52 protein-coding genes and 2 rRNA genes (1 of these 54 running past the window's edge) are annotated in these 57671 nt (G+C 49.4%); 32 read left to right on the forward strand and 22 right to left on the reverse strand.

All coding sequences use genetic code 11. The features are described 5' to 3' along the window. Positions 1-14: 14 nt before the first annotated feature. The 12 genes from R0134_RS01080 (at position 15) to hemB (ending at position 10515) form a co-directional block, all read left to right on the forward strand. Positions 15-2907 (forward strand): 23S ribosomal RNA (locus R0134_RS01080). Between the two features lie 115 nt (positions 2908-3022). Further along, a 5S ribosomal RNA gene (rrf, locus tag R0134_RS01085) occupies positions 3023-3137 on the forward strand. A gap of 205 nt (positions 3138-3342) precedes the next feature. Beyond that, positions 3343-3543 (forward strand): 2-hydroxymuconate tautomerase family protein, encoded by a 201-nt coding sequence (locus R0134_RS01090; protein ID WP_319783075.1) that lies wholly within the window; start codon positions 3343-3345, stop codon positions 3541-3543. A 150-nt stretch (positions 3544-3693) separates the two neighbouring features. Further along, positions 3694-4080 carry a fluoride efflux transporter CrcB gene (gene crcB, locus R0134_RS01095; protein ID WP_319783076.1) on the forward strand — a complete coding sequence of 129 codons (387 nt, stop codon included), beginning with the start codon at positions 3694-3696 and terminating at the stop codon, positions 4078-4080. A 57-nt stretch (positions 4081-4137) separates the two neighbouring features. Then, positions 4138-4893, forward strand: a complete 756-nt coding sequence (ubiE, locus tag R0134_RS01100) for a bifunctional demethylmenaquinone methyltransferase/2-methoxy-6-polyprenyl-1,4-benzoquinol methylase UbiE (RefSeq protein ID WP_319783077.1) — start codon at positions 4138-4140, stop codon at positions 4891-4893. Beyond that, positions 4893-5513: an SCP2 domain-containing protein gene (locus R0134_RS01105; RefSeq protein ID WP_319783078.1), complete on the forward strand. Its 621-nt coding sequence runs from the start codon at positions 4893-4895 to the stop codon at positions 5511-5513. Before ubiE ends, R0134_RS01105 begins: the two co-directional genes overlap by 1 nt. Further along, the gene (gene ubiB / locus R0134_RS01110) at positions 5510-7147 is read left to right on the forward strand and encodes a ubiquinone biosynthesis regulatory protein kinase UbiB (RefSeq protein ID WP_319783079.1); all 1638 of its coding nucleotides are present in this window, start codon (positions 5510-5512) and stop codon (positions 7145-7147) included. Before R0134_RS01105 ends, ubiB begins: the two co-directional genes overlap by 4 nt. Before the next feature lie 72 nt (positions 7148-7219). Further along, positions 7220-7486 carry a Sec-independent protein translocase subunit TatA gene (gene tatA, locus R0134_RS01115; RefSeq protein WP_319783080.1) on the forward strand — a complete coding sequence of 89 codons (267 nt, stop codon included), beginning with the start codon at positions 7220-7222 and terminating at the stop codon, positions 7484-7486. A gap of 2 nt (positions 7487-7488) precedes the next feature. After that, positions 7489-7929, forward strand: coding sequence for a Sec-independent protein translocase protein TatB (gene tatB, locus R0134_RS01120; RefSeq protein WP_319783081.1), 441 nt, complete (start codon positions 7489-7491; stop codon positions 7927-7929). Continuing rightward, a complete protein-coding gene (gene tatC / locus R0134_RS01125; RefSeq protein WP_319783082.1) occupies positions 7930-8679 on the forward strand; it encodes a twin-arginine translocase subunit TatC in 750 nt (249 codons plus the stop codon). Continuing rightward, entirely contained in the window at positions 8676-9455 is a 780-nt protein-coding gene (locus R0134_RS01130; protein WP_319783083.1) for a TatD family hydrolase, read from the forward strand. Before tatC ends, R0134_RS01130 begins: the two co-directional genes overlap by 4 nt. A gap of 19 nt (positions 9456-9474) precedes the next feature. Continuing rightward, the gene (hemB, locus tag R0134_RS01135; RefSeq protein WP_319783084.1) at positions 9475-10515 is read left to right on the forward strand and encodes a porphobilinogen synthase; all 1041 of its coding nucleotides are present in this window, start codon (positions 9475-9477) and stop codon (positions 10513-10515) included. Positions 10516-10755: 240 nt separating this feature from the next. Here hemB and gppA read toward each other — a convergent pair whose 3' ends face one another. Next, a complete protein-coding gene (gene gppA, locus R0134_RS01140) occupies positions 10756-12294 on the reverse strand; it encodes a guanosine-5'-triphosphate,3'-diphosphate diphosphatase (RefSeq protein ID WP_319784278.1) in 1539 nt (512 codons plus the stop codon). Positions 12295-12318: 24 nt separating this feature from the next. Beyond that, positions 12319-13596: an ATP-dependent RNA helicase RhlB gene (gene rhlB / locus R0134_RS01145; protein ID WP_319783085.1), complete on the reverse strand. Its 1278-nt coding sequence runs from the start codon at positions 13594-13596 to the stop codon at positions 12319-12321. A gap of 123 nt (positions 13597-13719) precedes the next feature. Between rhlB and trxA the strand changes: the two genes are divergently transcribed. From trxA to fre, 4 genes are all read left to right on the forward strand, one after another. Beyond that, positions 13720-14046 (forward strand): thioredoxin TrxA, encoded by a 327-nt coding sequence (gene trxA, locus R0134_RS01150; RefSeq protein ID WP_319783086.1) that lies wholly within the window; start codon positions 13720-13722, stop codon positions 14044-14046. A 194-nt stretch (positions 14047-14240) separates the two neighbouring features. Further along, complete coding sequence (gene rho / locus R0134_RS01155; RefSeq protein WP_319783087.1) at positions 14241-15506, forward strand: transcription termination factor Rho; 1266 nt, start codon at positions 14241-14243, stop codon at positions 15504-15506. A gap of 111 nt (positions 15507-15617) precedes the next feature. Then, positions 15618-17099 (forward strand): 4-hydroxy-3-polyprenylbenzoate decarboxylase, encoded by a 1482-nt coding sequence (ubiD, locus tag R0134_RS01160; RefSeq protein ID WP_319783088.1) that lies wholly within the window; start codon positions 15618-15620, stop codon positions 17097-17099. 20 nt (positions 17100-17119) lie between these two features. Further along, a complete protein-coding gene (fre, locus tag R0134_RS01165; RefSeq protein WP_319783089.1) occupies positions 17120-17818 on the forward strand; it encodes an NAD(P)H-flavin reductase in 699 nt (232 codons plus the stop codon). Positions 17819-17888: 70 nt separating this feature from the next. Here fre and R0134_RS01170 read toward each other — a convergent pair whose 3' ends face one another. From R0134_RS01170 to ilvY, 3 genes are all read right to left on the reverse strand, one after another. After that, positions 17889-18107, reverse strand: a complete 219-nt coding sequence (locus R0134_RS01170; RefSeq protein WP_319783090.1) for a hypothetical protein — start codon at positions 18105-18107, stop codon at positions 17889-17891. Further along, positions 18088-18366 (reverse strand): ubiquinone biosynthesis accessory factor UbiK, encoded by a 279-nt coding sequence (gene ubiK, locus R0134_RS01175; RefSeq protein WP_319783091.1) that lies wholly within the window; start codon positions 18364-18366, stop codon positions 18088-18090. Before ubiK ends, R0134_RS01170 begins: the two co-directional genes overlap by 20 nt. A 178-nt stretch (positions 18367-18544) precedes the next feature. Next, entirely contained in the window at positions 18545-19429 is an 885-nt protein-coding gene (gene ilvY, locus R0134_RS01180) for an HTH-type transcriptional activator IlvY (RefSeq protein ID WP_319783092.1), read from the reverse strand. Positions 19430-19674: 245 nt separating this feature from the next. On the opposite strand from ilvY, the gene ilvC reads away from it, so the two are divergent. Further along, positions 19675-21162, forward strand: coding sequence for a ketol-acid reductoisomerase (gene ilvC, locus R0134_RS01185; RefSeq protein WP_319783093.1), 1488 nt, complete (start codon positions 19675-19677; stop codon positions 21160-21162). Between the two features lie 298 nt (positions 21163-21460). After that, positions 21461-22249, forward strand: coding sequence for a tRNA cyclic N6-threonylcarbamoyladenosine(37) synthase TcdA (tcdA, locus tag R0134_RS01190; RefSeq protein WP_319783094.1), 789 nt, complete (start codon positions 21461-21463; stop codon positions 22247-22249). A 175-nt stretch (positions 22250-22424) separates the two neighbouring features. On the opposite strand, the gene R0134_RS01195 is transcribed toward tcdA, so the two are convergent. Together R0134_RS01195 and R0134_RS01200 are read right to left on the reverse strand one after the other, a co-directional pair. Next, entirely contained in the window at positions 22425-22862 is a 438-nt protein-coding gene (locus R0134_RS01195; RefSeq protein WP_319783095.1) for a SufE family protein, read from the reverse strand. Beyond that, on the reverse strand, positions 22862-24076 hold the full coding sequence (locus tag R0134_RS01200) for a cysteine desulfurase (RefSeq protein WP_319784279.1): 1215 nt from the start codon (positions 24074-24076) through the stop codon (positions 22862-22864). The genes R0134_RS01195 and R0134_RS01200 overlap by 1 nt, the downstream gene beginning before the upstream one ends. Positions 24077-24499: 423 nt before the next feature. Between R0134_RS01200 and rep the strand changes: the two genes are divergently transcribed. After that, a complete protein-coding gene (gene rep, locus R0134_RS01205) occupies positions 24500-26512 on the forward strand; it encodes a DNA helicase Rep (RefSeq protein WP_319783096.1) in 2013 nt (670 codons plus the stop codon). 147 nt (positions 26513-26659) lie between these two features. Here the strand turns inward: rep and R0134_RS01210 are convergent, their stop codons facing one another. Next, positions 26660-27094 carry a c-type cytochrome gene (locus R0134_RS01210; RefSeq protein ID WP_319783097.1) on the reverse strand — a complete coding sequence of 145 codons (435 nt, stop codon included), beginning with the start codon at positions 27092-27094 and terminating at the stop codon, positions 26660-26662. A gap of 247 nt (positions 27095-27341) precedes the next feature. Here R0134_RS01210 and R0134_RS01215 point away from each other — a divergent pair, with 247 nt between their 5' ends. Together R0134_RS01215 and R0134_RS01220 are read left to right on the forward strand one after the other, a co-directional pair. Beyond that, on the forward strand, positions 27342-27878 hold the full coding sequence (locus R0134_RS01215; RefSeq protein ID WP_319783098.1) for a MarR family transcriptional regulator: 537 nt from the start codon (positions 27342-27344) through the stop codon (positions 27876-27878). Between the two features lie 173 nt (positions 27879-28051). Next, complete coding sequence (locus R0134_RS01220) at positions 28052-28678, forward strand: glutathione S-transferase family protein (RefSeq protein WP_319783099.1); 627 nt, start codon at positions 28052-28054, stop codon at positions 28676-28678. Between the two features lie 96 nt (positions 28679-28774). Here R0134_RS01220 and R0134_RS01225 read toward each other — a convergent pair whose 3' ends face one another. Next, complete coding sequence (locus R0134_RS01225; RefSeq protein ID WP_319783100.1) at positions 28775-29686, reverse strand: DMT family transporter; 912 nt, start codon at positions 29684-29686, stop codon at positions 28775-28777. 164 nt (positions 29687-29850) lie between these two features. Here R0134_RS01225 and sbcD point away from each other — a divergent pair, with 164 nt between their 5' ends. Continuing rightward, on the forward strand, positions 29851-31104 hold the full coding sequence (gene sbcD, locus R0134_RS01230) for an exonuclease subunit SbcD (RefSeq protein WP_319783101.1): 1254 nt from the start codon (positions 29851-29853) through the stop codon (positions 31102-31104). Beyond that, entirely contained in the window at positions 31101-34532 is a 3432-nt protein-coding gene (locus tag R0134_RS01235; RefSeq protein WP_319783102.1) for an AAA family ATPase, read from the forward strand. Before sbcD ends, R0134_RS01235 begins: the two co-directional genes overlap by 4 nt. Before the next feature lie 200 nt (positions 34533-34732). Here R0134_RS01235 and R0134_RS01240 read toward each other — a convergent pair whose 3' ends face one another. Then, on the reverse strand, positions 34733-36193 hold the full coding sequence (locus tag R0134_RS01240) for a DUF3360 family protein (RefSeq protein WP_319783103.1): 1461 nt from the start codon (positions 36191-36193) through the stop codon (positions 34733-34735). 413 nt (positions 36194-36606) lie between these two features. Here R0134_RS01240 and R0134_RS01245 point away from each other — a divergent pair, with 413 nt between their 5' ends. The 8 genes from R0134_RS01245 (at position 36607) to R0134_RS01280 (ending at position 44908) form a co-directional block, all read left to right on the forward strand. Next, a complete protein-coding gene (locus tag R0134_RS01245; RefSeq protein ID WP_319783104.1) occupies positions 36607-37287 on the forward strand; it encodes a glutathione S-transferase in 681 nt (226 codons plus the stop codon). Positions 37288-37359: 72 nt separating this feature from the next. Next, positions 37360-38631 carry a mechanosensitive ion channel family protein gene (locus R0134_RS01250; RefSeq protein ID WP_413641440.1) on the forward strand — a complete coding sequence of 424 codons (1272 nt, stop codon included), beginning with the start codon at positions 37360-37362 and terminating at the stop codon, positions 38629-38631. 748 nt (positions 38632-39379) lie between these two features. Beyond that, complete coding sequence (locus R0134_RS01255) at positions 39380-40603, forward strand: hypothetical protein (protein WP_319783106.1); 1224 nt, start codon at positions 39380-39382, stop codon at positions 40601-40603. Positions 40604-40659: 56 nt separating this feature from the next. Then, complete coding sequence (locus R0134_RS01260) at positions 40660-40983, forward strand: hypothetical protein (RefSeq protein ID WP_319783107.1); 324 nt, start codon at positions 40660-40662, stop codon at positions 40981-40983. Position 40984: 1 nt separating this feature from the next. Beyond that, complete coding sequence (locus R0134_RS01265) at positions 40985-41659, forward strand: C39 family peptidase (protein ID WP_319783108.1); 675 nt, start codon at positions 40985-40987, stop codon at positions 41657-41659. A gap of 26 nt (positions 41660-41685) precedes the next feature. Further along, on the forward strand, positions 41686-42144 hold the full coding sequence (locus R0134_RS01270; RefSeq protein ID WP_319783109.1) for a hypothetical protein: 459 nt from the start codon (positions 41686-41688) through the stop codon (positions 42142-42144). A 497-nt stretch (positions 42145-42641) separates the two neighbouring features. Further along, positions 42642-43889, forward strand: a complete 1248-nt coding sequence (locus R0134_RS01275; protein WP_319783110.1) for a VpsR-related response regulator — start codon at positions 42642-42644, stop codon at positions 43887-43889. A gap of 2 nt (positions 43890-43891) precedes the next feature. Next, complete coding sequence (locus R0134_RS01280; protein ID WP_319783111.1) at positions 43892-44908, forward strand: hypothetical protein; 1017 nt, start codon at positions 43892-43894, stop codon at positions 44906-44908. 75 nt (positions 44909-44983) lie between these two features. On the opposite strand, the gene R0134_RS01285 is transcribed toward R0134_RS01280, so the two are convergent. From R0134_RS01285 to R0134_RS01325, 9 genes are all read right to left on the reverse strand, one after another. After that, complete coding sequence (locus R0134_RS01285) at positions 44984-46045, reverse strand: c-type cytochrome (protein ID WP_319783112.1); 1062 nt, start codon at positions 46043-46045, stop codon at positions 44984-44986. After that, positions 46045-46659, reverse strand: coding sequence for a c-type cytochrome (locus R0134_RS01290; protein ID WP_319783113.1), 615 nt, complete (start codon positions 46657-46659; stop codon positions 46045-46047). The genes R0134_RS01285 and R0134_RS01290 overlap by 1 nt, the downstream gene beginning before the upstream one ends. 143 nt (positions 46660-46802) lie before the next feature. Next, positions 46803-47291: a M48 family metallopeptidase gene (locus R0134_RS01295; RefSeq protein WP_319783114.1), complete on the reverse strand. Its 489-nt coding sequence runs from the start codon at positions 47289-47291 to the stop codon at positions 46803-46805. A 294-nt stretch (positions 47292-47585) separates the two neighbouring features. After that, a complete protein-coding gene (locus R0134_RS01300; RefSeq protein WP_319783115.1) occupies positions 47586-48992 on the reverse strand; it encodes an efflux transporter outer membrane subunit in 1407 nt (468 codons plus the stop codon). Between the two features lie 50 nt (positions 48993-49042). Continuing rightward, complete coding sequence (locus tag R0134_RS01305; protein ID WP_319783116.1) at positions 49043-50971, reverse strand: MacB family efflux pump subunit; 1929 nt, start codon at positions 50969-50971, stop codon at positions 49043-49045. Beyond that, on the reverse strand, positions 50968-52119 hold the full coding sequence (locus R0134_RS01310; protein ID WP_319783117.1) for an efflux RND transporter periplasmic adaptor subunit: 1152 nt from the start codon (positions 52117-52119) through the stop codon (positions 50968-50970). Before R0134_RS01310 ends, R0134_RS01305 begins: the two co-directional genes overlap by 4 nt. A gap of 237 nt (positions 52120-52356) precedes the next feature. Further along, on the reverse strand, positions 52357-53265 hold the full coding sequence (locus tag R0134_RS01315; protein WP_319783118.1) for a putative metalloprotease CJM1_0395 family protein: 909 nt from the start codon (positions 53263-53265) through the stop codon (positions 52357-52359). Between the two features lies 1 nt (position 53266). Further along, positions 53267-53554: a flagellar biosynthesis protein FlgE gene (locus R0134_RS01320; protein ID WP_319783119.1), complete on the reverse strand. Its 288-nt coding sequence runs from the start codon at positions 53552-53554 to the stop codon at positions 53267-53269. A 165-nt stretch (positions 53555-53719) separates the two neighbouring features. Then, positions 53720-53959, reverse strand: a complete 240-nt coding sequence (locus tag R0134_RS01325) for a DCC1-like thiol-disulfide oxidoreductase family protein (RefSeq protein WP_319783120.1) — start codon at positions 53957-53959, stop codon at positions 53720-53722. A gap of 501 nt (positions 53960-54460) precedes the next feature. On the opposite strand from R0134_RS01325, the gene R0134_RS01330 reads away from it, so the two are divergent. Further along, entirely contained in the window at positions 54461-55081 is a 621-nt protein-coding gene (locus R0134_RS01330; RefSeq protein ID WP_319783121.1) for a porin family protein, read from the forward strand. 188 nt (positions 55082-55269) lie between these two features. On the opposite strand, the gene R0134_RS01335 is transcribed toward R0134_RS01330, so the two are convergent. The 3 genes from R0134_RS01335 to dctP all read right to left on the reverse strand — a co-directional run. After that, entirely contained in the window at positions 55270-56559 is a 1290-nt protein-coding gene (locus R0134_RS01335) for a TRAP transporter large permease (RefSeq protein WP_319783122.1), read from the reverse strand. Positions 56560-56625: 66 nt separating this feature from the next. Continuing rightward, positions 56626-57255 carry a TRAP transporter small permease gene (locus R0134_RS01340; protein WP_319783123.1) on the reverse strand — a complete coding sequence of 210 codons (630 nt, stop codon included), beginning with the start codon at positions 57253-57255 and terminating at the stop codon, positions 56626-56628. A 153-nt stretch (positions 57256-57408) separates the two neighbouring features. Continuing rightward, on the reverse strand, positions 57409-57671 hold the final stretch of the coding sequence (dctP, locus tag R0134_RS01345; RefSeq protein ID WP_319783124.1) for a TRAP transporter substrate-binding protein DctP. 760 nt of this gene lie beyond the right edge of the window; only the last 263 of its 1023 coding nucleotides appear in the window; its start codon lies beyond the right edge, outside the window; it ends in the stop codon at positions 57409-57411.

Raw genomic sequence — 57671 nt, forward strand, 5'->3', positions numbered from 1 at the left:
TCTTGGGGTTGTATGGTTAAGTGACTAAGCGTACACGGTGGATGCCTTGGCAGTCAGAGGCGATGAAGGACGTGCTAACCTGCGTTAAGTACGGATGAGCTGGTAAGAAGCGCTTGAGTCCGTAATATCCGAATGGGGAAACCCACTCTACTTAGTAGAGTATCGTTACATGAATACATAGTGTAACGAGGCGAACCGAGGGAACTGAAACATCTAAGTACCTCGAGGAAAAGAAATCAACCGAGATTCCCCTAGTAGCGGCGAGCGAACGGGGACCAGCCCTTAAGCATTCTTGGCGATAGTGGAATGGTCCTGGAAAGACCAGCCGTAGTGGGTGATAGCCCCGTACACTAAATTGCCTTTAATGTGAAATCGAGTAGGACGGGACACGTGATATCCTGTTTGAATATGGGGGGACCATCCTCCAAGGCTAAATACTCCTGACTGACCGATAGTGAACCAGTACCGTGAGGGAAAGGCGAAAAGAACCCCTGTGAGGGGAGTGAAATAGAACCTGAAACCGTGTACGTACAAGCAGTGGAAGCCCACTTGTTGGGTGACTGCGTACCTTTTGTATAATGGGTCAGCGACTTAATTTTAGTAGCAAGGTTAACCGTATAGGGGAGCCGTAGGGAAACCGAGTCTTAACTGGGCGAATAGTTGCTAGGATTAGACCCGAAACCCGGTGATCTAGCCATGAGCAGGTTGAAGGTTGAGTAACATCAACTGGAGGACCGAACCCACTAATGTTGCAAAATTAGGGGATGACTTGTGGTTGGGGGTGAAAGGCCAATCAAACCGGGAGATAGCTGGTTCTCCCCGAAATCTATTTAGGTAGAGCCTCGGACGAATACTTACGGGGGTAGAGCACTGTTTGGGCTAGGGGGTCATCCCGACTTACCAACCCCATGCAAACTCCGAATACCGTAAAGTACTATCCGGGAGACACACGGTGGGTGCTAACGTCCATCGTGAAGAGGGAAACAACCCAGACCGCCGGCTAAGGTCCCAAAGTCATAGTTAAGTGGGAAACGAAGTGGGAAGGCTCAGACAGCCAGGATGTTGGCTTAGAAGCAGCCATCATTTAAAGAAAGCGTAATAGCTCACTGGTCGAGTCGGCCTGCGCGGAAGATGTAACGGGGCTAAACTATGCACCGAAGCCGCGGATGCACTCTTTATTGAGTGCGTGGTAGGGGAGCGTTCTGTAAGTCTGCGAAGGTGTGTTGTGAAGCATGCTGGAGATATCAGAAGTGCGAATGCTGACATGAGTAACGATAATGGGGGTGAAAAACCTCCACGCCAAAAGACCAAGGGTTCCTGTCCAACGTTAATCGGGGCAGGGTGAGTCGACCCCTAAGGCGAGGCTGAAAAGCGTAGTCGATGGGAAACGGGTTAATATTCCCGTACTGACGTGTACTGCGATGGGGGGACGGAGAAGGCTAAGTGAGCCAGGCGTTGGTTGTCCTGGTGAAAGGGTGTAGGCAGCGTGTTTAGGTAAATCCGGACGCGCAATGCTGAGGCCTGAGACGAAATCGCTACGGCGGTGAAGTCACTGATGCCCCGCTTCCAGGAAAAGCCTCTAAGCTTCAGGTACACGTGAATCGTACCCCAAACCGACACAGGTGGTCGGGTAGAGAATACTAAGGCGCTTGAGAGAACTCGGGTGAAGGAACTAGGCAAAATAGTACCGTAACTTCGGGAGAAGGTACGCTGAGGCATGTGAAATCCCTTGCGGATGGAGCGTGACTCAGCCGCAGTGACCAGGTGGCTGGAACTGTTTATCAAAAACACAGCACTGTGCAAACTCGTAAGAGGACGTATACGGTGTGACACCTGCCCGGTGCTGGAAGGTTAAATGATGGGGTTAGCCTTCGGGTGAAGCTCTTGATTGAAGCCCCAGTAAACGGCGGCCGTAACTATAACGGTCCTAAGGTAGCGAAATTCCTTGTCGGGTAAGTTCCGACCTGCACGAATGGTGTAATCATGGCCACGCTGTCTCCACCCGAGACTCAGTGAAATTGAATTTGCGGTGAAGATGCCGTATACCCGCGGCTAGACGGAAAGACCCCGTGAACCTTTACTATAGCTTGGCACTGAACATTGGCCCTACATGTGTAGGATAGGTGGGAGACTGTGAAGTAGTGACGCTAGTTGCTATGGAGTCAACCTTGAAATACCACCCTTGTATGTCTGATGTTCTAACGTAGGCCCCTTATCGGGGTTGCGGACAGTGCCTGGTGGGTAGTTTGACTGGGGCGGTCTCCTCCTAAAGAGTAACGGAGGAGCACGAAGGTTGGCTAAGTACGGTCGGACATCGTACGGTTAGTGCAATGGCATAAGCCAGCTTAACTGCGAGACGGACAGGTCGAGCAGATACGAAAGTAGGTCATAGTGATCCGGTGGTTCTGTATGGAAGGGCCATCGCTCAACGGATAAAAGGTACTCCGGGGATAACAGGCTGATACCGCCCAAGAGTTCATATCGACGGCGGTGTTTGGCACCTCGATGTCGGCTCATCACATCCTGGGGCTGAAGTCGGTCCCAAGGGTATGGCTGTTCGCCATTTAAAGTGGTACGCGAGCTGGGTTCAGAACGTCGTGAGACAGTTCGGTCCCTATCTGCCGTGGGCGTTGGATGATTGAGAGGAGCTGCTCCTAGTACGAGAGGACCGGAGTGGACGAACCCCTGGTGTTCGGGTTGTATCGCCAGATGCATTGCCCGGTAGCTACGTTCGGAATCGATAACCGCTGAAAGCATCTAAGCGGGAAGCGAGCCTCAAGATGAGTCATCCCTAGGGCTTTACGCCCTCTGAAGGGCCGTTGGAGACTACAACGTTGATAGGCAGGGTGTGTAAGCGCAGCGATGCGTTGAGCTAACCTGTACTAATTACCCGTGCGGCTTAACCATACAACACCCAAGAAGTGTGAGACCTTGCGGTCAAGAACAACAAACACAAATTATTTAAATCAGAGCACCTAAACCTGCTTTGATACAAAATCAGCCTTCCAGATTACAATTTATGCCTGGCGGCCATAGCGCTGTGGAACCACCTGATCCCATGCCGAACTCAGTAGTGAAACGCAGCCGCGCCGATGATAGTGTGGCAGCTGCCATGTGAAAGTAGGTCACTGCCAGGCACCCAATTCAAAAAGCCCGATTCGAAAGAGTCGGGCTTTTTTTCGTCTGAATTTAGCATTGAGCACCCTCTTTGTTCGACTGGCACTGTGTTGGGACTGGGATTGTGTTTTTCAGCGGGCGTGTGCTTGATAGATTTGACTAAGCGGGCCTTTTTTACTGTAATGGCCAATCAATTTAATACTTAAAGACCTAAAGGAAATTTTCATGCCGATTTTAAATATTGCTTTAGTCGCGGGCCGTAGCAATGAACAGAAAGAAGCGCTGATCAAAGAAGTGACCGATGCCTGCGTGAAGGCGCTGGATGTGAAGCCAGAAACTGTGCGGATTCTGATACAAGATATTGCTACCCAAGACTTTGGTGTGGCGGGTGAGTCGGTAAAAGCCAAGCGTGAACGTTTAGCCTAACTAGCTTGCCGTTAGCAGGGTCTTGGCCCTGCTAACGAAACCCTGCGGCTAGCTGTATTCCTCACCTTGATTACTTTCCGGTAGGCTTTTGCCGATGCTAGGCGTAAGCTGAAACCCTGCTTTTTACGTTGTTAATCGCTTGGCTTACACATGAAAACCTTGTTATTTATCGCCCTTGGCGGCGCGCTGGGTGCCATATTACGCTTTGGCATTACCGATCTTATGACGCGTGCTGTGGGACGTTCGTTTCCTTACGGTACCTTAACGGTGAATATGCTGGGCTCTCTGATCATGGGCTGCGTGTTTGTTTTGGTGCAACAGCAGGTATTGAGTGCGCATGGCTGGCGGCCGTTCATGATGGTGGGATTATTGGGGGCGCTCACCACTTTTTCTTCTTTCTCCCTCGATAGCTTGTTATTAATTGAACAAGGTCAATGGCTTAAAGCGATGTTGAATGTGTGCCTCAATGTGGTTTGTTGTATTATGTTGACCTACTGTGGCATGCAGCTAACCTCTAGCCTATTGGCTGCGCGTTAGTCTAGGCCGCGTATTTGCAGTACACTCACATACTTTGATTTTATAGGTGCCTCCAGCATGTCAGAACAAGACAAGTCGACGACTCACTTCGGCTACAAGACGGTAGAAGCTAACGAAAAAGAGCAGATGGTAGCCAGTGTCTTTCATTCGGTGGCGGCTAAATACGACATCATGAACGATTTGATGTCCTTCGGCATTCATCGGCTGTGGAAGCGTTTTACCATAGATTGTTCTGGGGTGCGCAAAGGACAAAAGGTGTTGGACTTAGCCGGTGGCACTGGCGATCTGACGGCAAAGTTTTCGCGCATTGTCGGCGAGACCGGCCAAGTAGTATTGGCCGATATCAATGACTCCATGCTTAAAGTAGGGCGCGACAAGCTCAGAAATAAAGGCTTAGGTAACAACATCTCTTATGTGCAAGCCAACGCCGAGGCACTGCCGTTTCCCGATAATCATTTCGACTTAATTACTATCGCCTTTGGTCTGCGTAACGTGACCGACAAAGATAAGGCGCTTGCCTCTATGCAGCGCGTATTAAAGCCCGGTGGCCGCTTGTTGGTGCTGGAGTTTTCTAAACCGCAGCATGAAATCATGAATAAGCTTTATGATTTTTACTCCTTTAATATTTTACCGAAAGTCGGCAGCCTAGTAGCCAAAGACGGTGACAGCTATAAGTACTTAGCTGAGTCTATTCGTATGCATCCCGACCAAGAAACCCTTAAAGGTATGATGGAGCAAGCGGGCCTTGAGCAGGTTGAGTACTTCAATCTTACTGACGGCATAGTGGCGCTGCATCGTGGGTTTAAATTCTGATGCGTTCTTTGTTACTTCCTTTATTGAATGGCGCTTTAGAAACGGGCTTTAATCGCTTATTGCTTAATGATGCTGAGGGCATAAAGAAAGTGGCGCCCTTACAAGGAAAAACCCTGCAGCTGACCATTACCGAAGTGGTGAGTCTGTATTTGTTGTTTTGTGATGATAAGCTGGTGGTGTTGCGACAGTTTGAAGGTCAGGTCGACAGTCATCTTAGCTTGTCGCTCAATGCCTTAGGCTTACTAAAAGACAAAGGCTTGCTGATGCAATATATCCGCGATGGCCGTATTGATTTGCAGGGTGATCCTAGCCTTTGGCAAGATTTTTCCGCACTGCTTAAAACACCGAATTTTGATATCGAAGCTTGGCTGGCTCCTTACACGGGTGATGCTTTAGCGCACTTGGCTGTCCGACACTCCCGTGAGCTCGCGCGCTCATTGCAGGTGAGAGGGCAAGCGCTGGGCGCGCAGGTCGGTGATTATGTGAGAGAAGAAGCGCTCTTGGCCGTAGGGCCGCTGGAGTTAGCGGATTTTAGTGACCAAGTGAGTGAGCTACACCAGCAGAGCTTGAAGCTAGCAATACGACTGGCGACCTTAACGGATAATATTAGGCATTCATGAAAAAGCTCCGTGAACTAGTACGACTCTATCAGATAGGTAAAACGCTGCTCGAATACGGGCTAGATGAACTGATCCCAGCGCGGTTACAAATTTGGCCGGCACGCATGGCGAGAAAAAGTATATTTTGGCTAAAGAATCGTCATCCGGATCTGTCTCGCGGGCAGCGTATTCGCTTAGCCTTCGAGCAGCTGGGCCCGGTTTTTATCAAATTCGGTCAGATGTTGTCGACGCGCCGCGATCTATTACCGCCGGATATCGCCGAAGAGCTGGCCTTACTACAAGACAGAGTGCCGCCCTTTGATGGGGTGTTGGCGCAGCAACTGATTGAAAATAGCCTTGGCGCGCCGATAGGCGAGCTGTTTGATGACTTCGCCGTAATACCGCTAGCGTCGGCGTCTATCGCTCAGGTACACACGGCACGCTTGAAAACCGGTCAAGAAGTTGTCATCAAGGTGATACGACCGGATATAGAAAAAACCATTGCAGCCGATGTGAGCTTGATGCATACCTTGGCCAGCCTAGTGGCGCGTTTTGCACCGGAGCGCACCCAACGTCTGCAACCTGTGGCCGTGGTGGAGGAGTACCGTAAGACGTTATTTGATGAGCTCAATCTATTGCGCGAAGCGGCCAATGCCATTCAATTACGGCGCAACTTCGAAGGCTCAGGCACGCTCTATGTGCCAGAAATTTATTCCGACTATGGCCGTGAAAACGTGCTGGTGATGGAGCGAATTTACGGTATTCCAGTGTCAGATATAGCGGCATTGAAAGCGAACGGCACCAATATGAAGCTGTTGGCGGAGCGCGGCGTAGAGGTGTTTTTCACCCAAGTGTTTCGTGACAGCTTCTTTCATGCGGATATGCACCCTGGCAATATTTTTGTTTCTTATGAGCATCCGCAGGATCCCCAATGGATTGGCATCGATTGTGGTATCGTCGGCACCCTTAATAAAGACGATAAACGCTATTTAGCCGATAATTTTTTGGCGTTCTTTAATCGCGATTATCGTAAAGTGGCCGAGCTGCATGTGGAGTCGGGCTGGGTGCCGGCGGACACTAAGATCGAAGAATTTGAGTCGGCGATCCGGACCGTGCTGGAGCCCATATTTGAGAAGCCGCTGTCTGAGATCTCTTTTGGTCATGTGCTATTAAATCTGTTTAATACCGCCCGTCGTTTTAATATGGCGGTGCAGCCGCAACTGGTGCTGTTACAGAAAACGCTGTTATATGTAGAGGGCGTAGGGCGACAGTTGTATCCGCAACTAGACTTGTGGAAGACGGCTAAACCCTTCCTAGAAGAGTGGATGCAGCAACAAGTAGGCTATAAAGCGGTGATTAATGCTGTCAAAGAAAAGGCGCCTTTTTGGGCCGAAAAATTGCCCGAGTTGCCGGAGCTAATTTATGACGCGCTTCGTCAAGCCAAGCTGCAGCAGCATCAAGTACAGGGTTTGTATAACCAGTTCGCAGTGCATGATAAAGCGCAGAGTAAAGGGCGCTTCTTGCTTGCCATGGGTGCAACTACCTTGCTGGCCAGTACTTTGTTATTGGCGATGGATAAAAATCAATGGGCAATGGTGGGTTTGGTGCTGACTTTAATGGTTTGGTTACTGGGTTGGCGGAAAATAGCACGCTAATGTGATCGAGCATCAAGGTATTGTCATCAAGCTCGGTTATGATGTGGTTTTATTTTAGATAGGAAGTGAGTTATGGCGGGTATCAGTGTGTGGCAGTTACTTATCGTAGTGTTAATTGTGGTGCTGTTGTTTGGCACTAAGAAATTGCGCGGTTTAGGCGGCGACTTAGGTTCGGCGGTCAAAGGGTTTAAAAATGCCATGAGCGACGACGAAAAAAACGCGGCTAAAGACAACCAAGATGCGGACTTTGAGCAAGAAGCCCTGCTTGATAAAAAAGACCAAGCAGAGCCGCTGACGCCAAAAGACCACGAAAAAACCAAAGATAATGATCGAGTATAAGCATGTTTGATATTGGTTTCTGGGAGCTGGTAGTGATCGCCGTGGTTGGACTCTTGGTGCTGGGCCCCGAGCGATTGCCGGTGGCTATCAGAACCGTGTCACGCTTGTTTAAAACGGTGCGCGATACCGCCAATGCGGTGAAGACAGAGCTAAGCCAAGAGCTGCGTATGGAAGAGCTGCATCGGGATCTGAAAAAAGCCGAGCAGCTCGACATTAAGCATTTAAGCCCTGAGCTTAAAGAGTCCGTTGATCAGCTCAGAGAAGCGGCTGCGTCTGTTACGCGCCCTTACGAAAAGAAGGCACTGCCTAAAGCTCACCAACCAGTACCAGACGCCGTTCAAGAGCAAAAGTCTGAGCTAGACCAACAAGAACAAGTTCAAGAGCCGCAGCAAGTACGAGACGACTCAGCTTTATCACCTCCGGCTTCGCAGGATAAATCTTAAATGAATCAGATACATCAGCCCTTGTTCAGCCATTTAGTGGAGCTGAGAGGACGGATTTTGCGCGCCTTCGCCGCTGTGTTGCTGGTGTTTTTGGCTTTGGTGTATTTCGCTAACGATATTTACACCATCTTAGCCGAGCCCTTGCTGCGCCAATTACCCGAGGGCGGCACCATGATTGCCACAGGGGTGGCGACGCCGTTTTTAACGCCGATGAAGCTCACCCTGATCGTGTCCTTCTTTCTCGCCATTCCTTATGTGTTATATCAAGTGTGGGCCTTTATCGCGCCTGGGCTGTATAAACATGAAAAACGCCTGATTACGCCGTTAGTGTTTTCCAGTGCCTTGCTGTTTTATGCAGGCGCGGCCTTTGCCTACTTTGTGGTGTTTCCACTAGCCTTTGGCTTCTTCACCAAGATGGCGCCAGAAGGCGTGACCATAGCGACCGACATCGCCAGTTACTTGGACTTTGTGCTGGGATTGTTTATCGCCTTTGGTATCGCCTTTGAGATCCCGATAGCCACAATCGTGATCTGCTGGACTGGGATGATGACCCCTAAAGAGCTGGCCAAGAAACGCCCTTATGTGATTGTGATCGTATTTGTCGTGGGTATGCTGCTCACACCTCCGGATGTAATTTCGCAAACTCTGTTGGCAATTCCGATGTGGTTGCTGTTTGAAGTGGGCGTGTTTTTCGCGCGCTTCTACGTGCGCCGTCCGGAAGATGAAGAAGAGCAGGACTCAGCTTCATGATTGATATTGGCGTTAACTTAACCGACCGTCAGTTTGATGAAGACCGAGACCAAGTAATAGCGCGAGCTAAAGCGGCGGAGGTGTCGGCGCTGATCCTAACCGGCACTAACTTGGCTGCCAGCCAGATTGCCGCCGACTATGCGGCCAGTCAGCCCGGTTTTTGTTATGCCACCGCCGGTATTCATCCCCACGATGCCAAAAGCTTTGACGAACAGAGCCTGAGTGCGTTATGCGCCTTGGCTCAGCGTACAGAAGTGGTCGCAATCGGTGAGTGTGGGTTAGATTTTAACCGCGATTTTTCACCACGCCCCCAGCAAGAAGCCGTATTTGAGGCGCAATTGGCCTTAGCCGCCGAGCTACAATTGCCGGTATTTATGCATTGCCGTGATGCCCATCAGCGCTTTATGGATATCTTAACGCCGTGGCGTGAAAAGTTGCCGGCGGCAGTGCTGCATTGCTTTACCGGTAATGAAGATGAGCTTAAAGATTGTCTCGCACTGGATTTGCACATAGGGATCACCGGCTGGATTTGCGATGAGCGCCGGGGCCAAACTTTGCAGCAATTAGTGTCGTTAATTCCAGCCAATCGTTTGATGATAGAAACAGATAGCCCGTATCTGTTACCGCGAGATTTAGCGATGAAGCCGAAGAGCCGGCGTAATGAGCCGGCATATCTCGGCCACATCGCCCACCGTATTGCCGCCTGTCGGGGCGAAAATCCCGACCAGCTGATTGCCGACACCTCGGCGACCAGTCGTGCCTTTTTCGGTATTTAGTTCTTTGCTTGGAGCAGTCATGACTCAACAGATATTTGGTAATTTTCAATCCCGTCGTTTACGTCGTACCCGTAATCAAGACTTTAGCCGTCGCTTGGTGCGCGAAAACACGCTGACCGTGGATGATCTGATTTATCCGGTGTTTGTGCTGCCGGGTGTGGGCCGACGCGAAGCGGTGGAGTCTATGCCAGGCATAGACCGTTTATCGATTGATTTACTGCTGATCGAGGCCGGTGAGTTAGTGCAGTTAGGCGTGCCTTTGATTGCCTTATTCCCAGTAGTAGACGCCAGTCAGAAAACCTTAATGGCAGAAGAGGCCTACAATCCTCAAGGCTTGGCACAAGAAGCGGTGCGTGCACTAAAAGCCGCCTATCCTGAGCTGGGCGTAATGACAGACGTGGCATTGGATCCGTTTACAGTACACGGCCAAGACGGCATCTTGGATGACAACGCTTATGTGCTGAACGATATCACTACCGAAGTGTTGGTGAAGCAGGCGTTGAGCCAGGCTGAAGCCGGTGCCGATATTGTGGCACCATCAGACATGATGGATGGCCGCATTGGTGCTATTCGTAAAGCGTTAGAAGAAGCGGGTTTTATTAACACCCAGATCATGGCTTATTCTGCTAAATATGCCTCTAACTATTACGGCCCCTTTAGGGACGCGGTCGGCTCGGCGGCGAATTTGAAAGGTGCGAATAAGTCGACCTATCAAATGGATCCGGCCAACAGTGACGAAGCATTACAAGAAGTGGCCTTCGATATTGAAGAAGGTGCGGATAGCGTAATGGTGAAACCCGGCATGCCGTATTTAGATGTGGTACGCCGCGTAAAAGATCAGTTTGGAGTGCCGACCTTCGCCTATCAGGTGAGTGGCGAATACGCCATGCACATGGCCGCCATTCAAAATGGCTGGCTGAAAGAGCGTGAAACCGTACTGGAATCTCTAATGTGCTTTAAGCGCGCCGGTGCCGACGGTATTCTCACTTACTTCGCCAAGCGCGTCGCCACTTGGCTAAAAGAAGAGCAGTTGGCTAAATACAGCGACAAGAAGAAGTAATAGTCAGTAGTTATCAGAAATAAAGAAGGCGCCATAAGGCGCCTTTTTCAACACAAAACCATTTTTGCCACGAAATACACGGAAAGCCACGGAAGTAGAGTAAAAGAACAAGAGCGAAAACAGATACTTTTTGTAAGGTCTATCCAATAGAACCGTCTTGTTCCCTAGTGTTTTGTCCGTGTTCTTCCGTGTATTCCGTGGCGAGAAAGTCTTTAGTCTCTTAAGTTCAGTTTTATCCCTTCACTCTTCACCCTTCGCCATCTCTGTAATCACTAACGGCCAACCCAACTCGGTTTGGCGCTGTGCTTCTTGCTGTAGCTCACTGGCGCGCAGATGGTGGGTTTGGCTCCAGTTAGCCGGTAGCGTTAGTGTTAACTGTGAACCTTGCGCACGGATCTGAAACTCAGGCACGGTACCGCGAGTGCGGCGCAGGCAGAGAATAATACTGATGCGTAGCAAACGAGCCAGTAAGATAGCCTGCTCGGTGTCGATGGCGCTTTGCAGCTCGAGTGCTCCCAGCTGAAAGTCATCCCGCTGGTTAAGTAGCAAGGCCGCCAATAGCTGCTTTTGTGCGGCAGTAAAGCCGGGCAGGTCGATGTGGCTAATAATATAAGCCGCGTGCTCGGGCGCACGCTTATATTCGATGCACAAACCCAGCTCATACAAGAATGCCGCCCAGCCTAACATGGCGCTGTCTAGCTCTTGCTCTAAATCTGGCGTCTGGTCGACTGTCTGCTGTTCTGCTTTTTGTTGATTTATAAGCTGACTCAAGGCATTGAGTGCCGTGTTGCGTACCCGCTCGGCTTGGGTGCGATCCAGCTGATAACGACTGATCAGGCTATCCGCGCTGCGCTCACGAGCATCGCAGTCTTGGCGTTGGCCTAACATGCCGTACATCAAGCCCTCGCGCAGTGCGCCGCCGGCCAGCACCATGTCGTCGATGGCCAACATATCAAACAAGGCAATCAGGATGGCTAAACCAGAAGGGAACACGCTGACGCGGTCGGCCTGTAGGCCGGACAGGCTTAGTGTATCTAGCCGCTGGCAAGCGATAGCCTCTTGTTTAAGTGCTTGTAACTTGGCCAAGGTAATACGTTCGTCTTCACCTTGGCTTATCATGATTTCTTGAATGGCTTGTATGGTGCCAGAAGCGCCAATGCAGCCTTGCCAGCCAAGTTTGAGATAAGCACTGGCCACAGGTGTCAGCACTTGGCGTGCCGCCGCTATGGCCTGTTCAAAGTTGCTTTGTGATAGCAAACCATCGGCAAAGTAGCGTCTTAGCCAAGTGACACAGCCCATATCTAAGCTGTTCAGCAACAACGCCGAGGTGGCTTCACCGATCACTAACTCGGTACTGGCGCCGCCAATGTCGATGGCGAGACGGCGGCCGGTGCCAGACGATGTCCAAGCCACGCCTTCATAAATTAGCGCCGCTTCTTCTTCGCCGGAAATAACGCGGATCGGATGGCCTAATATTACTTGGGCTTGCTCTAAGAAAACGCTGATATTGCGGGCGATGCGCAAGGTGGCGGTGCCGACAATACGAATGTGGTTAGCAGGAATATCTTGCAGTTGTTCGGCGAACAACTGCAAACAATCCCAGCCTCTTTGCATGGCGGCGTTATCGAGATTGCCGTCTTCTTGTAAGCCGGCAGCCAAGCGTACCTTGCGCTTAATTTTAGCCAAGGTACGGCTGGCTCCTGCCACCTCATGCACCACCAGCATATGAAAGCTGTTTGAGCCTAAATCGATGGCGGCGTATAGGGCGTTATTTTTCACACCATTAGTCACACCAGTACTCCGTTAGCCATGCCGACGACGAGGCGCGCTGGGGCGGCGTTGACCGTCGTGGGGTTTGCGAGTTGAGTGCGCCCTATGATGGTGAATGCGCACTGGCGGTGTGACATCATCAAGCAAGGCTGCTTTATCGTAATCCGTGACCGGAATACTGTGCTCTATATAGGTTTCTATGGCCGGTAAGTTGAACACATATTCTTCACAGGCAAAGCTGATAGAACAACCACTGGCACCGGCACGGCCGGTACGACCGATACGATGCACATAGTCTTCTGCGTCATCGGGCAAGTCGTAGTTAAAGACATGGCTGACATCGGGAATATGTAAGCCGCGCGCTGCCACATCGGTGGCCACCAGAATATCGAGTACGCCACTGGTGAAGTCTTCCAGAATAGCGGTGCGCTTTCTTTGCGGTACGTCTCCGGTTAATAAACCGACTCTGTGACCGTCTGCTTCTAACCAGCCGTGGACTTTTTCACAGCTGTGCTTGGTGTTAGCAAATATGATGGCTTTCTCTGGCCATTCGCTTTCCACCAAGGTCAGCAGCAGTAACAGTTTGTCTTCTTGGGCCGGATAAAACAGCTCTTCTTTAATGTACAGACCTGTTTTACGTTCGGGCTCAATAGTGACTTGCTCTGGGCTATTCATGTGTTCGTAGGCCAGCTCTTGCACTCGTAGTGAAAGCGTGGCCGAAAACAGCATATTCACCCGCTGGCTCGGCTGCGGCATGCGGCGGAATAAAAAGCGGATATCTTTGATAAAGCCCAGATCAAACATGCGATCTGCTTCGTCGAGCACCACTACTTGAATGGCGCCCATGTCGATCACTTGTTTCTTCAAGAAGTCGATAATACGACCCGTGGTACCGATTAAAATATCGACGCCCGCGTTAAGTACTTCGGTTTGTTCTTCATAGCCTTCGCCGCCATAGGCCAAGCCTAATTTTAAGCCGGTGCAGGCACTGAGGGTGTCCGCGTCATTATGGATTTGCACCGCCAGCTCTCGGGTCGGCGCCATAATAATGGCCCTAGGCTGGTTGAGTTGGCGATGTTCAGGCGCGGGCGTGGTTAAGAGGTGATTAAAAGTGGCGGCGAGAAAGGCAATGGTTTTACCCGTGCCCGTTTGGGCTTGTCCCGCAATATCTTTGCCAGCAATTAAATGGGGTAACGACAACGCCTGTATCGGCGTGCAGTTGTGAAATCCTTTTGCGTCCAATCCGGTGACAACTTGAGGTTGCAGACCCAATTGGGCAAATTTTACGTCAGTTAAGTGTGTTTTGCTCATAACGTTCAGAATATCAGGTTAGGCTTGCAATAATAAACAGGATCGTTTGGAATAGACCAACTAAATTCAACATAGTCTCAACATTTACTGTTGAGTGATAAAAAAAACTAACGGGAGTTGGAGATGAGTGACAAAATTGTGCAGCTGACCGATGCCAGCTTCGAAGCAGACGTGCTAAAAGCGAGTGGTCCCGTATTAGTCGATTTCTGGGCTGAATGGTGTGGTCCTTGTAAAATGATCGCCCCAATTTTGGCTGAAGTGGCCGAAGAGTATGAAGGCAAAGTGACCATCGGCAAATTGAACATCGACCAAAACGCCGATACGCCGCCTAAGTTTGGTATTCGTGGTATTCCTACTTTGTTGTTGTTTAAAAACGGCGAAATAGCAGCGACCAAAGTGGGCGCGCTGTCTAAGTCTCAGTTAAAAGAATTCTTAGACACTAACCTGTAATAGCGAAATTGAACAAGGGGTGCGCAAAGCACCCCTTGTTGTTTTTATAGACTGCCGGTCTTTTTAGTGCTAATTTGTTGATCGTTTGCTAACCTACATTTGTGCCAACTTAACGGCCCTGCATTTTTAAGTCTCATCTCAGCAGACTTTTTTCCTAATATTTTACATATCCTGGTTGATAGAAACCCACCACTATGAATCTGACTGAACTCAAGAATACCCCCGTCCCTGAGCTGGTAAAGCTTGGCGAGACCATGGGCTTGGAAAACCTCGCCCGTTTACGCAAGCAAGACATCATTTTCGCAATCCTGAAGGCGCATGCCAAAGGCGGCGCGGATATCTTTGGTGATGGTGTGCTGGAAATATTACAAGATGGCTTTGGCTTTTTGCGCAGTGCCGACTCTTCTTATTTGGCCGGACCCGACGATATCTATGTCTCTCCCAGTCAGATCCGGCGTTTCAACTTGCGCACTGGCGACACCATAGCCGGTAAAATACGACCACCTAAAGAAGGTGAGCGTTATTTCGCGCTGCTAAAAATTAACGAAGTTAACTACGACCGCCCCGAGAACGCCCGCAACAAGATCTTGTTTGAAAACTTAACGCCATTACATGCGGACGAACGCATGAGAATGGAGCGCGGCAACGGCTCTACCGAAGACATTACCGCTCGCGTACTCGATTTGGCCTCGCCCATCGGTAAAGGTCAGCGTGGCTTAATAGTGGCGCCGCCTAAAGCTGGTAAAACTATGCTGCTGCAAAACATCGCACAAAGCATCGCTTACAATCATCCAGAATGTGTATTGATCGTGTTATTGATTGATGAGCGTCCGGAAGAAGTGACCGAAATGCAACGCATGGTAAAAGGCGAAGTGATTGCTTCTACCTTTGATGAGCCAGCACAGCGTCACGTACAAGTGGCGGATATGGTTATCGAAAAAGCCAAGCGCTTGGTTGAACACAAAAAAGACGTGGTGATATTACTCGACTCCATTACTCGTCTGGCGCGTGCTTACAACACAGTAGTGCCGTCTTCTGGCAAGGTGTTGACCGGTGGTTTGGATGCTAACGCTCTGCACCGCCCGAAGCGTTTCTTTGGTGCGGCGCGTAATGTAGAAGAGGGCGGCAGCCTGACCATCATTGCGACCGCGTTAGTTGATACCGGCTCTAAGATGGATGAAGTTATCTACGAAGAGTTTAAAGGTACCGGTAACATGGAACTGCACTTGTCGCGCAAAATTGCCGAGAAGCGCGTGTATCCTGCCATCGACATTACGCGTTCAGGCACCCGTCGTGAAGAGTTACTCACCACGCCCGATGAGCTGCAGAAGATGTGGATCTTGCGCAAAATCGTGCACCCTATGGGTGAGAGCGATGCGGTCGAGTTCTTGATCGATAAGTTGGCCATGACCAAAACCAACGATGAATTCTTTGATGCCATGAAACGCCAGCAAAAATAAGCGTTTACTGTCAAAAAAACCGCGGCCTGTCCGCGGTTTTTTTATTGCCGACAGATCCTAGATGAATCGGGTATAATCTAACTCCTTTGTCGATGCACTTGGAATAAACCTATGAAATATAAGGACTTGCGCGACTTTATTGCGCAGCTCGAAGCTCAGGGCGAACTCAAGCGTATCCAGCAGGAAATCGATCCTTATCTGGAAATGACTGAAATTTGTGATCGCACGCTCAAGGCGGGCGGTCCGGCTTTGTTGTTTGAAAATCCCAAAGGCTTTGATATGCCGGTGTTAGGCAACTTGTTTGGCACCCCCAAACGCGTTGCCATGGGCATGGGCCAAGAAGATGTGGGGGCTTTGCGTGAAGTAGGCCGTTGGTTGTCGTATCTAAAAGAGCCAGAGCCACCTAAAGGCTTGAAAGAGCTGATGGAAAAGTTGCCGATCTTTAAGCAAGTGCTCAATATGCCGACCAAACGGCTGAAGAAAGCGCCGTGCCAAGAAGTGATCTTCGAAGGCGATCAAGTGGATCTGACTCAATTACCGATCCAGCATTGCTGGCCCGGCGATGTGGCGCCCTTGATCACCTGGGGTTTAACCATTACTCGTGGCCCCTATAAAAAACGACAAAATCTGGGTATTTATCGCCAGCAATTATTAGGTAAGAATAAAGTTATTATGCGCTGGCTTAGCCATCGCGGCGGTGCGCTGGACTTTCGTGAATGGCAAGAAGCCAATCCAGGCCAGCCTTATCCGGTTGCGGTCGCGTTAGGCGCGGATCCTGCCACCATTCTCGGTGCCGTCACACCAGTGCCGGATACGCTGTCAGAATATGCCTTTGCGGGTCTTTTGCGTGGTAGCCGTACCGAAGTGGTAAAGTGCATCGGCAGTGATTTAGAAGTGCCGGCCAGCGCCGAAATCGTCTTGGAGGGCTTTATTTATCCAGATGAAATGGCGCCAGAAGGGCCGTATGGGGATCACACCGGTTATTACAACGAAGTGGATGAGTTTCCGGTGTTTACCGTGGAGCGCATTACCCGTCGCCACGATGCTATTTACCATTCCACCTATACGGGTCGGCCACCGGATGAACCGGCGATTTTGGGCGTGGCACTCAATGAAGTATTTGTGCCGATCCTGCAAAAGCAGTTTCCAGAAATCGTCGACTTTTATTTACCGCCCGAAGGTTGTTCATATCGGATGGCGGTGGTGACCATTAAAAAGCGCTATCCGGGTCATGCCAAAAGTGTCATGCTCGGCGTGTGGTCGTATTTACGACAGTTTATGTACACCAAATTTGTTATCGTCTGTGACGATGATATTAATGCCAGAGATTGGAACGACGTGATTTGGGCCATTACCACGCGAATGGATCCGGCGCGCGATACCACTCTGATCGAACATACTCCTATCGATTACTTAGACTTTGCTTCGCCTGTGTCCGGCCTTGGCTCAAAAATGGGCATGGACGCCACCAATAAATGGCCGGGTGAAACCGACCGTGAATGGGGCGTGCCAATAGAGATGCCAATGGAAGTAAAACAAAAAGTAGATAGCTTATGGGACGAGCTGGGGATCTTCGATTCCAGTATTAAATAGAGTGAACTCAAAGGATAGTCATGCAGAAAGTAACATGTAGTGTAGAAGCCCTAGAAGAGATGGCCGATACCCTGTGGTATGTGCGCTTAAAACCAGAAGTTCCTGTGGATTTTCTTCCTGGCCAATACTTATTGGTGGTGATGGCAGAGGATGATAAACGTCCGTTTTCTATCGCCAATACCATGAATGACGAAGGGTTGTTAGAAATGCACATTGGTGCGACTCCCGAAAATACCTATGCCATGCAAGTGCTCAAGCGCATGCAAGACCAAGGCAAAATTGACGTGCAGTTACCTGCCGGTAAGGCGCATTTACGCGCCGAATCCACACATCCAGTGATCTTGATGGCCGGTGGCACGGGCTTTGCTTATACCCGCTCTATCTTGCAGCAAATGATCGCCGATGGCCTGCGCCAACCGGTATTTTTATACTGGGGTGTGCGTTTCGCCGGGCATTTATATGCAGATCAAGAAATGAAAGCGTGGGTGGCCGCACATCCAAAGCTCACCTACATTCCGGTGGTCCAAAACGGTGATGAGCAGTGGCAAGGGCGCACCGGCTTAGTGCACGATGCCATTATGGACGACTTCCTAAGCTTGCATGACTATGACGTATACGTGGCGGGCCGCTTTGAAATGGCCGGCGTGGCGCGTGAAGCCTTTAAAGAGAAAGGGGTAGTGAGCGAGCAGCTGTTTGGCGATGCCTTTGAATTTATTTAAGGCTTAGCTAAAAATCGAGCTGACACTGAAAGCTAAAAAATAAGCCAGTACCGATTCATTCGGTGCTGGCTTATTTGTTTTCAGTGATGGGTTTATTAGGTGGAACGCTTGGCTGAGCCTCAGTGATAGCGGTTAAGTTAAGCGCGGTAATGGCATCCATCGCCAGCTCAAAGCGACCTTGCTGACATAAACCCAGCATGCCGCCTTCTTCATAAGCTGCCAAGGCGGCGTGCAAACATGCCGCTCTCACTTGCTCGGCTAAGGCTAACTCAATCTTGTTGTTTATCATCAACTGCTTGGCCAGCGGTTAATTTCTGCTCCAGCAGCGTCAGTTTTGCTTCCATGTCGTTGAGTTTCTCACGGGTGCGCAGCAAGACTTTAGTTTGTACGTCAAACTCTTCGCGGGTCACCATGTCCAGTTTACCCAGTTGAGCTTGCAGCACACTGCGAATGCGTTTTTCTGCTTCTTCGCCCATGTTTTTGATGCCGCTGGGCAAGTTGTTTTGGATCTGGCGGGCGATGTCTTCTAATTTTTTAGGGTCTAACATGATGATCTCCTTAGGCTATGAAGGCATTTTAGCCTTAATTAGACGGCGGCGTCAGCCTTTCAGGCAACCGGGCGCGATACGCCGTACGTTATGCGCCATACGTCAAAGACTTAACTTACAGAGTAAGACGTGTCCCGCGCTCTTCGTACGGCGTACAGCGTCAAACGTACAGCTATGTTTAAACCGGTTCTAATGCCGTTTGTTGGAACGCCTGAATCAGTGGGTCGTCGAGGCGCTTTTTCAATAAACACACGCCCACTTCAATGGACTTGAGTGCTGGGCTTGCCGACAAAATTCGAACTTTGTCCCCCATGGGGCTGTGATCGATAACCACTCTGGGCACCACGCCGATGCCAAAACCCAGCGCTACCATACCTATGATGGCTTCATTACCTGCTACTTCCGCATAAATATTGGGGTTGATGCCCTTACTCTTAAACCACTGATTGGCGCGTTTTCTGGCTACGCCTTGCTCCGATACAATCACCGGTAAGGTGCGCCAATCCAGTGGCTTTTGCTCCAGCAATTCGCTGATGGGCCCAGTAGTAGTAGGCGCGATAAACACCATGGGCACGGTTTGCAGGTTAATAAAATGCACCTTGGCTGGTAGCGCATCGGGGCGTGCTGCGATAGCCAGCTCACTTTCATCATCCAGTATTTTATCGATAGCCAGCGCCGGATCGCCGGTTTCGAGGCGAATTTCGAGCCTTGGGTAGCGGCTGCGAAAGCGTTCTAAAATACCGGGTAGCAAGAAGTAACTTGCGGTGACCGAGCAATACACCCGCAGCCGACCTTGCAAGCTGTCATCCCCGTGTTTGAGTTCTTGCTTAAGGTGTTGCCAGTCGCTGAGCCAACCTACAGCAAATTGCTGTAGGCGTGCGCCCGCCGGTGTCAGTGACACGCTACGATTATCTCTTATCAACAGCTCGCTACCGGTATCTTGCTCTAGGCGTTGAATAGCACGGCTTAACGTTGAAGGGCTTACCGCCATGGCATCGGCGGTGTGGCCAAAGTGTAAACTCTGGCTTAAATGTACAAAGAGTTCTAGATGGCGAAAGTCCACGGTGGCTCCTTAAAACATAGCACCAAGCGCCCGGCGCCCAGCACCAAGGAAAACCAAAGCGGTGTCTTATTTTAGCTAGGCGCTTGGTGCTGTACTTAACATTGCAAAAAGTGCAACACTCTGTTTCGAATATATCATTTTAAGCAATGATGCGTCTGAGGTATAGTAGTTCTGTCGTCACCGCCAGCAACACACTTAAGCGGTGCAAAAATTTATCTTCAATGAATTAATAGGAAGTGTATTCAATGGCTAATAATTACTTTAATACCCTGACTTTGCGCGAGCAGCTTGAGCAACTGGGCAAGTGTCGCTTCATGAAGCGTAACGAATTCGCTGATGGCTGTGATTACCTGAAAGGTAAAAAAGTAGTTATCGTTGGTTGTGGTGCTCAAGGCTTGAACCAAGGCTTGAACATGCGTGACTCTGGCCTTGACGTTGCCTATGCACTGCGCGATGAAGCTATCGCTGAAAAGCGTCAGTCTTACAAGCAAGCCACCGAGAACGGCTTTAAAGTTGGCACTTACCAAGAGTTGATCCCCACTGCTGACTTGGTAATGAACCTGACTCCTGACAAGCAGCATACCTCTGCCGTTAACGCCGTTATGCCGTTAATGAAAGAAGGCGCCGCTCTGGGTTACTCTCATGGCTTCAACATCGTTGAAGAAGGCATGCAGATCCGTAAAGACATTACCGTAGTCATGGTTGCACCTAAGTGCCCAGGTACTGAAGTACGTGAAGAATATAAGCGTGGTTTTGGCGTACCTACCCTGATTGCCGTACACCCAGAAAACGATGCTAAAGGCGAAGGTCTGGCCATCGCTAAAGCATGGGCATCTGCCACTGGCGGCGACCGTGCCGGCGTACTTGAGTCTTCTTTCGTAGCCGAAGTTAAGTCTGACTTAATGGGCGAGCAAACCATTCTGTGTGGCATGCTGCAAGCTGGCGCGATTTTAGCCCACGACAAAATGTTGGCTGACGGTATCGATGCCGGTTATGCAGGCAAGCTTATCCAGTTCGGTTGGGAAACCATCACCGAAGCGCTGAAGCAAGGCGGCATCACCAACATGATGGACCGTTTGTCTAACCCAGCCAAAATCAAAGCTTTCGACATGGCTGAAGAGTTGAAAGAGCTGATGCGCCCATTGTTCAACAAGCACATGGATGACATCATCCAAGGCAACTTCTCTGCTGGCATGATGGCCGATTGGGCAAATGACGACAAAGACCTGCTGACTTGGCGTGAAGAGACTGCCGACACTAGCTTCGAGCAGTATCCTGCCACTGACGTAGTAATCGACGAGCAAGAATACTTCGATAACGCAATTCTGTTGGTTGCCATGGTGAAAGCCGGCGTTGAATTGGCATTTGAAGCCATGACTGCTTCAGGTATTATCGATGAGTCTGCTTACTACGAGTCTCTGCATGAGCTGCCACTGATTGCCAACACTGTTGCGCGTAAGCGTTTGTACGAAATGAACGTAGTAATCTCTGATACTGCAGAGTACGGTAACTACCTGTTCGCTCACGCTGCTGTGCCTTTGTTGCGCGAGAAGTTCATGCCTAACATCAGCACCAACGTAATCGGTAAGAGCTTCGAAGTTGCGTCTAACTCCGTTGATAACCGTCGCTTAATCGACGTGAACGAAGCAATTCGTAACCACCCAGTTGAGACCATCGGTAAGACCCTGCGTTCTTACATGACTGACATGCAAAACATCGCTGTTGGTGGCTAGTCGCCGCTTTAAATAGTGCGATATAAAAAAGGGAGCTTCGGCTCCCTTTTTTTATTTTAAAAATGTGAAGGGTGAAGGGGACAAGCCAAACATAGAGCGGTGTCTGTTTCTATGCCGTCTTCCTGACGAAAGTCAGGATCTCGCTTTGTGGTTTAAGACCTAAATACGAGATCCTGAAACTTCGTCATGCTGAACTTGATTCAGTATCAGGATGACGGCCAAAGGCGGTGTTGCTAATCCCTAATCCCCATTCCCCAACCGACTTGATATACTGGCCGCACATTTAGGGGAGTGAATAATGAGTTTTGAGCAGCGTTTTGGTGGCATTGCCCGCCTGTATGGCAATCATGCCTTGGCAACTTTTTCCCAATCCCATGTCTGTGTATTAGGCATAGGTGGCGTGGGCAGTTGGGCGGCAGAAGCGCTGGCACGCTCCGGCATTGGTGCTATCACCTTGCTGGATATGGATGATATTTGTATCACCAATACCAATCGGCAAATTCATGCACTCAACAATCAAATAGGCCAAGAAAAAACCCAGGCCATGGCGGAGCGCATTAAGCTGATCAATCCAGACTGCAAAGTCACCGTTATCGATGATTTTATTAGTGCCGACAATCAGGAAGAGTATTTACTGCGGGATTTTGATTATGTGCTGGATGCGATCGATTCGGTCAAAGCCAAAGTGGCCTTGATCGCCTTTTGTAAGCGTAACAAGATTCCGGTGATCACTGCAGGTGGCGCGGGCGGACAAACGGATCCCAGTCAGATCATGATCCGCGATCTTAGTAAAACCATTCAGGATCCACTGGCTGCTAAAGTGCGAAACGAACTGCGTCGTTTTCATAACTTCAGTAAAAACCCCAAGCGTAAATTTGGCGTGGATTGCGTGTTCTCCACCGAACAGCCCCGTTACCCAGATGGCAACGGCGGTATTTGTAATGCTAGACCTGAGTTAGACGGCACCATGAAAATGGACTGCGCCTCCGGCTTTGGCGCCATCACCCACATCACCGCCACCTTCGGCTTCTTTATGGTCAGCCGCATACTCACCAAGCTAGCGATGAAAAGCAGCGGTACGCTATAAGCAGTACGCCGTAAGAAAAACAAGATCCTGACGTTCGTCAGGATGACGATAATAAACAGCTATGAGTGTTTCTGTAGTCTGCGCTTTAGCTGCAGTCCCGTCTCAGCGGGATTCTTTAACATCATCCTGCTCCGCAGAACCTGCAGCTAAAGCACTGGGCTACAGGGGGCGGTGTTTATCTTTGACGGACAGCGTACGGCGTACATCTGTGTTTTATAGCTGTTACCACGGCTCTTAAGCCGTTGCCGCGCGAGGGGCTTAGATGGCTTAAGAGCTGTAGTTCGGAAAAATAAGTGTCCATGTCGAAGGCTTGTATTTGTTCGGCGGTTTTGTTGTTCAATGCCGCCAGTACTACCGCCATCAAGCCTTTGACGATGCGCGCATCTGAGTCGCAGTGCAGCTGCCACAATCCATTAGTATTTTGCTCGCTCACCAGCCAAGCTTGGCTTTCACAACCGTGAATGGCGTTAACCTCTATCTTATCTGCTGCATTTAATGCCGGTAGCTGCTTAGCCAGTTTGATCAGCTCTTTGTAGCGGGCTTCCCAGCCCTGTGCATTTGCAAATAAAGCGCGAATCTCGGTGTCGGTAATGGTATGACCAAATGGCTGCATTAAAAAAACTCCCGTGCTTTATCAAGACCAGCCAATAAGGCGGCAATGTCGTCAGTGCTATTATAAAAAGCGATGGATGCGCGAATGGTGCCGTGGGGCAAGTCTAACGCCTGCATTAGAGGCATGGCGCAATGGTGGCCGGTGCGCACCGCTATGCCTTGCATATCCAGCAAAGTCGCCAAGTCTTGGGGATGAACATCATCAATTACAAAGGACACGGCGCCCGCTTGAGGGCGACCAATAATGCGCACATCAGGCATAGCGTTTAAGCCTGCCAGCAGCTGTTCCATTAAAGCTTGTTCGTGTGCGACGACGGCTGCTCTGTCTAATCCTGATAAATAATCTACGGCAGCACCCAAACCAATGGCACCGGCAATATTAGGCGTGCCGGCTTCAAACTTAAAAGGCAGTTCGCCAAAGCTAGTGTGCTCGAAGCTCACTTCTTTAATCATCTCGCCGCCAGTTTGCCATGGTGGCATGGCTTCCAATAATTCCCGCTTACCATACAGCACACCGATACCGGTGGGGCCAAACATCTTATGGCCGGAGAACACATAAAAGTCGCAATCCAAGGCTTGCACGTCTATGGGGAAATGACCGACGGCCTGTGCGCCATCGATCAGCGTCACCGCACCTACGGCCTTGGCCATGGTAATCAATTGTTTAATGGGATTAATCATGCCCAGCGCATTGGAGATATGACTGACCGCCAGCAACTTAGTGCGCGGCGAGAACAAACTAGCCGCCGCCTCCATATCCAACTCGGCATTGGCATTAAGCGGGATCACCTTGATTATTGCCCCAGTAGCCGCAGCCACTTGTTGCCAGGGTACGATATTGGCGTGATGCTCCATGGTAGATAGCAAAATCTCATCATTAGCCTTAAGGCTGTGCATGCCAAAGCTGTAGGCCACTAGATTAATGGCCTCAGTCGCACCACGGGTCCAAATCACTTGGTCAGTATCGGGGGTATTAATAAAGGCCGCGACCTTAGCGCGTGCGGCCTCAAAAGCCTGAGTGGCTTGGCCACTTAAGGCGTGAGCGGCACGGTGCACATTGGCATTTTGGCTTTGGTAATAATGGTTCAGCGCATCCAGCACAGCTCGGGGCTTTTGGGTGGTGGCGGCGTTATCCAAATACACCAAAGGCTGGCCATTAACGGTGTGGGCCAGAATAGGGAAGTCGAGTCTAAGAGTTTGTATATCGAGGGCCATCATAAGTTCAAGTAAATAAGCACTGGTAAGATCATGTGCGGTTCAGAGTGAAGAGTAAAGGGTAAAGCGGACTGACATTGCCTAAAGACTAAACCTAGAGCCATTTCGCCACGGAATACACCCTCTTTACCTACAACAAGCACGGAAAAATTAACATGGGATAAGATCGAAAAAATACCAAGGATCTTATTAGTAAGGGCATGTCCTAGAGACTTCTAGCCTATCATTTCAGCTGCCTTTTAGATCTTACCAGTAATGATCCCTTTCAGATCTGATCTCTATTTTTCTGTGGGTTCCGTGAATTCCGTTGCAAAAAATCTTTAAGCCCTTTGTCTAGCTCGGCGCTAGGTTTCTGGCGGCACCTTTCCCCAACGGCTGCTAACCGTTAGAATACGGACCCTATTTTACTGTCGGAATGCCCATATGAAATTAAATCCAGCCCAAGACGAAGCCGTGCATTTTATTGGTGGCCCTTGCCTAGTGCTGGCGGGCGCCGGCAGTGGTAAAACCCGCGTAATTACCAATAAAATCGCCTATCTGGTCCGTAAATGTGACTATAAAGCGCGAAATATCGCCGCCGTGACCTTTACCAATAAAGCCGCTCGCGAGATGAAAGAGCGGGTGCTACAAACCTTAAGCAAGAGCGAAGCGCGCGGACTTATGGTGTCGACTTTTCACAGTTTAGGACTAGATATCATCCGCCGAGAGCATAAGACGCTGAACTTAAAGGCCGGTTTTTCGCTGTTTGACGATCAAGATCAGCTGGCGCTGTTAAAGGATCTGACGGATCAAGAATTAGACGGGGATAAGGAAGCACTGAGTCGATTAGTGAGTACCATTTCTAACTGGAAAAACGATCTGGTATTGCCCGCGCGAGCCGCACGGATCGCTCAAGATCCGGAGCAGGTGCTGTTTGCCCAGTGTTATGAGCGTTATCAGCGCCAAATGAAGGCCTACAACGCGCTGGATTTTGATGACTTGATCCTAATGCCCACCTTATTGCTGAAAACCAATGAGCAGGTTCGTCAATTCTGGCAAAACAAAATTCGCTACTTGTTGGTGGATGAATACCAAGATACCAACGCCAGCCAATATGAGTTGGTCAAATTGTTAGCCGGTGAGCGGGCGCGCTTTACCGTGGTGGGTGATGACGATCAGTCTATTTATTCGTGGCGCGGTGCACGGCCGCAAAACTTGGTGTTGCTTAAAGATGATTATCCGCAGCTAAAAGTGATCATGTTAGAGCAAAACTATCGCTCCCGTGGCCAAATCTTGCAGTGCGCCAATATCTTAATTGCCAATAACCCCCATGTATTTGAAAAGAAGCTGTTTTCTGAAATGGAATATGCCGCCTCGGTGCGGGTACTGTTTGCCAAAAATGAAGAGCATGAAGCGGAGCGGGTGGTAGCCGAGATCATGGGCCATAAATTTATGAACGGCAGTCGCTTTGGTGACTATGCGATTCTTTACCGTGGCAATCATCAGTCGCGCTTGCTAGAAAAACAGCTGATGACTAACCGGATTCCGTACAAAATTAGCGGCGGCACTTCGTTTTTCTCGCGCAGTGAAATTAAAGACATCATGGCCTATCTGCGCTTGTTGGTGAATCCGGATGACGACAACGCCTTTTTGCGAGTAGTGAATACGCCGCGCCGTGAAATTGGCCCCACTAGTCTCGAAAAACTGGGTAATTACGCCAATAATCGTGGTAAAAGCCTGTTTGCCGCCAGTTTTGAGGTGGGCCTAGAACAAACTCTAGATGGTCGCGGCTTGGCCGCTTTGCGCGCCTTTACCAACTGGCTGGTGCGCCGCGGTGAAGAAGCAGCCCGTGGCAATGCAGTAGAAGCGGTGCGCGACATGATCAAAGATATTAACTACGAAGAATGGTTATACGACAGCTCGCCCAGCCCCCGCGCCGCCGAAATGCGCATGAAAAACGTGTCAACGCTGTTTAAATGGGTCAGCCAGATGCTAGAAGGCTCGGATGAAGACGAAGCCATGACTCTGCCAGAAGTGGTAATCCGCTTGACGCTGCGCGACATGATGGAGCGCGGTGAAGATGAAGACGACGGCGAGCAAGTGCAATTAATGACGCTGCATTCGTCTAAAGGTTTGGAGTTTCCCTTCGTGTTTATGGTGGGCATGGAAGAGGGCTTATTGCCCCACCAAAGCAGCATAGATGAAGACAATATCGAGGAAGAACGCCGCTTAGCTTATGTGGGCATTACCCGCGCTCAGCAAGCATTGACTTTTACCTTGTGTCGCGAACGTCGTCAATATGGCGAGCAGTTGCGTCCCGAACCAAGCCGCTTCTTATTAGAATTACCACAACAAGATCTCGACTGGGAGCATAATCGCAAGCCGCCTAGCGAAACCGAGCGTATGGAAAAAGGCCAATCTGCCATTGCTGATATACGGGCGATGTTTAATAAGTGATCGTGAAGCGTGAATAGTGAGGGAGAAAACCCTACAGATTCGGTGTTTTGCGCTTTACGCTTTACTCCTCACGTTTCACCCTTCACGAATAACAAAAAAAGCCGCATTCAGCGGCTTTTTATTTATTCCTAACGCACAGCTTAATGCTTAGATAGCATCCAGCATGTAATCAACGGCGTTAGTAATTTCTTCATCTGAGCAATTGCCACAGGCACCACGTGCTGGCATGGCGTTAAAGCCTTCCAACGCATGTGTAATCAGAGTATCGCGGCCTTTGGCAACGTGTGATGCCCACTGTTCCGCATTGCCTTTAATCGGCGCTCCGGCGGCACCCGTGCCGTGGCAGGCAGAGCAATTAGCCGTGTAGACTGCTTCACCACTGCGTGGCTCTGCGGGTTCACCGCTGTCATCGGCGGCGACTGTGTCGACAATGCCTTCCAGATCGGCAGCCGTGTACACGCTGCCTACCGGCTTAGTGCGCGCGTCTATGGCTTCAGGCGACATATCATTGGCGGCGTAAGCCATGCCACTTAAAGCAGCAGCGGCAACGCCAGCAAGCAAGAGTTTTTTTAACAGGCTCACCTTTTTATTCTCCCAGTTGGCTTATCTAGTTCCATTGAATCTCGTAAAACCCGCCGAGTATACCGCAAGTGTCGCGGTCGTTAAACGGCCATAGCGCTTGTTAGGCCGCTTAAACTGGGGATTTTTTGTATATAAAGAAGGCAATGCAAGAGGATGGAAACAAAATTCTTTATGTTACTGTCTGAGGCTATAGACTCGGAAGTGGCTGCCAATTATCAGGGAGCATCTAATAATGGATGGTACAGACATGCAGAATACTTCTTTTGGCCCAGAAGCTGACCATGAATCGGATCCGGTGCTGGACCAGATAGACCGCATTGTGGGCTTATGGCAACAAGTGCGTCCCGATCTTGAGCTTGGCAGCACAGAGGTAATTGGCCGTATCGTACGACTGGAATATTTTATTACCCGCCGCGTGTTACAAGATCTGGCTCATTATGGCTTAAACGTCGGCGAATTTGATGTGCTGGCCGCGCTACGCCGCCATCCGCCTTCTTTTCAGCTGTCGCCTAACCAGTTACAAAATATGGTGCTAATCTCATCAGGCGCGCTGACTAACCGCATTAATCGACTCGAAAGTCGCAACTTGGTCAGCCGAGCTCAAGCTGAGCACGACAAGCGTGGCGTGATAGTGACCCTGACCGAACAGGGTTTTAAGGTTGTAGAAGAAGCGGTGCGCCATCATTTGGCTGCTGAAGCCGAGGTAGCCAATGTGCTGAGCGCGGCCGAACAACAGCAGCTCAGTACTTTGCTAAAGAAAATGCTGGTCGCAATAGAAGACTGAGCTTAAGCGCAGTTTTTGTGGATATTTGAAAAATGCGTGTCCTAATATCGCTAATTACCCTTTTCCGGTTGATAATCAAATGAGTCGCATCCTAAGGCTCGGATCGAATGTGGAATAAATGTGTAATATAAGTGCAGTTCGACCGAGCCAAGGGCCATCTAGGAGATGATTGAATGAAGTTATATTACAGGCCGGGTACTTGTTCACTTGCCGCTCATATCGCACTTGCTTGGTTAGGTTTACCCTATGAGCTAGAAGTCGCGAATACGCGGGATCCCGAATTCACCAAGATTAATTACTTAGGCACAGTGCCGGTGTTATTCACCGCCGAAATGGGCGCCCTTTACCAAAGCAGTGCTATTTTACGTTATTTGTCTCGCTTGCCTGAGGGTGAGCATTTGGGGCCCGGTCAAGATCCGGTAATGCAGGCGCAATGTGATTATTGGTTGAGCTTTTTAAACGCCGATCTTTATCGCGCTTTTGCTCCCTATTTTAATCCAGAAAAATACACCACAGACACCAGCTCTGAGGCGAAGAAAGCCATTAAAGCCGCCGTGCCGGCGCAGATTGCGCCTTTGCTAGAGCGTATGGATAGTCATCTGGCGAGTCGTGATTGTTATTTAGAAGATGAGTTAGGCATAGTGGATGCGTGTGCCTTTGTGTATTGCTATTGGGCGCTCAAAGTTTTGGGTAATGGCTTAAAGGACTACCCGAATGTGGATCGTCACTTTGCTACCATGATGCAGGACCCGCAGGTACAAGCGGTGATGGCAGTAGAAGGGCTGACGGTAGCGTCTTGAGCCTGAATTTTTAATAAAGTTTAGTGCTTACTATTAATCAAGCCGCCTGCATTGGGCGGCTTGATTGTTTTTGTTCATGTCTCACGGCACTTACAGCTAATGCCTGGCCACGATTAATGCAGCCCCGATAACGGTAATGGCCGCCCCCAGCCAAGCGCCGGAGGCCGGGCGTTGTTTGGTTAACAACCACAACAAGGGCAATACCAATACCGGACTGACCGAGCTGAGCATGGCCACCATGCCCACTTCGCCATGGCGCAAAGCCACTAAAATCAAGGTCATGCCCACGCCCATCGCTAACAGGGCATTCATCGCCACCATACCAAAAATAGGCCAGTTAATGCGCTGCAGCGGCTTGGCGACCGACCAACCGCACCACAATAAAAATAGGTGGGCGAAAAATGCCGTGCTCATGCGCACCGCCGAGGCAGACACCGGATCTACCGACGCTAACTCATCCATCATTACCGGCTTCATCATCAAGGTGGCAATCGACTGACAGAGCGCGGCTAATAACCCTAAGGCGATACCTATCCAAGGGCGGCCATTATCTTGCTCCCACGCATGAGTGTCACCGGTGCGTTTGCCCATAAAAATCGCCGTCATCACACCGCCCACTAATAGTAAGCAGCCAATCAAGGTCCAGTCGGCAATTATCTCGCCAAAAATCAAATACGCCAACAGCGCTGAAAACAGCGCGTGGGTGGCAAATAATACGCTGGCGCGCCTAGGCCCTAAGCGGTTCATGGCGGCAAATAGCGCGGTGTCACCAATAAAAATACCGATTAACCCAGACGCAGCCATGATACTGAGGCTGTTACTGCTCAGGCTGCTCCAACCGCCTGTGATTAAGGCCGCCGCCCACAGCATTAGGCTGACGCAAAACATCCGCCAACGTGAAAAGGCAAAGGCTCCCAAATGGCGCGCCGCATGGGCCGACAATAAGCTGGCCACGGCCCAGCAGGCAGCGGCAGCCAGCGCTAAATAATCATAAGAAAAGCCTGTCATCGCAAACTATCAACCCTGTAAAAGAGCATGCACCGTTACTCATACCGAGACGTATGGGTGAGCAAAGGCGCAGTTTAACAAGTTTTGCGCACCTGCAAAGCTGATTTGCCAGCCTGCGCCTGAGCGGGTCTAATAGTGCTTCACGTCTTAGCATAAGAGCAGCCATGCGTATCTTGCACACTTCCGATTGGCATTTAGGCCAGCATTTTATGGGTAAAACCCGCCTTGAAGAACATCAGGCCTTTTTGCGTTGGCTGGTTGAGCAAGTACAAAGCCAAGCCGTGGATGCGGTGCTGGTGGCGGGGGATGTGTTTGATACCGGCACGCCGCCCAGTTATGCCCGCGAGCTGTATAACGACTTTATCGTCGAGTTACAGCAAACGGGCGCGCAGTTGGTGATTTTGGGTGGTAATCACGACTCGGTGGCCATGCTAAATGAGTCGCGCGGCTTACTCGGCTGCTTAAATGTGCAAGTGATCCCAGGCGTATTGGCGGACATAGAGCATCAGGTGCTCACGCTCTATAAGGGCGATGGTGAGCCGGGGGCCGTGTTGTGTGCCGTGCCTTTTATTCGCGCCCGAGAAGTCATGAGTAGTGAATCTGGCCAAAGCGCGAGTGATAAGCAACAGAGCTTACAACAAGCCATAGCTGCGCATTATCAGCAACTGTTTGAGCGGGCCGAGAAACTTAGTCAAAATCACGAAGCAGCCCATGGCCGCCGCTTGCCCATTATTGGCACTGGGCATTTAACGACAGTGGGAGCTAGCAGCAGCGATTCGGTACGGGAAATTTACATCGGCACCTTGGATGCCTTTCCGGCCAATGCGTTTCCGCCGCTCGATTATTTGGCGCTGGGTCATATCCATAGGCCACAAAAAGTGGGTGGCCATGAGCATATGCGCTATTGCGGCTCGCCGATTGCCTTAAGCTTCGATGAGGTGGGCCAGCAAAAGGAAGTGTTGTTGGTGGATCTTGATGAAAACGGCTTAAGTGCTATTACGCCATTAGCGGTGCCGATTTTTCAGCCGCTGGCTCGAGTAAAAGGCAACTTGGTAGAATTGGCCACGGCCATGCAAGCCGTAGCTGTCGAGCACACAGCCTTGAGCCAAACCGACTTATGTCAGACAAAAAATGTCTGGCTAGAAGTGACGGTGGCCGAAGACGATTATTTAACGGACTTACAGCCCAGAGTCGAGCAATTAGCCGAGGGCTTGGCGTTGGAAATTTTATTGGTACGGCGCCAGCGCTCAGCTCAGCAAGCGACCTTAACGGCGGATGCGCGCATCACGCTTAGCGAGCTCTCGCCACTGCAGGTCTTTGAGCGGCGTTTGGCAGCAGAGGAGCTGGCGCCTGAACGGGAGTTGGCGTTGCAGTCTTTATATCAAACGTTATTGGTTGAGCGGGAGCAAGAAGCATGAAAATCCTCAGCTTACGGCTAAAAAATCTCAACTCCTTAAAAGGCGAGTGGAAAATTGATTTTAGAGAGCCACCATTTCGTGACAGTGGCCTGTTCGCCATTATCGGCCCTACCGGTGCCGGAAAAACCACTTTGCTCGATGCTATTTGTTTAGCCCTGTATCACGAAACGCCGCGTATGAAGTCGGTGTCTGCCAGCAGTAATGAGCTGATGACCCGCCATACTGCAGATTGCTTGGCAGAGGTGGAATTTGAAATTAAAGGCCAAGGTTATCGGGCTTTTTGGAGCCAGCGCCGCTCTCGTGACCAACTTACCGGCAAGCTGCAAGCGCCTAAGGTGGAGCTGGCGAGGCTGGATGGCACTATTCTCACCACTAAAATTCAAGACAAGCTGCGTTTAACCGAACAATTGAGCGGCTTGGATTTCGGCCGTTTCACTAAATCTATGCTGCTGGCGCAGGGGGGCTTTGCTGCCTTCTTGCATGCGAATGCCAATGAGCGCGCCGAATTACTGGAAGAGCTCACCGGCACTGATATTTATGCCCAATTATCGCGCCGCGTATTTGAACAAACCCGCGAGCAGCAAGCTGCGTTGAATGAGCTTAAGGCGCGTGCTCAAGGCATGGAGTTGCTGGATGACGCTGAGCGCCAGCAAGTGCAAGCAGACATGGCAGCCGCCGAGCTTGAATTAGCACAGCAATATAAAATATTAGAGCAAACTCAAACTAGCTTGCAACGCATTACCACCTACCAAACGGCCCTGCAGCAACAAGCTCAAGCCGAGCAAACGCTGCAGACGGAAAACTTGGCTTGGCAGAGCCAAGACGCTGCGCGCCAGCAATTAAGCCAAGCGGTACCGGCGAATCGTTTACTGCCTCATTGGCAACAATGGCAAGATGCCCGCACTCGGGTACAAAGCTTTGCCCATCAATTAAGCCAAGAACAGGCGGAGCAAGAGCTGCTTAATAAGCAGAGCCAGCAGCTGTGCTGGCAGGCACTACAAGTGAGCAGCCAACTGACTCAACAGCTGACTCTTGCCGAGCAACGGCTGAGTGAAGAACAAACTCAATTAAGCCAACAAATGGCGGTTAATCCCGTAGCGGAACGGCTGGGTGAATACTTGGCGGGTTGGCGCGAACAAATTCAGGGCAACACCAAAGAGCAGGCCAGTTTATCCCGTGGGCAAGCAGCCCAAGCCAAGTTGCAAATGAAACGCGACACACTTGAAAAGCAGCGTCAGCAAACTCATTTACAGGTAACGGACGCGGAGCAACAATTAGCGCAGGCTAATCAAGCTCACAATCTACAACAGCAACAATTGGCGCAATTGTTAGCCGGTCAATCATTGCCTGAGCTTCGTCAAAAGTTACAAATCCTCAGTCAGCAGCAAGGGCAATGGAGTCAAGTACGCCAGTTGTGGATACAGCAGGAGAAGCAGCAAAATACTCATGCTGATCTCAAGGACACACTGGCCCTCCAAGAGCCAGAATTGGCGAAACTGGAGCTGCAATTAACCCAATCGCGCGCAGAATATAAAAGTCTACAAGAACAGATCCGCGATAAAGAAAAGCTGCTGGAGCAAGAACAACGCATTCGTGCACTGGAAGCACACCGAGCCAGACTGCAACCCGATGAAGCCTGCCCTTTATGTGGCAGTGAAAGCCACCCGGCCATTGCGGCTTATCAGGCGCTCGATGATGCCACGGCTCTTAGTCTGGCCGAAAAGCAGCAAGAGCGCGCCGAACGCGAGCAACAAGGCCAGCAATTAAGCCAAGCTTTTGCTAAACGCCAAGCAGAAGTGGAGCAGGGGCAGCGACAAGTGCAGGCCCAGGCCGCTGAGCTTATAGAGTTGCAGCTACAGCTGAGTACTTTGTTAACGGCATTACAGATTACTGCCATCGATCCTGCATCCCAGCAAGCGGAGCTGGAGCAGCGCCAGCAACAGCTGCAAGCGCTAACAAGCAAATGTAGTCAGTTGGAGCAACAACAAGAGGCGGTGTACCGCTACCAAGAGCAAGTTCAGCAAGCCGAACAGGCGCTAGTAGGATTACAAACCCAACACGGTTTACAGAGCCAAGAGCTGCACTCTTTAAGCGAGCAAATAGGCCAACAGCAACAGCAGTTAACTGAGCAACAAGCGTTAGTGACTCATCAAGAAACGACGCTTGCGGCTTCACTGGTTGAGCTTAACTGGACAGTACCCAGTGATTGGACCGCCTGGTTGGCGGATTGTGAGCAGCAATGGAAAGCTTGGAAAGATCAACAAGCGCGCGGTCAGCAGCTTACCGCTGAGCGCCAGCAGTTGGCAGGGCAAGTACAGCAAGCGCATACCGAGCAAGTTCTGTGGCAAAGCCGTTGGTCGGCGCTTGCCATTCCAGACTTAGCTGCAATGAGCGATGCCAGTGCAGAGCTGGGCTTATTGACCGAGCTGACTGGGTTATCCGAGCAGTGGCAAGCTAGCCAACAGCAACTACAGCAAAAAACGGCACGCCTCGATACCTTGCATCAGCAAGCGGTTGAGTATAAGGCTGAGCTGCAAAGCCGAGCGCTTGCTTGGCAACAGCAGTTAGCAGAGAGCAATTTTAGCGATGAAGCCGCCTTGTTGGCAGCACGTTTGAGTGAGTCAGAGTTTGAGCGTTTAGCGCAAACGCAGCGCCAGCTTGAACAAACCCTGCACCGAGCACAAACGCTGTGTGAGCAGGCTACGCAAGCGGCAGATGCAGCCAAGCTGGCATTAGGCGAGCTGGATCCCGCTGCGCAAGCTGCTTTACAAGCGCAGCTGCAACAAAGCCAAGCCGAGTTTAACGCCAAGCAACAGCAAATTGGTGGCTGGCGCACGCGGTTAGACACAGACGCGGAGCGCCGCCAGCGCCAGCAAGCTTTGTTTGCCAACATAGACGCCCAACAGCAGAGCCTGCAATTATGGGAGCAGCTAAACCATTTAATTGGCTCTGCCGATGGCGCCAAGTATCGCCGCTTTGCCCAAGGGCTAACGCTGGAGCACTTAGTGCACTTGGCCAACCAGCGCTTAGTGCGCTTACACGGTCGTTATCAATTGGCGCGCACCGCCGGCGGCGAGCTGGAATTATCGGTGATCGATACTTGGCAGGCGGACGTGGCCCGCGACACTCAAACCTTATCCGGTGGTGAAAGCTTCTTGGTCAGCTTGGCATTGGCGCTGGCGCTCTCAGACTTAGTCAGCAGCAAGACCCGCATTGATTCTTTGTTCTTGGATGAAGGCTTTGGCACCCTAGACTCGGAAACTCTAGAAGTGGCACTGGATGCATTGGATGCGCTCAATGCCAGCGGCAAGATGATAGGGGTGATCAGCCACATTGAAGCGCTAAAAGAACGAGTGCCAGTGCAAATAAAATTGAGCAAGAGCCAAGGCTTAGGCCTAAGCCGGCTGGCCCCAGAGTTTGAGGTTTAAGCCACAGCGCCGAGCGCCCCGCGCTAGGCGCCCAGCTAAATAAAGAAACGGTGTGTTTTGTAGGCGAACATTTATTCTCGCATTACGCCGCAGGCGGAACTTATTTTGCCCACGGCCTGCGACACAAGAGTACAGACGTGAAAATACCGAACTTGCGTGATCAGGTTCGGTATTTTTTTAGATCAAATTAGCCAGTTTATTTAGTGCGTAATAAGGCCTGGTATGCCGGGCAGCATGCCGACGGTGGCCATGATGGCGAGCAGAATAATAAAGGTGATACCTGGGATCACCCAGCGGTCGGTACGGCGCAGTGTTTTGCCGCGCTCTTTGTCACCGATTAAGCCTAAGTTATCGAGCAGCATGGTCAGCGACCAGCCAAATACCGGATTTACGAACGCAGAAGCAAACACTACGATACCGGCTGACTGACTACTGGTGGTGTTACGGGTCATCTGCATGCCGGCTTCCAGCAACGGCATAAACACGCCCACGATTAACGCCACTCTGAGTACCGGATCCCACACCGCTAAGTCCATGGGATAACCCCAAATGGCGGCCACGATACACATTACACCCGTTAACACGGCACCGGCTGGGATCGGACGCTTGGCAATCGCCGCCGGTATCATATAAGTGCCCCAAGAGGAGGCTAAGTTACCGCCGCCGAGTACGCTACCCACCGCTTGACGTACTGCGGCTATGCCCATGGTGTCATCCACGTTCATCAGCACCTTGGTGGCTTTTTTCGGATAGTTAAGCTCTTGGAATACGCGGTGCCCCATAAAGTCGGGCGACCACATGGCCACCGCTAATACGGCAAACGGTGCCGAGCTCACGAAGTGGTGCAGCTTAGGCCAGCCCATCTGCCAACCTGTGGTTTCTCCCCACCAATAAGCAGGGCTTAAATGAGGCATGCCCGGTTCGGTGACAAATTCAAAAGGTGCACCCAAGGCGAGGGCAATCACGAAGGCGATACCGGAGCCGAGTGGAATAGACAGCCAGCGCATTTCTAATCTAGCCAGCAAGGCATACATAATAATGGTAGTTAAAATGACTGCGAAAGCGATATAAGCCATGTCAAAACTTGCGGCCCAAGTGTTGAGCGCCTTGATTTGGCTGAGTAGGCCGATGGCACCTAAGTAAATCAGCAACCCCCCGCGCACCCCGTCACTGGTGAGGGCCATTAGTTTACTGCCGCCTTTACTGACACTGAGCAATAAACCAAAAAAGCCCACTAATAATCCCAGTGCGAGCGGATGGCCGCCCGAGGCGACGATTAGTGGGATCAGGGGGATCATGGGGCCATGGGTGCCCGCTAGATTGGCTCTGGGATTAATTAAGCCAGAAAATAAAATGACGAATAACACGGCGGCGATCAACATCTCAAAGCGGACGTTTTCCACCACAAAGGCATTCGATAGCCCTAAGGGGCCAGCAAAGGCCGCCACTACCGCCGCCACCATCACGATTTTGCCGATGGTCGCCGCCAACGCGGGCACTAGATCTTCCAGCTCGAAGCGATAATCTCTAAAGGGTAAATTTAGTCGCCACCGCTTGGGCTGCATGATCAAGAGTTCGTTTTCCAGATAGGCGGCTCGAGTCTCAAAATCGCGGCTGGGTTTATGCTGCGCGTTATAGCTTAAGGGATCTTTGTCTGACACGGGCGTCTCCTTGATGATGACCAGCTCAGTGGTGTCCTTACATCATTGGATACTAGAGAATGTTATCAAGTTGTTCTATTCGACATAAGTCTTAACCTTTATGAAACATTTGGCGAGAACGCCATACGTCTTACGCTCAAGACAAACACCGTTTTTTGTAGTCCGGCGCTTTAGCTGTTGGTTCTGCGAAGCAGAATAATTTAGTCCTAGCTCTTCACTCTTCACGCCTTACGTCTCTACAGAGCTTGGTGTTTTTACCCTTCACACCTCACGCTGTACGCCGTAAGTTTACGTTCATTTTATCCTTAACGGCCAGCGTATGGCGTAAAGCGTACCGCTGTGCCCAAGCTATTTATGGTATGGTTTTGACTATTCACGAGCTTTTATCTTATCGCACCCTCGGGAGCAGACCCATGATACAGCTACACCACCTCAATCATTCTCGCTCACAGCGCATCATCTGGATGTTAGAAGAGTTAGAGCTGAACTATGAAATAACGGCTCATCAAAGAGATACGGATACAGGGCTGGCGCCCGCGAGCTTAAAGAAAGTGCACCCGCTGGGTAAAGCACCGGTGCTGATTGATGACGATCTAAAATTGGCGGAGTCCGGCGCCATTATTGATTATCTGGCCCAAAGTTACGGGCCCCAATTACTGCCCGACAAGAACAGCACTGCCTGGTGGGACTATGTGTATTGGTTGCACTACGCAGAAGGCTCCTTAATGCCACCCTTGGTGATGCGGCTGGTATTTGACAAGGTAAAAGACGCGCCCATGCCCTTTTTTGTGCGGCCACTTATTAACAAAATAGTGGCGGGAGTAGATAAGGCATTTTTGCATCAACAAATACACACTCAGCTTAATTTTGTGGCTGATCACTTATCTTGTAATGAATGGCTGGTGGGTGACGGCTTTGGCGCAGCAGATATTCAAATGAGCTTTCCACTGGAAGCCGCTATGCACAGAGCAGAGATGGCCGACAGCTACCCCAGGTTAAAGGCATATGTGACCCGATTACAGGCCAGGCCGGCTTATCTGCGGGCACTGGAAAAAGGGGGATCTTATTTGTATGGACCCAAGGCGGCAATGTGATAGTGACAACCTGCGTACTGTGTCGATGTAATGCTGAAGGAGTGAGAAACCATAATGAATGAGGTTAACGATCTGAAAGGGCTGGTCATGCCCTGGCTAGACAAATATATTCCGCAATTTTCTGGTTTGATATATACGGCTGCCGCCCTGTTACTGATTATATTGATTTCGGCCGGCATTCATTTTTTGTTACACCGAGTAGTGATTGCCTGGGTAGGCAGCCGAGCACAGGGTAATCGCCAAATCTGGCGCCAGGCATTTTTTGAACGCAAGCTGTTCAACCGGCTGGCGCAGACCCTGCAGGGAATCATCATCCATATTCAGGCCGGGCTATGGCTCGACGGCGATGCCCTGTCGCTGCCCGTTATTCAGACGGCGGCGCATCTGTGGACCCTGCTCTATGGCCTGTTGTCGTTGTTTGCGCTGCTCGATGCCCTACTGGATATTTCTCGGCAAAAACCCGCCATCCAGAATTTTCCTTTGCGAGGCATCTTTCAGAGCATTAAGCTGATTGCCAGTATCTTTATCGGTCTGCTGATTATCTCGGCGCTGATTGGCAAGTCGCCGCTACTGTTGCTTAGTGGCCTGGGTGCCATGACGGCGATACTGATGCTGGTATTTAAAGATCCCATATTGGGATTGGTGGCGGGTATTCAGCTGTCGGCCAATAATATGCTGACCGTTGGTGACTGGTTGGATATGCCCAAATATCGTGCCAATGGTGCCGTAATCGATATCGGACTAACCACGGTCAAGGTGCAAAACTGGGATAAGACCATTACCACTATTCCCACCTATGCGCTTATTTCCGACTCTTTTATAAACTGGCGTGGCATGAGTGAGTCGGGGGGCCGTCGTCTCAAGCGCAGCCTGCTGCTCGACAGCAGTAGTGTGCACTTCTTGCAACCAGACGATATTCACCGGCTGCAACGGGCGCAAATGCTGGCGCCTTATCTGGATGAAAAGGTGCAGGAGTTAACGCAATATAACAGTAACCAACAACTGGACTTATCCTCGCTGGCCAATGGTCGCCGTTTGACCAATATAGGTACTTTTCGGGCTTACCTGGAAAGATTGCTAAAGAATCACCCCCACATTCACCAACAGATGACGCTGATGGTGCGCCAACTTGAGCAAACACCGAATGGCATACCGATTGAGATTTATGCCTTTACCAACACCACCAAATGGGTGGAGTACGAAGCCATACAAGGGGATCTCTTCGACCATATCTTTGCTGTATTGCCTGAATTTGGCTTGCGCGCCCACCAAGCACCCACCGGTTACGACCTGCGGTCTTTAGCCACCGGCCATCAAGCTCAGTCAACTCGGCTTGAGCAATAGCCGTGAATAGCTAAACCGTTAAATAGCGCAATAAAAAGGCCTTGTGGCCAATGCCAGTCAGTTCAGCTGACTGGCATTTTTTATGGCCGTGTTTCAACGGTTGGCTTAACGGCTCTAGATAATGCTGCAGCAGACTTAGATGCTTAGGCATAGGTCGTTAAACATGCACCGTGCAAGCCAACCTAGCGGGTTATGAGAAACGATGCTGGATGAAAATAGAAAGTCTGAACAGGTTAGCCATCGCAGTCGGCTCTAGCGTCAAAAATAGAGCACTAATGCGGTTGCTCTATCCGAAGTGATCTTTTTATAGAGCATGAAAAATAGCAGCAAGCTAGAGAATCATTTATTTATCTTACCTGCAAGTTTTATTCAAGACTCTATTGTGACTGTCGGAGAAAGAAGGTGCGAGATTAATCATCTCACGCTAACTTTTAGTATAAATAATAATAAAAATTAAATATTATCAAGTGTTTGCCATTATATGTTGAATTGGCAGTTAACTTAATGAGTTACCTTCTAATTTAATTTAAGAGTCAAATGGAAAGTAAGTTGTCTTAAAAGTAAGACTTTTAACGTTTTTTTATAAATTTATAATTTTTAATATATTAAAAAGATTGGTCTTAAATTATATTCGATACAGCTACAATTTTCAGCTGGGCTACTCTTTAACTCAGGGTGTGTACGCAACGCCCTAATTTCTGCCAAGGTTACAGGCAGACAAAATAAATAGATGAAGAGGGAGTTTAATATGTCTATGCAAAAGAAAACTTTAGCGGTTTTTGTCGCTTTAGCAGTAGGCGCTTCATTTGGTGCTGCAGCTGACGATAATATTGCCACTGACAGCTTTAATACTCAGGATAGTTACAACGATAACAGTCAAATGGATAATACTAACAATAGTGTGGCCGATAGTGGTAACGCCGACAATAGCGTAGCTGATAGCGGTAATGACAGCTCTGACAACAGTGTGGCCGATAGCGGGAACGATAATAGTCAAGTTGATAATACAAACAACTCTGATAATAGTGTTGCCGATGCCGGCAATGATAAATCTGATAATAGTATAGCTGATAGCGGTAACGACAATAGTCAAGTTGACAATACAAACAACTCTGATAATAGTGTTGCCGATGCCGGTAATGATAAGTCTGATAATAGTTTAACTGATAGTGCTAACGATAACTCCGACAATAGCGTAGCCGATAGTGGTAACGACAACTCAGATAATAGTTTAACTGATAGTGCTAACGATAACTCTGACAATAGCGTAGCCGATAGTGGTAACGATAACTCAGATAATAGTTTAACTGATAGTGCTAACGATAACTCTGATAATAGTGATAATTCTGACAATAGTATTGCCGATAGTGGTAATGATAATTCGGATAAAAGTGATAACTCCGATAATAGTATTGCTGATAGCTACAATAGTACTACCAATGAGCGTGATTCAAGAAACTCATATAACTCTGCAGATTGGAGTTGGGCACAAACTGTAACCAAAACTAATACAAATACTCAAAGTAACACAACTAACCAAACTGGTTATGCCATGGGCGCATATGCAACCTCAAGTGCAGGTGGTAGTTCAGGTGCTGATAGTTACAATGGAGCTAGTCTTGATCAAGGCGGTGACGTAGGTGCTTACGGCTTAGGTGCAGGTTTAGGCTTCGGGTGGGGTGGAGCTTCAGCTGAAAGACGTAATGATGATGTTGATAACGCTGCGGAAGGTTTTGGTCAGGGTGACGGTGCTGGGTCAGGTTTAGCATCGCTGGATCCGACTCAAAATCTTGAACAGAATTCTGCTGCAACCTCGAATAACAGCATCTCTGCTGTATCTATGATTGTATCTGGTAATAACACAGTGGGTAACGGCGGTTCTACTAACGGTATCAGTATGAACCAAGGTGTGTCTGGCCATGGCTCCTTTGGTCAACAGAGCGTAAACGTAAACGCCAGCGTTCAGTTCTAATTTAATTCAACCTTTAATGCCGGCCTCTTTGGGCCGGCTTATTTTAAGGAGGGAATATGAAAAAGGTAATATTGTTATCTATTTTATTGAGTGCTTCCACCTTAGCCGGACAAGAACTGGATATGCTGCCTGTTGCCGATCATGCGCTTCTGGATGAAAGTAGAGGTATGGCTAATTTCACTGATCAAGATAATATAACAAAACAAGGAGCTACTGTAGCTGGAAATAACGTATCCAATGCAATTATATTGACCGGTTCTAATCAAATCTCGGCAGGTGCTCTGGCAGGCTCTAATGGTATTATTATGCTTAATTTATCATCTGGAAATAATAATATTACTAATATGAGTACATCTATCAATATAACAACGGTAAAATAACATGAAGAAACTACTCTTGTTGTTGTTTTTTATTCCTCATTTAAGTTTTGCGGTTAACTTACCGGGAGTCGGCGGTGGGAGTTTCAGGGTGCCGGTAAAAAGTTTTAGTGACATTAAATTTGGTGAAGTAGTGAAGCAGCAGTATGACTTTAGTTGTGGTTCTGCAGCCTTAGCCTCATTGCTTACTCATCATTATGATATGCCAATTACCGAAGCGACTGTTTTTGAGGAGATGTTTAAATATGGTGATAAAGAAAAAATAGAAGAAAAAGGATTTTCGATGCTGGATATGAAAAACTTCTTGGCTAGAAGAGGTCTTAATGCTGATGGGTATCAGTTAAAGATAAGTGATGTAGCTAAGCTGGAGATGCCATCGATAGCCTTGGTTAATTACAATGGATATAACCATTTTGTGGTAGTTAAAGGTTCTAGAGATGATAAGGTTCTGGTAGGCGATCCTTCAATAGGACTACATATAATGAATGATGAAATATTTGATGAAAGTAGTAACGGTATATTTTTCTTTATCAGAGATAACACTGAGATAGCAAAAGCCAGTTTTAATAAAAAAGATGATTGGGAACATTCTGCCCCTAGTGCCCCCTCAAAAATGGCACTTATCCAACGGTTTCCTCATCTGACGGACTTGATGCTACCATCTGAATATGATTATTGAATATAAACAAATTTAAGGGAGTAACGATGATGAGATGGCTAGTAGCTTTACTTATTATTATACCTGCGATAGCCTTTTCTAAAAGTTACGACACTTTTTTTGAAAGTACGCCTGCCTTATCGGAAAGTGTATTAGAACAGCAACGAGGCGGCTTCGCCTTGCCGGGTCTAAATTATTCAATAGGATTGAGAATGGAGGCGTTAGTTAATGGGCAAAAAGTGCTTTTTAGTAACATGTTTAATTTGGATAGGAACAGTGTAAATCCCGCAGTAATAAATGATGTGGCAGGAGTAAAAGGTTTAAATATTACCGCTTTGAATGGTAGAGGCCAGCTTGGCTTTGTAGTAGATAATGCCGCAAATAACGTTAGGGCCGATGTCGTTTTACATCTAGACGTAGTAACTCCGATAGATATTAATGCCTATAGAGAAAGTCAGATGGCCACAATTAGAGTAAGAGAGGCAATAAGACAAACTAGGTATTGATTTCAAAATATAATATAAGGATAATTAATTGCGCATAATTTATATAGAAGTTTTCATCCGTATAATCTAACAACATTGAAGCTGAATGTTATGTTTCTACGCTAGTTATGACGAGTTGCTTATGTGATTTATTTTATCTTGGATTTATAATTTTTGAAGAACAAGCTGTCAGTGTCAGATACTCTTAAGCGCTAGAATTAATCACATAATCTCCCCTCCATCTTTAATGAAATTTAGTGAGATATCTTTTAACACTCCATTGAAAAATCAATGCTTGTGGCATTATAACTTCGCACTTCATTTCACCCGTCAGATTGTGGATTCATATAGGCCTTGATATGGGCGCTATCATCATTAATTGTGCATTTTTTTCATTTGTGCCGCTTACTATATGTTTTTCTTATGAAAATATGGATTTTGTTATTCTATCTTCCGGTGGTGTTCAGTTCTGTTCTATAGTTTTAGGCATCATTGGATGATAAAAGTGGTGGTGGGGTATGGCCGTAGAAAGGGAGGTCTTGGTTCTTCAGTGCTCTACTGGCGTGAGCGTGTTACGCAACCTGTACTCAAACTGGACCTTTATAAGATATAAGTGTCTGGAAGCTGCGGGCCAGTATCTTACTCATTCAGAAGCATCAGTAGGCATCATTGACTGTAGTGGAGCAGAGCAACCCGACCCTAAATTAGAAAATTGGCTGGATAGTTACAAGGGTGTGTTTTGGGTGGCTGTGTTATCGAAATGCCAACTATCTAGGAAAGAGTGGCAGCTTTTTGTGGCAACGCATTGTTATGACTACCACACGACCCCCATCTTGGAAGAAAAATTATTTATTACCATAGGCCGAGCTTATGGTATGACAAACCTTAAAAACAACTTGAGCCTGTCGTTTCAGCGATCTCAAGTTGTAGGCGTACATGATAGTTTTAAAAAAGTATTACGATATATAGATCGTCACTCGGAAGGAGGTCTTACTCTTTCTGGAGAAAGCGGAACTGGTAAGCGTCTCCTTGCTGAAACCTGGGCTAACATTAAAGGCTTTAGATTTGTAGAGCTAAGTGCGAAAATTAATGAAAATGAACTTGATAATTACCTATCAATGCTGGATTTTATATTTAAGAAAAGAACTATTCGTTCTTTTTGCCTTTGTATTTTCGATATTGAATTTTTGCCTGTGATTATACAGGTGTATATTTGTAATTTAATAAGTTCATCTAATCTAAATAGTTTTGAATTGATTTTTTGCTGTAATGTGGACTCCTCTGAAATAAATGAAGTTAATTTAATTTCTCCAGAGTTTATGGTGTTGCTGAAAAATAATTGGATAGTGTTGCCGCCGTTACGAGATAGAGGCCAAGATAAGATTATTCTCGCTAGGCACTATCTCTATAAAATAAGCCGAAAACAAAAAAAAAGACTGCTTGGTTTTTCTAATGATGCTGAACAAGCTATTCTCAAGTATGACTGGCCTGGCAATGTAACTCAGTTAATTGAGAAGGTTTTTGTAGGCGTATCATCTTGTGAGGATAACTATTTAAATCTAAAGCTGATGGAGTTTGAGGATAAACATCCCCCAGAAGAATACACGAATATGAGTTTGATAGAAGCAAGGGAAGAAGCCGAGGCGTTGGCGATTGAGAGAGCGCTTAATCTAGTATCGGGACGTCCTGGGCAGGCTGCCGAATTGCTTTGCATTTCTAGGGCTTCGTTGTATCGGTTGATAGCAAGATATGGAATCAGGAGATAAACATGGAACGAAAAATATTATCAGCAAGTTTGCTGCTCTTCGCAGTAAGTGCGGCGCAGGCACAAGATAGACAGGTCGTGGACACAGTGGCTAGCGCACTTAAGGCACAAGGCGTAATGACGCCGAAAGGTCACTTTGAAGTAGAGCCATCATTTAGTTATTCACAAAATAGTGCTAATCGTATTTCTATTCTGGGCTTTACCCAAGTGCCAGCCATACTTGTCGGCATCATCGAAGCAGAAGATGCAGATTATACCACTTTCATTGGGGCCTTGGCGGTGCGTTACGGTTTAACCGACCGCATTGAGCTGGAGTTAAGAGCACCTTGGGTTTACCGCTATGATTCTATTACCAAGCGTATAGCGGTGCCCAAAGGAGGTGATGATACTAGAACCTTAAATTCTAGCGGTGGTGCCTTGGGTGATATGGAAGCGGCCATACGGTATCAATTTAATCTGGAGTCGGCTCCTTATTGGATTGGTGGATTAAGAGTCAAGTCTGATACCGGTCGATCGCCTTTTGATCAAGAGATCGATGTTAATGGTATCTTTAAAGATCCAGCCACTGGATCTGGTTCTTGGTCAATTGAGCCCGGCTTGACCATGATTTACCCCATCGATCCCGCCGTGATATTTGTCACCGGTGGTTATACGTGGAGTATGGAAACAGATGCAGCTAGATACCGAGTAGTAAAGGTACCGGATACCTTGGAAAATGAAGTCGTCCGTTTACCAGGGACCGACAAGGTAGATTTAGGCGATAGTTTTTTTCTCGGCATGGGCATGGGTTTTGCAGTCAACGATCGCTTATCTTTCAGTCTTGGGATAAACCACAGAACCGTGTTTGAATCGTCGCTCAATGGTAGTAAGACCGGCAAGGTGTTGCAGCTAGACAGTTTAACGACCGGTTTTTCGCTGGCTCTCAGCGAAAGTACATCCCTTAACTTGAGTTTACAGGCCGGTTTGACCGAAGATGCACCAGACGTGCAGCTGAATTTTGGTATGCCTATCAGGTTTTAATTAAAAGAGTAATTAACGTATAAAATAAAGGCCGGATAACCGGCCTTTATTATGTGTTAGCACTCAGCTCTGTGTTTACTGAGGCTTATTCGGGTGGTTGGGGAAGCTTTCGCTGCCCAAAATTTTACCGTCTACTTCGGTACCGTAATAACTGGTTTTGCCGTGAAACTCTTTACGGGTTTCGGCTACATCACCTTTAGTGCGGGGGTCTTGTGGACGGTCGCGCGTGTCCAGATACATGGCTACGTCCCACGCTTGCTGGTCGGTCAGCTTATTAGGTTGGCCTAGAGGCATATTGTGCTTAATAAAATCGGCGGCGGTGTTCACGCGCTGCATACCCGCACCCCAGTTATAGGTATCTGGGCCCCATAATGGCGGGAATACATAGCGATTATTAACCTGCTGACCTTCGCCGTTTTCACCGTGGCACACGGAACACTCTTGCTCAAATACGGCCTTGCCGCGAGCAATGTCCGGGGCTTGTTCTGGCTCAGGCGTGGTTGGGTAGGCACGGCCCACTAGTGCCGGCTCTTTGCTGCCACCCTTATCCAAATAGGCTTTCATAAACGGAAAGTCTTCACGCTTACCGCCTTTGAGCAGGTCTGCATCGCTGGGGACTGCCATATCTTTAGGATCGAAGTCTTCACCGGTGAGCGTGCCTTGTGCCAACCAATAGGCATAGGCAGACAAATCGATTAAAGCCTCTGAGCCATAGTCCGGTGAGGTGCCGTTCATGGAGAACATAAAGCAGCCTTGCATCCGCTCTTCAAAGGAGTTGATGCGGTTATTCTTAGCGCGAAACACTGGGTAGCTCATGTAGGCGGCCCACAGTGGCGCAGAGTTTTCTTTACGCCCTGCATCCGTATGGCAGTTCACGCAGTTAAGGCCGTTGCCGGTATATTGTGGTGATAAGCTCTGGGTATCCACGAAGTTTTTGTAACCACGTAATACTTTTTCACCAAACTCACCTTCGGGCAACTTATCCCAGCCGGGGGGGCGGGGATAAGTTTCTGCGGTTTGATTGGGCAGCTGATCTTGCACTGCTAGTTTATTGGCATCGGCTTCTGTAGCTGAAGCTGAACCTGCGCTGATCAAGGCTAAGCTGACCAATAGCGACGAATAAGAGAGTTTCAGCATTATTTAGCCTCCACATTGGCAAAGTATTGGGCAACGGCCGTGATTTCTTCAGCTGTCAGCTTCTTGGCCATCACACCCATAATGCCGTTTGCATCACCGGCACGCGTACCCTCTTGCCAAGCTTTAAGCTGGCTTTCGATATAATCCGCATGCTGGCCCGCTAAGTGCGGGAAAGTGTCACCTACCCCCACGCCTTCTGGGCCATGGCAAGCCACACAGCTCGGCAAATCACGCTCCCAGTCGCCTAAATAAGCCAACTTTTCACCTAAGTCGGTTATTTGTTGTGGACTCTTTTCACCACGAAATGCAGGCTGGGTTGGCTGTGGCAGGGCTAAACTGGCAAACCATTCACTGGTGGCCTTAATGCCGGCTTCATCCAACATCATGGCCATGGGTTTCATAATGGCGTTTTGACGCTCATCGGTTTGAAAGTGCTTAAGCTGAGCGGCTAAATAAGCCGCGGGCATACCGGCAATCGAGGGTGCTAAGTTGGGCATACCTAAGCCTGTCGCTTGATGACAAGCGACACAAGCTGCTGCTTGAGGAGGCATATCGGCTTGTGCCGAAAACGCCGATATTGCCAGAGCACTGGCGAAGAATACGAGTTTTTTCATAATTGTTATCCTGACGTTATGCTTCCAAGCGTATTCTAGGATGGTAAGGGGCGGACGATACGTACTTCCCGCATAACCTTAGTAGATCTGAATAACAACATATACCTAGATCACAAGTCAGCAACATTTATGTGACTAGATAGCTATTGCTCACGCCAGTGCAGCCACAAGCGGGTATCTAGTTCAAATTGATGATAATCAGGCTCCATGTGGCAACAGAGCTGATAAAAAGCTTTGTTGTGCTCTTTTTCACGAAAATGCGCTAACTCGTGTACCACTATCATGCGCAAAAACTCAGGCGGCGCGCTTTTAAACAGTGCCGCTACCTTGATACTGTTATGGGCTTTTAGTTTGTTGCCTTGCACTCGGGATTGATAAGTGTGTAGGCCAAGAGCGTGCTTAACTATCTGCAATTTGCTGTCATAACTCACCTGCGACAGCGGCGAGGATTTGCGCATATATTGATTTTTTAGCTCGGTCACATACTGATACAAGGCTTTATCACTTTGTATTTGATGCAAGTCCGGATACTTTTTTTCCAGATAAGTACCTAAGCGACCTTGGCTTATCAGTAGTCCTGCTTGGGTTTGGATCTGCTCTGAATAATGAGCGATGTACTTTAAGGTGGTCACGGGATTAAACCTGCAAGGGGTGAAGAGTGAATGGTAAAGAGTGAAGGGTAAAGAGTGAAGAGGACGGGCTGGACACTAAGCCGTCAGGTGGCGAGCTCTTACCATAAATATCTTGTTTACGTGGGACAAGAGCCGAAAAGCCTAGATGGGTAAGAGCTCGCTCTAGATGCACTTGTGCTTAGCCTTTACTCATAAAAGCTCCTTTTAGATTTTATCTCTATTTTTCCGAGTTCTTCCGTGGGTTTCGTTGCTAATAGGTCTAAGTCTTGGTTTTTATCTCGTCCGCTTCACGCTTTACTCCTCACCCTGTGCGTCGTTTTCCCACCCGCCACCGAGCGCCTTGATCAGATCGAGCGTGGCGCTAAATTGACTTTGCCGCAAGTTAACCAGTTGCTCGTCGGCGCTAAACAGGGTGCGCTGGGCATCCAGTAATAACAAGAGCTCGTCGGCACCGGCGCGATAGCGGATATCGGTAAGATCTAAGGTGTGCTGGGCATCGTCCACGATACGCTGTTGTTGTGCGATTTGTGCTTGGCTAAGCGCCAAGTTGCCCAAGGCATCTTCGGTTTCTTTTAGCGCCTGCAGTATGGCTTTTTGATAATTGAGCACTAACTCTCGTTGGCGCGCTTCGCTGATTTTAACCTGACTACGCAGTCGACCGCCATCAAACAGGATTTGGCTTAAGCTGGCACCTAACCCCAAGGTATTAACGGGGTTGGCCAGTGACAATAAGGCCTGACTGGCTAAACCACCACTGCCGGTGAGTTGTACTGAGGGTAGCAGGGCGGCGCGGGCGGCACTGACATTGGCATCAGCGGCTTGCAGTTGCGCTTCGGCAGCGGCTAAGTCTGGACGGCGAGTGAGCAATTCACTGGGCAGGCCCGGCGCGAGGCGTGGCAGCGCCAACTCGGCCAGCGGCTGTGATGCCAAATGATAATCTTGGGGTGCACGACCCAGCAGTATGGCCAGTGCCGATTCGGTTTGGCGGCGTTGTTCACGCAGCGGCAGCAAGTTGGCCTCTTGGCTGGTAACGGCGCCGCGTTGACGATAAAAATCACTCAAAGTGGCGGCGCCATACTTATATTTGGCTTCGACGATGGCGAAGTTGCTTTGGGCGGTGGCCAAGTTTTTTTCATTGATGCGAATTCGCTCATCCAGTGTCAGCAGTTGTACCCAAGCATTGGCGACACCCGTGGTCAGCATAAGTTGGGCACTGGCTAAGTCATATTGGCTAATGGCGAAACCGGCCGTCGTGGCTTGGCGCTGGGCGTTCAGCTTACCCCATAAATCCAGCTCATAGCTGATGCCCAGATTGGCGGAGGTGCCTTCGCTAGAACCATTTTTCTGCCAACTTTTATTGCTACCCGCGCCCAGATTTAAACTCGGAAACAAAGAAGCATTCGCGCCTTGCACTTGTGCTTCGGCTTGCATAATTCGCTCGGCGGCAATCAGCACATCTGGGTTGGCGCTAAGGGCTGTGGTGATCAAATCAGTTAAGACAGGAGAATTAAAATCCAGCCACCAAGCTTGATGCAGTGCTTGGTTTTGGTTGGATGTAGGCGTGGATGTGCTCCACTGGCTGGCCATTTTGTAGACGATGTCAGGACGGTCGCTGGTGTCAGTGCTGGCACAGCCAGCCAACAGCAGCGCACAAAACAGCGGTGATAAAGCCCAAGATGAATGACGTGATAAATGAGGCATTAAACGAGACCTTAAATGAGACCTTAAATTAGGCATGGTAACTCCGAAGCTTATTCTGAAGAGAGCGCAACCACAGGATCTAGCTGCGCGGCTTTGCGTGCCGGCAGCCAGCCAAAGACTAAGCCGGTAGCAAAGGCGCAGCCAAAGGCGAGCAATACCGGTGCGAGTGAAAAATAAACCGGAATACCCACGGCGCCTAAGATGGCGGTAGCCGCCAAGCCCAAGGCCACGCCGATGGCGCCGCCCAAGGCTGAGACCACTAAGGCTTCTATTAAAAACTGCTGCAAGATATGCCGCGTGTGGGCGCCGGTCGCCATGCGAATGCCGATTTCTCGGGTTCGCTCGCTGACGCTGACCAACATGATATTCATCACACCAATGCCGCCTACCAATAGCGAAATAGCGGCAATGGATCCCAACAGCCAGGTAAATGTCTGAGTGGTGGCCGAGACGGTATCTATGATGGAAGACATGTTGCGGATTTGAAAATCTTCCCCGCCGTGGCGCGCCACCAGCAGCCGGTTAATATCGGCCTCGGTGTCATTGATGTGCGCAACGTCGCTCACCGAGACGGTAATGCTGCGTAAAAACTGCTGGCCAAATAACCTCAAGCCACCTGTGGTGTAAGGCACAAACACCACATCGTCTTGGTCTTGGCCCCACGGCGAGGCGCCTTTGGCGCTCATCACGCCGATCACCTGAAACAGGTTGGTGTTTACCGTTACATATTTCCCCAACGGATCCTGATTGGGGAATAATGCCTCGGCGACGGATTTACCGATCACGGCGACGGTGGCGTAACTTTGCTCATCAGCTTCACTAAAGAAGGTGCCTTCTGTGAGCGGCCACAGGCGAGCACGGGGAAAATCCGCCGAGGTGCCGTTAATTTCTGGGCTGTGATCCAGATTGCCGTAACGCAGGGTTGCGGTGCCACCAATTTCTGGCACGACCGCATCGACGTTTGGCAGCTCTTTGATGGCCTCCATATCGGCGGCCACTAAGGTGGAGGTGGTGCGCCGGCCAAACTGATTGGGCGCACCGGGGTGCACCGATAATAAATTACTGCCCATGGCGCTGATGCTTTGCACTATTTCTTGCTGGGAGCCGTTACCGATTGCCAGCATAGTAATAACCGAGGCCACGCCGATCACTATGCCAAGCAGGGTGAGGGCGGCGCGAAACAGATTACTGCTCAGCGCTCCGAGTGCGGTGCGTACCGCTTCAAATAATTCTGCCGCCAGCGAGCTGTGACCGTGGGGTTTAGCCGGTAGCTCAGGCACGGCAGCTTGAGCGCTAGGGCCGGGGTCTGCCACAATCAGACCGTCGCTGATCTCGATGCGTCTGTCCGCAAGGGCTGCGACTTTGGGATCGTGAGTAATTAAAATCACCGTATGGCCAGAGCGCGCTAAGTTGGTGAGTAGCACCATTACATCTTTGCCGCTTTGGCTATCGAGCGCACCCGTGGGTTCATCCGCTAGGATAATCTCGCCGCCGTTCATTAAGGCGCGTGCAATCGATACTCGCTGCTGTTGACCGCCGGAGAGTTGATTGGGTTTATTCTCTAAACGTTCGGCTAGGCCTAAGGTGGTAAGTAATTGCTCGGCCTTAAGCTGGCGCTCAGCCCGAGACAAGCCCGAATACACGGCCGGTACCGCCACGTTGTCCCGTGCACTCACGCCGGCCAGCAAATGATAGCTTTGAAACACGAAACCGAAGGTATCGCGGCGCAGCTCGGCGAGTTGGTCACGACTCAGGCTGGCCACATCTCGGCCCAGCAGGCGGTACTCACCGCTAGTGGGTTTATCCAAGCAGCCCAAAATATTCATTAAGGTCGACTTGCCGGAGCCTGAGCTGCCCATGATGGCCACAAACTCACCGCGATTAATGGTGACATCTACGCCTTTAAGCACGGTCGTCATCAGCTCACCGCTGCCATAGGCTTTGGTGATGCCCTTTAGCTGGATTAAGGGCGTTCTCATATGCGCATCCTTGCGCCCGTTCTGGCGGGGGAGTTATTTTTGTTACTGCTTGCAGCTTGGATCTGCACTTGCTCACCTATGGCGAGACCTTCGGTAATAGCCGCATGAATTCGATTACTGACGCCCACCTGCACGTTGCGAATTTCTGGCTGGCCCTTGGCATTCACCACAGTCACTTGGGCCTTAGTGCGATCAGATGGGTCAGAAAAAGCCAGTGCCGACATGGGCACTAATAACGCATCTTTAGCTTCTGTCAGCACGAAGAATACTTGGGTGGTCATTTGTGACATCAAGGCGCCATCGGGATTGTCGATATCGAACAAGGCGTTATAGAGCACCACATTATTTTCGATAACGGGGGTGGGCTCAATCTTGCGCAGTGTACTGTACCAGCGCTTTCTTGAGTCGCCGAGGGTAGTGAAATATACCTTCATGCCGGGGGTTAGTTTGCTTACATCGGCCTCTGACACTTTGGCTGCCACCGTCATCACCGCTAAATCGGCGATGCGCATTAGCACCGGCGACTGCTGACTGGCGTTTAAGGTTTGGCCTTGGCGAGCATCGATTTGCACCACTGTGCCGGCCATGGGCGCCACTACTTTGGCATAGCTGAGGTTGGCTTCATCGGCGCGCAAGCTGGACTCAGTTTGCGCAATTTGTGCGGTGAGCGCTTCTACCTGTGCTTGTGCCGAACGTAGCCCAGCTTCGGCACTTTGCACGCTTTCTTTAGCGGTGGCGTTGGCGGCCAACAAATTACGTTGGCGAGTATGCTGTAGTTGCGCCAAAGTCAGCTGGGCTTCGCGGTCTTTAAGCTGTGCCTTTTGGGCACGCAATTGGGCACGGCTGGCGTCCACTTGGGCCACGTATACGGTGGGGTCTATCTCGGCCAGCAAGCTGTCTTGCTCAACCTTATCACCTACTTCTACGGCGATGACTTTTAACTGGCCCGATACCTGAGCGCCCACGTCTACGTAACCGCTGGGCTGCAAGGTGCCGGTAGCGGTCACTTGATCTAATAAATCGCCTTTTTCTACGGTTATAGTTAAGGGGGGCGCTTTAGGTTTGCCTAACCAATCGCTGCCAAAATAGGCGTATAAGCCGAGCACTAAGAGCGCTAAAACCAAGCCTGAGATAAGTATTTTTTTCATTTTTAGATCCCAAATCAACATTAGGCAGTATGACCAAACAGGGCGGTGCCAGCGCCGCGCACAGCTGAGTATTGTAGAAGCTGCTATTCAAACAGCTAATTGTCACTCAAGTGTGTCAAGAGGTTACTTAAAGGTGGGTAAGAGTAAATAATGAGGAGGGAGATTATTACAGAGAGCTAAAAGCAAAAATGAGCGCCGGTTCAAGAGCGCTCATTTTATAAACAACCAATAGAAAAGCTAGGCCAGACTAAGTAACTGCTGCTGAGATTGTGCTTGCGCCGCCTTGCCGTAAACGCCAGCAATCACCTGATTTCTTTGCTCCATCTGGCCATTGGCATCTTTGGCAGTTGGGGTGTCAGTAGCAATGTCCGATGGTGATTTAGTCGCAGGCGCTGCAGCGGCTGAGGTATCTGTGGTTGATATAACGGATGCCGTTTCGGAGGTATCGCTACTCTTATCAGCCGCCAATTTATCTTCAGCAGCACTTGGCTCATTCGCTTGCATTAATTCGGCGGTGGCTTGCGCGATATGGGCATCGGCGCGGGCGGCGGCATTCTTATCGGCGCTGGACGGCTGGGCGGGCGCTAATGCGGCGGCTTTAACTTGGCGCATCTTTTCTATGGTGGCATTCGGATCGCCGGCAACGGGTGACAAATTTACCGACACTGAGCCTTCCACTACATACTGTTTACCATCGGGGCCGGTTTCATAGTCGTAACTGGGCGTGCCCGTATGTTGGCCGCCTACGCTGGCGTGCTGTTGTTCGTGGGTTCGTACTTCTTGATCTCGCCGCTGCAAGCTCAGCAATTCTTCTTGTTGCTCTATCGTTAGCTCTTTACCAGCCACATTTTTAGTGGCAGCGTCAGCTGAGGCTTTTGCAGTGTCATTCTTGGCATCGTCAGGGGCGGCTTCATCCGGTTTGCTGGTCTCGCTGGCAACGGGCACTCGTCCTTGACGAGTATAAAGCTCAGGTTGCGGCTCTTGCTTAGCGCCACCAAAGTCTTGAGATTGAGCTGCATTAGCATTAGTGGACGGCGCTATCGCTGGTTGCTGTTGCTGGTCTTGCTGAATACGCTCGGCCGCTTGTGGCGGTATAAAAGCAATACTGGATTGGGCGGCGTGCAGTGCTGAATTAGGTATTTGCATATTACACCCGAATATCAATAAGCGTGCCTAGCATCTCATCTGCAGTTTTAATGCTTTTTACATTGGCACCTGCGTGTAGCTCGGCGGCTTTGAGTTGAATAAGGCTGTCGGTTACAGTTTTTTTACTGGCATCCACAAACTGATCCGGATTAACCGTGGAGCGAGTCGAAGATTCATTGGTGAGGGAATTAATGTTAGCTCGGCTGATATTAAGAGAAGCATCGGTCACGCTGTCAGCCGCGCGCTGAAAGCCTTGGATACCGTTCGAAAATGGCGATTGAATATTCATACGTGTCCCTTAATCAACACCTGAGTCATGGCCAATTATTGACCACAATGGACACAATTGGAAGCCATACTCTCCTTGTTGTCCGCAACTCTCTTCTTGTGGTCCACGACCAAGGAATAACACTAAAGCTGAGCAGCCAAATACTCGATGCTCTGTTATGGCCATTTATAGTTCGGTTCTTAACGCCTTGGCCAGTTGTCGAGCACTGGTAAAGGTGCTTCTACGCGCCCACCTAAGCCATGCCAAAACGCGCAATTTAGGCACGGTTTGCCATAACCTCACCATGGCATCTACACCCGTATGTAACTGGTCTTGTTTATCCAAGAGGTGCAGCTTTTTCAGACACTGAGCCTGAGTGAATCCCGCCGCTAACAGCAAGGGTTCGTGTTGCCAAATATCTAACACAAATATCTAACCAGAGTACTGAATGGGCACCCGCATGGCGGCGCTAAAGGGCAATCTCTCGATCACATAAACCACAACGACCGTCATAAAATACGCCGAGCATGCTTCTCTCTCTTGGCTCGGTGTGAGCTCGAATTAATAAGATGACAGGTAAGCTTTACCTTGTCAGAGCGCAATGATTTTCGTCATTTAGGGGATTTATTTAGCAATATCAATCATAAGGCGCAGCGGCAGGAATCAGTAAACAGGCAATAAAAAAGACCGTTGTAACTGTCTTATCATCAATCTTTCACAGAGCAGAGGCAGCGGGGCGAGTGCCGCTCGCGTGTTGGCAATAGACGACAGCACCCTGCATAAATTGACGAAACGACTGGTCTCAAGTGAATCTTATTGGTGTTGATTCGTTTGACTACACTTATTCCGTACGCGTAGATGAACCACTTGAGAATTAATAAAAAAAGTTTAACAAAAACGTTAATTAAATCACAAGGACGGTGGCTAATGGTAATACATTCATTGATTACAGGTTCGTGTCTGTTGATGGCTGTGGGCGCTAATGCCCAATCGTATTCTGCAACAACTTTCCCTCTATACGCGCAGCCTGAATATTATGCAGGGCTGAACTATGCTCAGTTGCAATCTGAAATAGAAAGCGACGCTACTGACGAGGTATTTTCACCTAACTGGCACACTTTGGGTATTAACTTGGGTATACAACCTTCGCCTTATCTGGCGTTTGAGGCTCGGTATGGTAAGGGGGTTGGAAGTGGTGACTACAAGGTATCAACAACATTTGGCTCTGTTAAGGGAAATACCAACGTCAGGCATTACTTCGGTTTTTATGTTCTACCGCAGATGCCGATCCAGAATGTCATGTCGGTCTATGGCCTGTTGGGATGGACTAAGGCTAAAGCTGAGCTAGAGGTGACGGAATTTAATAATATGCCAGTATATGGCAAGGTCTCTGAGTCTGAAGACGACTTCAGTTATGGCGTTGGGGTGCGTTTTCGTGACATGAGGCGTCCCGATGGTGTGGCATTCTTCGCGGAATACGCGCAGCTGATTGATCGTAGTAAAGTTGATGTATCAGGCTTGATGCTCGGCCTAAGCTGGCATTTTTAATCGCTTTTTAACTATGTTATCCATATCAAAAGGGCCTTGCGGCCCTTTTTGCCATAGCGGCCCAAGCCGTGCTGGCTTTTAGTCGTGCGATACTCATCCCAAGATACTGATCCCAAAGTGACCGACCACTAATGCCTCGCCTTTTCTACGGCTTTCAGTGCTGAAGCAACCCCTCATGTCTTAGCTTCTTATTCTGCAGGGAATGCTAAGTCGCGTAAGAACAGGGCGATATCTGGAAAAGCAATAATCAAGCCTGCCGCCGTAACCAACATAAAAATAAAGGGCGGGGTGCCGCGTATGACTTCCATATAAGGTCGCTTAAAGATAGCGATGGCTGTAAAAATATCACAGCCAAAGGGCGGCGTCGCGGAGCCAATAGCCACCTGTAAGGTAATTAATACCCCCACTAATACCGGATCTAAACCTGTGGCGGCAATGGCTGGCGCAAAAATGGGCGTCAGTACCAAAATCACCACTATGGGATCCACAAACATACAGGCAATAAAGAAAGCGATACTAATGGCTACCATCACCCCGATGGGGCCGGCGTCGTTCACCCCGACCGACTCTAAAATGGCTTGTGGTACTTGAGCAAAGGACAATATCCAAGAAAAGCCATTGCCCACTGCCACCAGAATAAAGACCACGGCGGTGATCATGCCCGTTGATTTAGCTATCTGATAAAGCTGGGGCAACTTGAGTGAGCGAAACACCACAAACTCAAGTAAGAAGGCATACAACACACACACGGCGGCGGCTTCGGTGGGGCTAAAAATACCACCGTAAATACCCCCGACAATAATCACCGGGAAAAACAGTGGCCATAACGCCCTGCGGGAGGCGGTGAAACGTTCCGACCAGCTTGCTTTAGGCTCGGTGGGTACATTGTTTTTGTGAGCGTAATACAAGCAATACAGCGAGAACATCACCAAAATCAGCAAGCCAGGTCCTATGCCGGCAATAAATAGCTCGGCAATGGAGGTTTTAGACACCACGCCATAAATAATCATGCCGATACTGGGCGGGATCAAAAAGGCGATATCACTGGCGTTAATGATCAACGCCAAGGTAAAGGAGTCGGAATAACCAGCTTTGAGCATTTTTGGTCGCAGCGGCGAGCCTACCGCTACCACTGTGGCTTGCGTGGAGCCAGACACGGCGCCAAACAGCGTGCAAGAAGTGGCGGTACTAATGGCCAGCCCGCCTTTAATGTGGCCAATAAAGGCCATCACCATATTGATCAATCGGTCAGCAGATTGGCCGCGGGTCATAATATCGGCGGCCAAAATAAACATCGGCACCGCAATCAAGGATGCGGGCCGGATGCCGGCCATCATTTGCTGAATAAAGGTGCCCATCTGACCAAAGCCGTCGAACATCATAACGAAGCCCACTACAGAGGCGACGATCAGCGGGATCATCATAGGGAAGCCTAATAGCAGTAGGATAATCATGATGGCCATTAATAGAGTTGCCATGGTTTATGCCTTTTTATGGTTACTTTTTATTGTTATTAAGACCAAGCTTACGGTGTGCAGGTGCTGCTATGTTTTTGTTTCATTTTTTGTTTCATTTAGGAGTTCAGTGTTGGCATAGCCGTCTACCACACCGGTAGATAAATATACCTCTGGGCTGGTGACATTCTTCACCGCCGTCAATAGATACTGAATGCCGGTTACGGTAAAGCCGATGGGTGCCCAAATATAAATCCACCAAATTTTAAAACCTAATGCCGGCAGAATTCGGCCGCGACTATGCAGGGTTTTTATGTATTCGTAAGCGTGATAAGCCAAGAAAAACATCACGGCGGCAGTAAAGAGGGCGATGAGAATCATCAATATTTTTCTGAATTTGGCTGGTAGCGCGTCATATAAAGCAGACATACGAATATGGCGACCATGACGGGCCGCATAACCAATGCCGGCGAAGGTAATAAAGATAATTAAGATGCGGTTTATTTCACCGGAGAAGAAGAAGCCTTCGCCAAACACAAAACGAGCAATCACGTTGGTGCAGGTATTAATGGCCATTAGCAGCACCCCTGCGGCTAGCATTAGGGCCTCGCCGCGGGCAATCCATTCATCGATAATGCCCAGTACACCCGGTAAGCCGGAGCGATAGGCGGGAATATCGTCTGCTAATTCAGAGCTGGATTCAGAGTTAGACTCAGACATAATTTTTCTGACCTTCCACAATCTATATCGTTAAGTTAAGCAGTACTGCTGCGAAAGACCTTATTAAATTCAGCAAGCGCCCTTGCTCTGTTGATCGTGTGGCTGCTAAAACAAAACCCCACCGCTAAGGTGGGGTTTGGGCGTCGAGAACAATTATAAGTCTTTAAGATCTTGCTTAAATTGCTGCAATAGCGCTTTGCCGCTGTCGCCTGCCATCTCAATAAACTTGTCTTCTACTTGAGGCGCGCGTGCTTTAAATGCCTCAATTTGCTTATCATTTAAACGGGTGACGGTGACTTTCTTGCTGCTGTCGGTAATTTTTTTCAGTGAGCTGTCTGCCAGACCGTCTATGTGTTCGAGGATTTCTTCAAACGCGTAGTCGGCTGCTTTTTGCACCAAGGTCTGATCTTCTTTAG

The sequence above is a fragment of the Oceanisphaera sp. IT1-181 genome (assembly GCF_033807535.1).
Classification (GTDB): domain Bacteria; phylum Pseudomonadota; class Gammaproteobacteria; order Enterobacterales; family Aeromonadaceae; genus Oceanimonas.

Bases quoted from the DNA above. Each gene is read 5' to 3' on its own strand.
- R0134_RS01090 (WP_319783075.1), top strand. From the start codon at position 3,343: ATGCCGATTTTAAATATTGCTTTAGTCGCGGGCCGTAGCAATGAACAG.
- crcB (WP_319783076.1), top strand. From the start codon at position 3,694: ATGAAAACCTTGTTATTTATCGCCCTTGGCGGCGCGCTGGGTGCCATA.
- ubiE (WP_319783077.1), top strand. From the start codon at position 4,138: ATGTCAGAACAAGACAAGTCGACGACTCACTTCGGCTACAAGACGGTA.
- R0134_RS01105 (WP_319783078.1), top strand. From the start codon at position 4,893: ATGCGTTCTTTGTTACTTCCTTTATTGAATGGCGCTTTAGAAACGGGC.
- ubiB (WP_319783079.1), top strand. From the start codon at position 5,510: ATGAAAAAGCTCCGTGAACTAGTACGACTCTATCAGATAGGTAAAACG.
- tatA (WP_319783080.1), top strand. From the start codon at position 7,220: ATGGCGGGTATCAGTGTGTGGCAGTTACTTATCGTAGTGTTAATTGTG.
- tatB (WP_319783081.1), top strand. From the start codon at position 7,489: ATGTTTGATATTGGTTTCTGGGAGCTGGTAGTGATCGCCGTGGTTGGA.
- tatC (WP_319783082.1), top strand. From the start codon at position 7,930: ATGAATCAGATACATCAGCCCTTGTTCAGCCATTTAGTGGAGCTGAGA.
- R0134_RS01130 (WP_319783083.1), top strand. From the start codon at position 8,676: ATGATTGATATTGGCGTTAACTTAACCGACCGTCAGTTTGATGAAGAC.
- hemB (WP_319783084.1), top strand. From the start codon at position 9,475: ATGACTCAACAGATATTTGGTAATTTTCAATCCCGTCGTTTACGTCGT.
- rhlB (WP_319783085.1), bottom strand. From the start codon at position 13,596: ATGAGCAAAACACACTTAACTGACGTAAAATTTGCCCAATTGGGTCTG.
- trxA (WP_319783086.1), top strand. From the start codon at position 13,720: ATGAGTGACAAAATTGTGCAGCTGACCGATGCCAGCTTCGAAGCAGAC.
- rho (WP_319783087.1), top strand. From the start codon at position 14,241: ATGAATCTGACTGAACTCAAGAATACCCCCGTCCCTGAGCTGGTAAAG.
- ubiD (WP_319783088.1), top strand. From the start codon at position 15,618: ATGAAATATAAGGACTTGCGCGACTTTATTGCGCAGCTCGAAGCTCAG.
- fre (WP_319783089.1), top strand. From the start codon at position 17,120: ATGCAGAAAGTAACATGTAGTGTAGAAGCCCTAGAAGAGATGGCCGAT.
- R0134_RS01170 (WP_319783090.1), bottom strand. From the start codon at position 18,107: ATGATAAACAACAAGATTGAGTTAGCCTTAGCCGAGCAAGTGAGAGCG.
- ubiK (WP_319783091.1), bottom strand. From the start codon at position 18,366: ATGTTAGACCCTAAAAAATTAGAAGACATCGCCCGCCAGATCCAAAAC.
- ilvC (WP_319783093.1), top strand. From the start codon at position 19,675: ATGGCTAATAATTACTTTAATACCCTGACTTTGCGCGAGCAGCTTGAG.
- tcdA (WP_319783094.1), top strand. From the start codon at position 21,461: ATGAGTTTTGAGCAGCGTTTTGGTGGCATTGCCCGCCTGTATGGCAAT.
- R0134_RS01195 (WP_319783095.1), bottom strand. From the start codon at position 22,862: ATGCAGCCATTTGGTCATACCATTACCGACACCGAGATTCGCGCTTTA.
- R0134_RS01200 (WP_319784279.1), bottom strand. From the start codon at position 24,076: ATGGCCCTCGATATACAAACTCTTAGACTCGACTTCCCTATTCTGGCC.
- rep (WP_319783096.1), top strand. From the start codon at position 24,500: ATGAAATTAAATCCAGCCCAAGACGAAGCCGTGCATTTTATTGGTGGC.
- R0134_RS01215 (WP_319783098.1), top strand. From the start codon at position 27,342: ATGCAGAATACTTCTTTTGGCCCAGAAGCTGACCATGAATCGGATCCG.
- R0134_RS01220 (WP_319783099.1), top strand. From the start codon at position 28,052: ATGAAGTTATATTACAGGCCGGGTACTTGTTCACTTGCCGCTCATATC.
- R0134_RS01225 (WP_319783100.1), bottom strand. From the start codon at position 29,686: ATGACAGGCTTTTCTTATGATTATTTAGCGCTGGCTGCCGCTGCCTGC.
- sbcD (WP_319783101.1), top strand. From the start codon at position 29,851: ATGCGTATCTTGCACACTTCCGATTGGCATTTAGGCCAGCATTTTATG.
- R0134_RS01235 (WP_319783102.1), top strand. From the start codon at position 31,101: ATGAAAATCCTCAGCTTACGGCTAAAAAATCTCAACTCCTTAAAAGGC.
- R0134_RS01245 (WP_319783104.1), top strand. From the start codon at position 36,607: ATGATACAGCTACACCACCTCAATCATTCTCGCTCACAGCGCATCATC.
- R0134_RS01255 (WP_319783106.1), top strand. From the start codon at position 39,380: ATGTCTATGCAAAAGAAAACTTTAGCGGTTTTTGTCGCTTTAGCAGTA.
- R0134_RS01260 (WP_319783107.1), top strand. From the start codon at position 40,660: ATGAAAAAGGTAATATTGTTATCTATTTTATTGAGTGCTTCCACCTTA.
- R0134_RS01265 (WP_319783108.1), top strand. From the start codon at position 40,985: ATGAAGAAACTACTCTTGTTGTTGTTTTTTATTCCTCATTTAAGTTTT.
- R0134_RS01270 (WP_319783109.1), top strand. From the start codon at position 41,686: ATGATGAGATGGCTAGTAGCTTTACTTATTATTATACCTGCGATAGCC.
- R0134_RS01275 (WP_319783110.1), top strand. From the start codon at position 42,642: ATGGCCGTAGAAAGGGAGGTCTTGGTTCTTCAGTGCTCTACTGGCGTG.
- R0134_RS01280 (WP_319783111.1), top strand. From the start codon at position 43,892: ATGGAACGAAAAATATTATCAGCAAGTTTGCTGCTCTTCGCAGTAAGT.
- R0134_RS01285 (WP_319783112.1), bottom strand. From the start codon at position 46,045: ATGCTGAAACTCTCTTATTCGTCGCTATTGGTCAGCTTAGCCTTGATC.
- R0134_RS01290 (WP_319783113.1), bottom strand. From the start codon at position 46,659: ATGAAAAAACTCGTATTCTTCGCCAGTGCTCTGGCAATATCGGCGTTT.
- R0134_RS01300 (WP_319783115.1), bottom strand. From the start codon at position 48,992: ATGCCTCATTTATCACGTCATTCATCTTGGGCTTTATCACCGCTGTTT.
- R0134_RS01305 (WP_319783116.1), bottom strand. From the start codon at position 50,971: ATGAGAACGCCCTTAATCCAGCTAAAGGGCATCACCAAAGCCTATGGC.
- R0134_RS01310 (WP_319783117.1), bottom strand. From the start codon at position 52,119: ATGAAAAAAATACTTATCTCAGGCTTGGTTTTAGCGCTCTTAGTGCTC.
- R0134_RS01315 (WP_319783118.1), bottom strand. From the start codon at position 53,265: ATGCAAATACCTAATTCAGCACTGCACGCCGCCCAATCCAGTATTGCT.
- R0134_RS01320 (WP_319783119.1), bottom strand. From the start codon at position 53,554: ATGAATATTCAATCGCCATTTTCGAACGGTATCCAAGGCTTTCAGCGC.
- R0134_RS01330 (WP_319783121.1), top strand. From the start codon at position 54,461: ATGGTAATACATTCATTGATTACAGGTTCGTGTCTGTTGATGGCTGTG.
- R0134_RS01335 (WP_319783122.1), bottom strand. From the start codon at position 56,559: ATGGCAACTCTATTAATGGCCATCATGATTATCCTACTGCTATTAGGC.
- R0134_RS01340 (WP_319783123.1), bottom strand. From the start codon at position 57,255: ATGTCTGAGTCTAACTCTGAATCCAGCTCTGAATTAGCAGACGATATT.